At 56.3% G+C, this 57,671-nt stretch carries 52 protein-coding genes; 28 read left to right on the top strand and 24 right to left on the bottom strand.

Annotated features, from left to right (window positions below):
* Positions 1–107 precede the first annotated feature (107 nt).
* The 4 genes from ACEN2J_RS14240 to ACEN2J_RS14225 all read right to left on the bottom strand — a co-directional run bounded on the left by ACEN2J_RS14240 (position 108) and on the right by ACEN2J_RS14225 (position 4,052).
* Positions 108–1,097 carry an AAA family ATPase gene (locus ACEN2J_RS14240; protein ID WP_442106767.1) on the bottom strand — a complete coding sequence of 330 codons (990 nt, stop codon included), beginning with the start codon at positions 1,095–1,097 and terminating at the stop codon, positions 108–110.
* A gap of 168 nt (positions 1,098–1,265) precedes the next feature.
* Entirely contained in the window at positions 1,266–1,922 is a 657-nt protein-coding gene (locus ACEN2J_RS14235) for a YfdX family protein (protein WP_442106766.1), read from the bottom strand.
* 47 nt (positions 1,923–1,969) lie between these two features.
* Positions 1,970–3,388: a sensor histidine kinase gene (locus ACEN2J_RS14230; RefSeq protein WP_442106765.1), complete on the bottom strand. Its 1,419-nt coding sequence runs from the start codon at positions 3,386–3,388 to the stop codon at positions 1,970–1,972.
* Positions 3,375–4,052, bottom strand: a complete 678-nt coding sequence (locus ACEN2J_RS14225; protein ID WP_442106764.1) for a response regulator — start codon at positions 4,050–4,052, stop codon at positions 3,375–3,377. Before ACEN2J_RS14225 ends, ACEN2J_RS14230 begins: the two co-directional genes overlap by 14 nt.
* Positions 4,053–4,236: 184 nt before the next feature.
* Here ACEN2J_RS14225 and ACEN2J_RS14220 point away from each other — a divergent pair, with 184 nt between their 5' ends.
* The 9 genes from ACEN2J_RS14220 to ACEN2J_RS14180 all read left to right on the top strand — a co-directional run bounded on the left by ACEN2J_RS14220 (position 4,237) and on the right by ACEN2J_RS14180 (position 11,126).
* Positions 4,237–4,377, top strand: coding sequence for a hypothetical protein (locus tag ACEN2J_RS14220; protein ID WP_442106763.1), 141 nt, complete (start codon positions 4,237–4,239; stop codon positions 4,375–4,377).
* Between the two features lie 10 nt (positions 4,378–4,387).
* Positions 4,388–4,969 (top strand): cytochrome b/b6 domain-containing protein, encoded by a 582-nt coding sequence (locus ACEN2J_RS14215; protein ID WP_442106762.1) that lies wholly within the window; start codon positions 4,388–4,390, stop codon positions 4,967–4,969.
* Positions 4,966–5,124 (top strand): hypothetical protein, encoded by a 159-nt coding sequence (locus ACEN2J_RS14210; protein ID WP_442106761.1) that lies wholly within the window; start codon positions 4,966–4,968, stop codon positions 5,122–5,124. The genes ACEN2J_RS14215 and ACEN2J_RS14210 overlap by 4 nt, the downstream gene beginning before the upstream one ends.
* 9 nt (positions 5,125–5,133) lie before the next feature.
* Positions 5,134–5,661, top strand: coding sequence for a DUF1269 domain-containing protein (locus ACEN2J_RS14205; protein WP_442106760.1), 528 nt, complete (start codon positions 5,134–5,136; stop codon positions 5,659–5,661).
* Between the two features lie 2 nt (positions 5,662–5,663).
* Entirely contained in the window at positions 5,664–6,662 is a 999-nt protein-coding gene (locus ACEN2J_RS14200) for an HlyD family secretion protein (RefSeq protein ID WP_442106759.1), read from the top strand.
* Positions 6,659–8,218: a DHA2 family efflux MFS transporter permease subunit gene (locus ACEN2J_RS14195; RefSeq protein WP_442106758.1), complete on the top strand. Its 1,560-nt coding sequence runs from the start codon at positions 6,659–6,661 to the stop codon at positions 8,216–8,218. The genes ACEN2J_RS14200 and ACEN2J_RS14195 overlap by 4 nt, the downstream gene beginning before the upstream one ends.
* Before the next feature lie 33 nt (positions 8,219–8,251).
* Positions 8,252–8,935 (top strand): response regulator, encoded by a 684-nt coding sequence (locus ACEN2J_RS14190; protein WP_442106757.1) that lies wholly within the window; start codon positions 8,252–8,254, stop codon positions 8,933–8,935.
* Between the two features lie 15 nt (positions 8,936–8,950).
* On the top strand, positions 8,951–10,300 hold the full coding sequence (locus ACEN2J_RS14185; RefSeq protein WP_442106756.1) for a sensor histidine kinase: 1,350 nt from the start codon (positions 8,951–8,953) through the stop codon (positions 10,298–10,300).
* A gap of 133 nt (positions 10,301–10,433) precedes the next feature.
* Positions 10,434–11,126 carry a hypothetical protein gene (locus ACEN2J_RS14180; protein WP_442106755.1) on the top strand — a complete coding sequence of 231 codons (693 nt, stop codon included), beginning with the start codon at positions 10,434–10,436 and terminating at the stop codon, positions 11,124–11,126.
* A 96-nt stretch (positions 11,127–11,222) separates the two neighbouring features.
* Here the strand turns inward: ACEN2J_RS14180 and ACEN2J_RS14175 are convergent, their stop codons facing one another.
* From ACEN2J_RS14175 to ACEN2J_RS14140, 8 genes are all read right to left on the bottom strand, one after another.
* Positions 11,223–11,543, bottom strand: a complete 321-nt coding sequence (locus ACEN2J_RS14175) for a YidH family protein (RefSeq protein WP_442106754.1) — start codon at positions 11,541–11,543, stop codon at positions 11,223–11,225.
* Positions 11,540–14,149, bottom strand: coding sequence for a bifunctional lysylphosphatidylglycerol flippase/synthetase MprF (gene mprF / locus ACEN2J_RS14170; protein WP_442106753.1), 2,610 nt, complete (start codon positions 14,147–14,149; stop codon positions 11,540–11,542). Before mprF ends, ACEN2J_RS14175 begins: the two co-directional genes overlap by 4 nt.
* Positions 14,121–14,840 (bottom strand): DUF1003 domain-containing protein, encoded by a 720-nt coding sequence (locus ACEN2J_RS14165; RefSeq protein ID WP_442106752.1) that lies wholly within the window; start codon positions 14,838–14,840, stop codon positions 14,121–14,123. The genes mprF and ACEN2J_RS14165 overlap by 29 nt, the downstream gene beginning before the upstream one ends.
* Positions 14,837–15,373, bottom strand: coding sequence for an HdeD family acid-resistance protein (locus ACEN2J_RS14160; protein ID WP_442106751.1), 537 nt, complete (start codon positions 15,371–15,373; stop codon positions 14,837–14,839). The genes ACEN2J_RS14165 and ACEN2J_RS14160 overlap by 4 nt, the downstream gene beginning before the upstream one ends.
* Before the next feature lie 202 nt (positions 15,374–15,575).
* Positions 15,576–18,788 (bottom strand): efflux RND transporter permease subunit, encoded by a 3,213-nt coding sequence (locus tag ACEN2J_RS14155; RefSeq protein WP_442106750.1) that lies wholly within the window; start codon positions 18,786–18,788, stop codon positions 15,576–15,578.
* Positions 18,781–19,725: an efflux RND transporter periplasmic adaptor subunit gene (locus tag ACEN2J_RS14150; protein WP_442106782.1), complete on the bottom strand. Its 945-nt coding sequence runs from the start codon at positions 19,723–19,725 to the stop codon at positions 18,781–18,783. Before ACEN2J_RS14150 ends, ACEN2J_RS14155 begins: the two co-directional genes overlap by 8 nt.
* 80 nt (positions 19,726–19,805) lie before the next feature.
* Positions 19,806–20,006: a YgaP family membrane protein gene (locus ACEN2J_RS14145; RefSeq protein WP_442106749.1), complete on the bottom strand. Its 201-nt coding sequence runs from the start codon at positions 20,004–20,006 to the stop codon at positions 19,806–19,808.
* 28 nt (positions 20,007–20,034) lie between these two features.
* Positions 20,035–21,327, bottom strand: a complete 1,293-nt coding sequence (locus tag ACEN2J_RS14140) for an NAD(P)/FAD-dependent oxidoreductase (protein ID WP_442106748.1) — start codon at positions 21,325–21,327, stop codon at positions 20,035–20,037.
* A gap of 218 nt (positions 21,328–21,545) precedes the next feature.
* Here ACEN2J_RS14140 and ACEN2J_RS14135 point away from each other — a divergent pair, with 218 nt between their 5' ends.
* On the top strand, positions 21,546–21,941 hold the full coding sequence (locus ACEN2J_RS14135; protein WP_442106747.1) for a YbaN family protein: 396 nt from the start codon (positions 21,546–21,548) through the stop codon (positions 21,939–21,941).
* A 42-nt stretch (positions 21,942–21,983) separates the two neighbouring features.
* Here the strand turns inward: ACEN2J_RS14135 and iolG are convergent, their stop codons facing one another.
* Positions 21,984–22,979 (bottom strand): inositol 2-dehydrogenase, encoded by a 996-nt coding sequence (gene iolG / locus ACEN2J_RS14130; protein WP_442106746.1) that lies wholly within the window; start codon positions 22,977–22,979, stop codon positions 21,984–21,986.
* A 265-nt stretch (positions 22,980–23,244) separates the two neighbouring features.
* Here iolG and ACEN2J_RS14125 point away from each other — a divergent pair, with 265 nt between their 5' ends.
* The 9 genes from ACEN2J_RS14125 to ACEN2J_RS14085 all read left to right on the top strand — a co-directional run bounded on the left by ACEN2J_RS14125 (position 23,245) and on the right by ACEN2J_RS14085 (position 35,388).
* Positions 23,245–25,542 (top strand): Orn/Lys/Arg decarboxylase N-terminal domain-containing protein, encoded by a 2,298-nt coding sequence (locus tag ACEN2J_RS14125; RefSeq protein WP_442106745.1) that lies wholly within the window; start codon positions 23,245–23,247, stop codon positions 25,540–25,542.
* 54 nt (positions 25,543–25,596) lie between these two features.
* Entirely contained in the window at positions 25,597–26,184 is a 588-nt protein-coding gene (locus ACEN2J_RS14120) for a TetR/AcrR family transcriptional regulator (protein WP_442106744.1), read from the top strand.
* Positions 26,181–27,269: an efflux RND transporter periplasmic adaptor subunit gene (locus ACEN2J_RS14115; protein WP_442106743.1), complete on the top strand. Its 1,089-nt coding sequence runs from the start codon at positions 26,181–26,183 to the stop codon at positions 27,267–27,269. Before ACEN2J_RS14120 ends, ACEN2J_RS14115 begins: the two co-directional genes overlap by 4 nt.
* The gene (locus ACEN2J_RS14110; RefSeq protein ID WP_442106742.1) at positions 27,269–28,321 is read left to right on the top strand and encodes an efflux RND transporter periplasmic adaptor subunit; all 1,053 of its coding nucleotides are present in this window, start codon (positions 27,269–27,271) and stop codon (positions 28,319–28,321) included. Before ACEN2J_RS14115 ends, ACEN2J_RS14110 begins: the two co-directional genes overlap by 1 nt.
* A complete protein-coding gene (locus tag ACEN2J_RS14105) occupies positions 28,318–31,368 on the top strand; it encodes an efflux RND transporter permease subunit (RefSeq protein ID WP_442106741.1) in 3,051 nt (1,016 codons plus the stop codon). The genes ACEN2J_RS14110 and ACEN2J_RS14105 overlap by 4 nt, the downstream gene beginning before the upstream one ends.
* Before the next feature lie 103 nt (positions 31,369–31,471).
* A complete protein-coding gene (locus ACEN2J_RS14100; RefSeq protein ID WP_442106740.1) occupies positions 31,472–32,128 on the top strand; it encodes a paraquat-inducible protein A in 657 nt (218 codons plus the stop codon).
* Positions 32,095–32,730, top strand: a complete 636-nt coding sequence (locus tag ACEN2J_RS14095) for a paraquat-inducible protein A (RefSeq protein ID WP_442106739.1) — start codon at positions 32,095–32,097, stop codon at positions 32,728–32,730. Before ACEN2J_RS14100 ends, ACEN2J_RS14095 begins: the two co-directional genes overlap by 34 nt.
* A complete protein-coding gene (locus ACEN2J_RS14090; RefSeq protein WP_442106738.1) occupies positions 32,727–34,814 on the top strand; it encodes a PqiB family protein in 2,088 nt (695 codons plus the stop codon). Before ACEN2J_RS14095 ends, ACEN2J_RS14090 begins: the two co-directional genes overlap by 4 nt.
* A 1-nt stretch (position 34,815) precedes the next feature.
* Positions 34,816–35,388 (top strand): PqiC family protein, encoded by a 573-nt coding sequence (locus tag ACEN2J_RS14085; RefSeq protein ID WP_442106737.1) that lies wholly within the window; start codon positions 34,816–34,818, stop codon positions 35,386–35,388.
* Between the two features lie 70 nt (positions 35,389–35,458).
* Here the strand turns inward: ACEN2J_RS14085 and ACEN2J_RS14080 are convergent, their stop codons facing one another.
* The 8 genes from ACEN2J_RS14080 to ACEN2J_RS14045 all read right to left on the bottom strand — a co-directional run bounded on the left by ACEN2J_RS14080 (position 35,459) and on the right by ACEN2J_RS14045 (position 44,533).
* Positions 35,459–36,202 carry an SDR family NAD(P)-dependent oxidoreductase gene (locus ACEN2J_RS14080; protein ID WP_442106736.1) on the bottom strand — a complete coding sequence of 248 codons (744 nt, stop codon included), beginning with the start codon at positions 36,200–36,202 and terminating at the stop codon, positions 35,459–35,461.
* Between the two features lie 46 nt (positions 36,203–36,248).
* The gene (locus ACEN2J_RS14075; RefSeq protein WP_442106735.1) at positions 36,249–37,130 is read right to left on the bottom strand and encodes an NAD(P)-dependent oxidoreductase; all 882 of its coding nucleotides are present in this window, start codon (positions 37,128–37,130) and stop codon (positions 36,249–36,251) included.
* Positions 37,131–37,170: 40 nt separating this feature from the next.
* Entirely contained in the window at positions 37,171–37,503 is a 333-nt protein-coding gene (locus ACEN2J_RS14070; protein ID WP_442106734.1) for a cupin domain-containing protein, read from the bottom strand.
* A 72-nt stretch (positions 37,504–37,575) separates the two neighbouring features.
* Positions 37,576–39,894 (bottom strand): DUF4962 domain-containing protein, encoded by a 2,319-nt coding sequence (locus ACEN2J_RS14065; RefSeq protein ID WP_442106733.1) that lies wholly within the window; start codon positions 39,892–39,894, stop codon positions 37,576–37,578.
* An 89-nt stretch (positions 39,895–39,983) separates the two neighbouring features.
* Positions 39,984–41,549, bottom strand: a complete 1,566-nt coding sequence (locus ACEN2J_RS14060) for an extracellular solute-binding protein (protein ID WP_442106732.1) — start codon at positions 41,547–41,549, stop codon at positions 39,984–39,986.
* Between the two features lie 23 nt (positions 41,550–41,572).
* Entirely contained in the window at positions 41,573–42,454 is an 882-nt protein-coding gene (locus tag ACEN2J_RS14055; RefSeq protein WP_442106731.1) for a carbohydrate ABC transporter permease, read from the bottom strand.
* Between the two features lie 13 nt (positions 42,455–42,467).
* Positions 42,468–43,433 (bottom strand): ABC transporter permease, encoded by a 966-nt coding sequence (locus ACEN2J_RS14050; RefSeq protein WP_442106730.1) that lies wholly within the window; start codon positions 43,431–43,433, stop codon positions 42,468–42,470.
* On the bottom strand, positions 43,430–44,533 hold the full coding sequence (locus tag ACEN2J_RS14045; RefSeq protein ID WP_442106729.1) for an ABC transporter ATP-binding protein: 1,104 nt from the start codon (positions 44,531–44,533) through the stop codon (positions 43,430–43,432). The genes ACEN2J_RS14050 and ACEN2J_RS14045 overlap by 4 nt, the downstream gene beginning before the upstream one ends.
* A 390-nt stretch (positions 44,534–44,923) precedes the next feature.
* Between ACEN2J_RS14045 and ACEN2J_RS14040 the strand changes: the two genes are divergently transcribed.
* Positions 44,924–45,622 carry a GntR family transcriptional regulator gene (locus ACEN2J_RS14040; protein WP_442106781.1) on the top strand — a complete coding sequence of 233 codons (699 nt, stop codon included), beginning with the start codon at positions 44,924–44,926 and terminating at the stop codon, positions 45,620–45,622.
* 21 nt (positions 45,623–45,643) lie between these two features.
* On the opposite strand, the gene uxuA is transcribed toward ACEN2J_RS14040, so the two are convergent.
* The gene (uxuA, locus tag ACEN2J_RS14035; protein ID WP_442106728.1) at positions 45,644–46,837 is read right to left on the bottom strand and encodes a mannonate dehydratase; all 1,194 of its coding nucleotides are present in this window, start codon (positions 46,835–46,837) and stop codon (positions 45,644–45,646) included.
* 142 nt (positions 46,838–46,979) lie between these two features.
* Here uxuA and ACEN2J_RS14030 point away from each other — a divergent pair, with 142 nt between their 5' ends.
* The 5 genes from ACEN2J_RS14030 to ACEN2J_RS14010 are packed head-to-tail and all read left to right on the top strand — an operon-like array spanning position 46,980 to position 52,168.
* Positions 46,980–47,702 (top strand): GntR family transcriptional regulator, encoded by a 723-nt coding sequence (locus tag ACEN2J_RS14030; protein ID WP_442106727.1) that lies wholly within the window; start codon positions 46,980–46,982, stop codon positions 47,700–47,702.
* A gap of 25 nt (positions 47,703–47,727) precedes the next feature.
* A complete protein-coding gene (gene uxaC / locus ACEN2J_RS14025; protein WP_442106726.1) occupies positions 47,728–49,134 on the top strand; it encodes a glucuronate isomerase in 1,407 nt (468 codons plus the stop codon).
* 49 nt (positions 49,135–49,183) lie between these two features.
* A complete protein-coding gene (gene kduI / locus ACEN2J_RS14020; protein WP_442106725.1) occupies positions 49,184–50,008 on the top strand; it encodes a 5-dehydro-4-deoxy-D-glucuronate isomerase in 825 nt (274 codons plus the stop codon).
* Positions 50,005–50,748 carry a 2-dehydro-3-deoxy-D-gluconate 5-dehydrogenase KduD gene (gene kduD, locus ACEN2J_RS14015; protein ID WP_442106724.1) on the top strand — a complete coding sequence of 248 codons (744 nt, stop codon included), beginning with the start codon at positions 50,005–50,007 and terminating at the stop codon, positions 50,746–50,748. Before kduI ends, kduD begins: the two co-directional genes overlap by 4 nt.
* Complete coding sequence (locus ACEN2J_RS14010) at positions 50,726–52,168, top strand: mannitol dehydrogenase family protein (protein ID WP_442106723.1); 1,443 nt, start codon at positions 50,726–50,728, stop codon at positions 52,166–52,168. The genes kduD and ACEN2J_RS14010 overlap by 23 nt, the downstream gene beginning before the upstream one ends.
* A 46-nt stretch (positions 52,169–52,214) precedes the next feature.
* On the opposite strand, the gene ACEN2J_RS14005 is transcribed toward ACEN2J_RS14010, so the two are convergent.
* Both ACEN2J_RS14005 and ACEN2J_RS14000 read right to left on the bottom strand, forming a co-directional pair.
* On the bottom strand, positions 52,215–52,985 hold the full coding sequence (locus tag ACEN2J_RS14005) for a 3-keto-5-aminohexanoate cleavage protein (protein WP_442106722.1): 771 nt from the start codon (positions 52,983–52,985) through the stop codon (positions 52,215–52,217).
* Positions 52,982–54,310 (bottom strand): aspartate aminotransferase family protein, encoded by a 1,329-nt coding sequence (locus ACEN2J_RS14000; protein ID WP_442106721.1) that lies wholly within the window; start codon positions 54,308–54,310, stop codon positions 52,982–52,984. The genes ACEN2J_RS14005 and ACEN2J_RS14000 overlap by 4 nt, the downstream gene beginning before the upstream one ends.
* Positions 54,311–54,435: 125 nt before the next feature.
* Between ACEN2J_RS14000 and ACEN2J_RS13995 the strand changes: the two genes are divergently transcribed.
* From ACEN2J_RS13995 to ACEN2J_RS13985, 3 genes are all read left to right on the top strand, one after another.
* Entirely contained in the window at positions 54,436–55,308 is an 873-nt protein-coding gene (locus ACEN2J_RS13995; RefSeq protein WP_442106720.1) for a MurR/RpiR family transcriptional regulator, read from the top strand.
* Between the two features lie 240 nt (positions 55,309–55,548).
* Positions 55,549–55,764, top strand: a complete 216-nt coding sequence (locus ACEN2J_RS13990; RefSeq protein WP_442106719.1) for a hypothetical protein — start codon at positions 55,549–55,551, stop codon at positions 55,762–55,764.
* A gap of 856 nt (positions 55,765–56,620) precedes the next feature.
* The gene (locus tag ACEN2J_RS13985) at positions 56,621–57,310 is read left to right on the top strand and encodes a sugar transferase (protein WP_442106718.1); all 690 of its coding nucleotides are present in this window, start codon (positions 56,621–56,623) and stop codon (positions 57,308–57,310) included.
* Positions 57,311–57,671: the final 361 nt, after the last annotated feature.

The following is a 57,671-nucleotide window of genomic DNA, read 5'->3' as shown; positions in this document are numbered from 1 at the left end:
GGCGCAAAACCGGTCATATTGCGATTGGGGCGTGCGTGGATCAACGCGGTAGGGCTGATTTCAATTCCGCGACGGTATATGTGTTCTGCGGCCATGGCATCCCCCTTTCAGCTTACCGGAACTAGGGTGATCAATTCATCAATCAGCCCGTCTTTGGTCACACCATCGGCCTCGGCCTCAAAGGTTAGGATCAGACGGTGGCGCAACACATCATGCAGCACTGCCTGCACATCCAGCGGCGCGGCAAAGCTGGCACCGCGCATCCAGGCATGAACGCGGGTACAACGGTCCAGCGCGATCGTGCCGCGCGGACTGGCACCATAGGCGATTTTACCCAGCAGCGCCGCACCCAAAGGCGTCGTGCCACGAGTCGCGAAAATCAGTTGCAGCATGTAATCTTCAAGCGCCTCGGAAACATGCACCGACATCGCCTCGCGGCGCGCGGCCATAATCCCGTCTTCGGTCACATGCACTGAGACTGGGGCCGCCTCGCCCAATGCCTCGCCCCGCACCAAGCGCAAAATCAGCTTTTCCGCGGCGGGATCGGGATAGCCAATGCGCAGATGCATCAAAAACCGGTCGAGCTGCGCCTCGGGCAACGGGTAGGTGCCTTCTTGCTCAATCGGGTTTTGGGTGGCCATAACCATAAACAATTTCGGCAAAGGATAGGTCGTGCCGCCCACGGTGATCTGGCGTTCGGCCATCGCCTCTAACAGCGCCGATTGCACTTTGGCAGGGGCGCGGTTGATTTCATCGGCAAGGATCAGGCTGTGGAACAGCGGACCGCGCTGAAAGGTAAACGTCCCGTGTTCAGGCCTGTAAACCTCGGTTCCGGTCAAATCGCCAGGCAGCAGATCGGGCGTAAATTGAATGCGCTTTTCATCGCAGGCAATCGCCTGTGACAGCGTTGCAATCGCCTTGGTCTTTGCCAAACCAGGCGCGCCTTCAACAAGCACATGCCCATCCGCAAACAGCACAAGCAACAGACGGTCGACAAACGCGGTCTGACCCACGATCACAGAATTCAAATAACCCCGCAGGTCAGAAACCACAGGGTTAGCGGGGGCGGCGGTAGGCGGATTGGGTTGAATGTTCATTGCATCCTCGTCGATATCAGGGGCGATTGGCGGGTGTCAGACCTCTGCACGGGGTTCAACCTGGGGGGACGTTGTGGGGTTATGCCGCTTGGGACGGTATATTCGCCTTGTGCCCGTGCAGAGGATGGCTCTCACAGCCCGAACATCAGGGCCGTGTGAGATGGCTTTTTATTCGATGTTGCCCTGCGCGGGGATCGCATCAATGCCGAAATTACGCACGACGACCGAGTCCTCAATCGATTTCAGGGCAAGGTTGGCCGCAAAATACTCTTGGCCTTCCAGCAAATCGGTCGCCTGTTTCAGCTTGTCCAAGCTGCCTTGCTCTGGCAGCAAAGCGGCGGAAATATTCAGATCAACCGAGGCCACACGCAGCACTTCAATCGCCTTGTCTTTTTCGCCCGAGGTCATCAACCCTTTCGCCTCTTTCAAAGCCTTTTCGCTTTCTTGCGTCGGCTTGAACGTATCTGTCAGCGCCATCGACATATCAAACGGCAGGAATGCTTTGGCCGCATCGGCCTTATCTGAATCAGCAACCAACAGGGCCTTTAGATCGGTTTCGCCTGCGCTCAGGGCTTTGGTCGCGTCGGCGACATTGGCTTTGGCCTCGTCAATCTTGTTGTCAAACAAGGCCATACGGGCCGCGCGCACATGCGTAACCGTCGAAAGCGCCTCGTCCGCTGTCTTCAACAGCTCTTTTTGCGTGGCATAGGCGGCAGTGGGCGCCTTGGCATCCGTGCCTGCGGCATAGGCTGCAAAGCTGCCAAAGGAGCTGGTCGCCACAAGGCCTGCAAGTGCTGCGGCGATGAATTTATTCGAGGCTTTCATGGAAGTAATCCTTTCCAAAGTGGGGTTCGATGAAAAGATTATGCAGGTTAAACTTGTCCGCTGTTTTGTGTGAAGTTTACATTTTTGACAATTTCCGAAACCGCCGGAAACGTCAGAATAACCCGTAGGCCAGGCCGGTTGTCGGCCAATTGAACAGCAATGCCATGCCGCAAACAGATCGCCTTTACCAAGGCCAACCCAAGACCGCTACCCCCCGCTGTACGGCTGCTATCCAACCGGTAAAACGGATCGAACACCTTTGTCCGTTCCGCCTCGGGTATCCCCGGCCCTCGATCAGAAATCTCAACCACCACGGCTGCGCCCTGCCCTTGCAGGCGTATCACAATCTCATTTCCCGCCGCGCCGTGGCTCATCGCATTTTGCAGCAGGTTCACGATCATCTGCCGCAGCATTCGCGCATCGCCCAGCACCTCCGGCACCGAATGATTTGGGGGCTGACTTGGGGCAAAAACCACCAAACTCTGCCCGCGCTCTTCGGCCATTGGCACAAAGGTCTCGGCCAGATCCTCTAGCATCGGCAACAGTGCAAACGGCTCAAAACCGCTGTCTTGCCGCGCCGATTCAATGCGCGAAATGCGCAGAATCGTCTCGAAAATGCTGTTCAGATGGTCAAGCTCGGCTTCAGTTTCCTCAATCTCATCGCGGGGATTTTGGCCCTTGTCGATCAATAACAACGCGGCCTGCAATGACAAAGACGCGCGCGACAAAGGCGTTTTCAGATCATGTGCAATCGCCGCTGCCGTCGATTTCGTGGTCGCCATCAGCTCGGTCAGCCGTGTCAAATGGGCATTCACCTGCGTCGAAATGCGGTCAATCTGATCATCTTCGCGCGACACAGCCACCCGCGCGCTGACATCGCCACCGGCCACCCGGTCCAGCGTGTTTTCCAACGCCATCAGCTTGCGTAAACTTTTCCGGCTGGCAAGATAGCCGATCAACAAAATGGCCCCGCCCGAAATCACACCCGCAATCAGCAAGGCAATAATCAAGCGGTGTTCGGTCGTGGTGATCATCGTCATGTCATGCCCGACAATCAGCACGACCTCGCCCAGCAAGGTTGCATGCGCGTAATAGGGCAAAGGCCGGTCGGTGCCCGTCAAACGCAGATCCGCCTGCTGAAACCCGTCAAAATCCGGCGCGCGATAGATATTACCGGCCAGTTTTATCCCATCCAGCCCGAAAACGCCGATAGCGCGCTGTGACAAAGCAACCGGATTGTTGATCTCGGCAATCGTGCGGATCAATGCGGCCTTGCCACCTTTGTCGTAAATCTCGCGCAGCATCACCTGCTCGGATATCACCTGCCGCTGAATTTCGCTTTCCAAGGTTTGCTGCACAAAGATGAACGCCGCAACGGCCGTCAGAACCAACGTCGCCAAAACCGCCGCCGCAGCATGAACCGCTGTGCGAAAGGCCGCACCCGAAAAGACGTTAGCGTGGTCCATGCAGCGTGTACCCAGTGTTGCGCACCGTATGGATCAGCGCCACATCAAACGGCTTGTCAATCTTGGCGCGCAACCTGCTGACATGGGTTTCAACCACGGTCGAGTTTGGCTCGAAATTGAAATCCCAAACCCGTTCCAACAACATAGTGCGCGTCACCACCCGCCCCGCATTGCGCATCAAAATTTCCAGCAACGCGAATTCTTTGGATTGCAGTTCGATCCCTTTGCCTTGGCGGGTTGCCATACGGCCCAGCAGGTCCAGTTGCAGATCATGCACCTCTAGCGATGTTGCCTCTACCGCGCCTGTGCGCCGCCGCGACAATGCCGAAATTCGCGCTAGCAACTCGGAAAAGTGAAAGGGTTTTGTTAGATAATCATCAGCTCCGGCGTTAAAGCCTGCCAATTTATCATCTACATCGGCCAGCGCGGTCAGCAAGATCACCGGCATCTCATTTTTGGCCGCGCGCAGCGCCTTTAGCACCGACACCCCATCCATCCCAGGCATCATCCGGTCTAATATCGCAAGGTCACAGGTGTTGTACAAACAATAGCTTAGCGCGTCACGACCATCGGCCACGCAATCCACGCTATGACCTGCCTCTTGCAAGCCATTTGCCACAAACTTGGCAACCTTTTCATCGTCTTCCGCCAGAATGATCTTCATGCGATCTTTGCTTTTGGTATCCTGCAGAGGTTGCCAATCGGGTATCTATCAACGGATAAATTCGTCCCTTAGTCAGTTTACCACCCCAGCCGAAATCTTCACCTTACAAATTCGTAAACTTCGCGAAAGGACGTAGCTGTTGGGGTCGCGTAAAAGAACAGCAGAGCAGTCAAGGAACAGGCCGATGAAACCGCCCCACGCATCCGCAAAAAACAGTCTTGTTTTACAAGGCGGCGCATTGGTCGCGCATCAAGCTGGTGCCTATTCGGCGCTGTCCAACTTAACCTTAGGTCTGGGCGACGCCGTCCATGACTACCTTGCATAAGGCCGCCAAAATGCACACACGCCACGCCCTCATCACCCGCCTGTTTCACGCCAGCCTGGCGATTGCTGTTGTGGTGCAGCTGGGATCAAGCCAGTTCATGACCGATCATAATGGTGGCAATACGCTATTTTGGGTGCATCAATACGCAGGCCTTGTGGCCTTTGCATTGGTGCTTGGGTTTTGGGCTGTCGCCATTATGCGCAAGCGCGGTACGCCGCTTGGCGAATTGCTGCCATGGTTTTCGGCCCCCGCACGCCGCGCTGTGTGGGCCGATCTTAAACTGCACATCATCGCGTTGAAAAACCGTAAGATCCCCGCCGCACAAGAGCCTGCCCCCCTTGCTTCGGCGGTACACGGGCTTGGGCTTTTGCTGATCACAGGCATGACGATAACGGGCAGCTATTACTATTTTTTCAACACAGGCGTCGATCACGAAGGCGGACTGGTTGGCCTTGCCATGAACGCGCACCGTTTACTGGCAAATCTGGCGTGGGCCTATCTGATCGCCCACGCAGGCCTTGCCGTTGTTAATCACATCGCTGGCGCAATATCGCTGCGCACAATGTGGTCATTCAAAGCGGGTGAAAAATGAGAATTAAGGAGAAGGCCTGCATCGCTACGGGGCCCGCCACCGGCAGCGGCCTTGCCATTGCAAAACGTTATATCGCCTATCTCTTTGCCGGTTTTCGCAGCAACGCCCTGACGGGGCCATCCGTGGTCGCAAGCCTCGGCTGGTTTATGAACTAGGATAAAGCAATGCGTTCCTTGGTCGTCGCGTATTTCCAAACCAGCACCGCCGCCAACACAGCCAGAGAGGCGCTTTTGACCGCACCTTCGGCCTATTTGCCCGATGTGGCCGATGCGGTGATCGTGACAGCCAACAGCTATGGCGCGTTTCGTTTGGAACAGTTTGTTAACCTGTGGACGACAAAGCGCACCGCCGTGCCGCTGGTGCAAATCGTCCAAGATACGCTATTCCTTCAACCCTTACTCGGGGTGATGGAGCCAGCCACCGCCAACCCGTTGCGCGATGCGTTTGATGATTTTGGCATCAGCCCGACCTTTACCTCTGATATGCAAAACAACCTTGCCCAAGACAGCGCGGCATTGATCGTGTTCCCTCATTCAAAAAGCACAGCTTTTGTCGTTGATATCTTGGCAAAATTTTCTCCATCCCTTAGTCAAACCCCTGTCGATACACTGTTTGACGCAAATCTTTCGGCCGCATTCGAGGCGGCCCATCATGCGATCAGATTACAGCACGGCGCGTTAATAGGGGCTTAACAATGAAGAAACTGAAAAACCTGCTGCTCGTCGGTGTTGGGCTGGGCATTGGGGTCGGCCTCTATTTCTATTGGCAATATACCGATGCGCACCCCGCGTCGGATGATAGCTATTTGCAAGCGGGCATTCTGGCCATAGCACCGCAAGTTGGCGGGGCTGTTGCAACCGTCAACGTGGTCGAAAACCAAAAGGTTCAGCGCGGCGACATCTTGTTCACGATTGATACCGTCGCCTTGCAGGCCGCACAGCAGGCCGCAACGGCCCAGCTTGATCAGGCAAAACAGCAGGAAATCGCTTCAGCCGCCAATATCATCGCCGCCACTGCGCAATTGGTAAGCGCCACTGCCGCCCAAACCGAGGCCCAGCGCGATTTTGATCGCCAAGCGCCTTTGGCCAAAGCCGGCACCATTTCCAGCGCCACGATGGATCAGGCCCGCTCGGCTTTGGATGCGGCGAATGCAGGCGTGCAATCTGCCAAAGCCGCGATTGATGTGGCCCGCGCCCAGCACGGCGGTGATGGCAAGCGAAATGCCGGTGTACGCGCTGCCGAGGCCAACCTGACGCTGGCCAACACAAACTTGGCCTATGCCACAGTCACAGCACCAACATCGGGTTGGGTCAGCAATATTGACCTGCGGGTCGGGCAAATTCTAGCCTTTGGGCAGTCGCAATTCTCTATTGTCGCCGATGATGGCTGGTGGATTGAGGCGAATTTCAAGGAAACCGACCTGACCCGCATCCGCCCCGGTATGCCCGCATCAATCAGCGTGGATATGTACCCTTCGGTCACGTTGAATGGAACCGTGGGCAGCATCGGCGCGGGCTCTGGCGCGTCATTTTCCTTACTGCCCGCGCAGAATGCTACGGGCAACTGGGTCAAGGTCACGCAGCGCTTTCCCGTACGCATTGACCTGCTGGATGCGCCCAACGACCCCGCGCTGCAATTGCGCGTTGGTGCTAGCACCACCGTCACTATTGATACCACCAAGGGCACAAAGTGACCGCCGCCAACCCTACGGCTCCCGACCCTGCGGCGACCAGCGCCGAGGCCGCCAGCCCTGTGCGGTGGGCGGTGGTCTTGGCGGTCGTGCTGACGGCGGTCCTAGAGGTGCTGGACAGTACCATCGTCAACGTCGCCTTGCCGCACATGAAGGCGGCATTCGGCATCACCACAACCCAAACCACATGGATTTTGACCAGCTATATCGTAGCCTCGGTTGTCGTCATGCCGCTGACCGGTTTTTTCGTGCGCCGTTTTGGCCGCCGCCGTCTTATCACCACCGCGATCACCGGCTTTGCGGTTTTTTCCGCGCTGTGCGGGCTGTCGTGGAGCGTCGAAGTCATCGTATTTTGCCGCATCGGCCAAGGTGTCTTTGGCGCGTTCCTGATTCCGCTGTCACAGTCCATCCTGTTCGACAGCTTTCCCAAGGAAAAACGCGGCGAGGCAATGGCGCTGTTCGGGCTTGGTGTGATCGTCGCCCCCATCCTTGGCCCCACCATAGGCGCGATTTTAACCGAGGCGTTTTCTTGGAGGGCGGTGTTTTACGTCAACATGCCCATCGCGCTATTTGCCTTGCTGATGATTTCGGGCGAGCTGAAAAAGGAAGACCCCAAACCCGTCACCATTGATTGGGTGGGCCTGACGCTGATGATCGCAACCGTTGCGGCGCTGCAACTGATGCTGGATGTGGGCGAGGTCGAGGATTGGTTCGCCTCTCATCTGATCCAAGTCGCATTTTTGGTGTTTCTGGTGTGTGGCGTGGTGTTTGTGCTGCGCGGCCGCCGCATCGCCCATAACATCATCGATTTTTCGCTGTTCCGCGATCGCAGCTTTAGCGCGGCCAATGCTGCTATGCTGGGCTTTGGTTTGGCCATGTTCGGCACAATTTCGATATTGCCGATTTTCGTCCAAGGGTTGCTTGGCTTTGGCGTGCTGGATGCGGGCTATTTGTTCATGCCGCGCGGCTTGGCGGCGGGGGTGTCAATGGTGCTAACCGGTGCCGTGCTGCTAAAATTTTTCGACCCACGCATCCTTGTGGCCATCGGGCTTATGCTTACGGGGCTTGGCAATATCGCACTTGGCTGGGTCAACCTGAACGCCAGCTTTTGGCAACTGGCGCTGCCGGGGGTGTTGTCTGGCGTCGGTATGGGGCTGTTTTTTGTGCCAATGTCTACGGTGGCCTTTCAAAACATCGGCCAGGATCGTCAGGATGAGGCATCAGGTATCTACGGCGTTGTCCGCTCGCTCGGGTCATCCGTGGGGATTGCGATTGTGGGCTGGCAGGTCGCTAACCGGATTCAGTTTCACTGGACCGCCCTTGCCGAACATATAACCCCGTACAGCGCAAACACACTTGCCTATCTTGCGCCCTTGGGCCTGCGCCCCGACAGCGCAGCTGGTGCCTATTATGTGACCCAACAAATCGCCGCACAGGCCCAAATGCTGGCGTTTCAAGATGTTTTCTTGCTGACAGGCTGGGCAGCTTTCGCCATGCTTCCGGTAGTCTTGTTAATGCAGCGCCCGCAAAAGGGGCACAAAGCCGCCCCCGCCCATTAACCACCCGCCCCCCTTACCCCGCGCGAGGATCGAATGCCGCTTAAGATTTTGCTTGCCGAAGATGACAAACAAACAGCCGAGTTTATCCGCAAAGGGCTGATGCAGGCGGGACATAGCGTCGAGGCAGTGCATGACGGGCGCGATGCCTTGTCGTTTTGCCTCTATAACCCCTGCGACATCGTTATCTTGGACAGGATGATGCCAGGGATGGATGGGATGTCGGTCCTAAAGGCACTGCGCGCGGCAGGGCGTAAAATGCCGGTGATCTTTCTGACTGCCCGTGCCTCGGTCGAGGATCGGGTCGAAGGGCTACACGCCGGCGCCGATGATTACCTTGTCAAACCGTTTCAGTTTTCTGAACTGGATGCCCGTGTGGTTGCCCTGTCACGCCGCCCCGCCACCAGCCATGACGAAACCAAACTGACCGTGCATGATCTGGAATTGGATCTGATCACCCACAGCGCCCATCGCGCGGGCCAAAAGATCACCCTACAGGCCAAGGAATACGCCTTGCTAGAGGTGCTGATGCGCGCGCCGGGGCGGATTATGACCCGCACAATGCTACTGGAAAAGGTGTGGGATTTCAGCTTTGATCCGCAAACCACCGTAGTCGAAACCCATATGAGCCGCCTGCGTGCCAAAGTCGACAAACCCTTTGATATCGCCTTGATCCAAACCGTGCGCAACGCAGGCTATATGATCAGTGACCCAAGTTAGGCAGGCAGGATGCGCATGGTAAAAACCAACTCCTCGGCGGTTTCGCGCATTGGCAAAATGATGATGGCGTTAACCGTCGTGATCTTGGCGATCAGCGGCTATGCAATTTTTGTCAGCTCGGAACGGGTGATGCGGGCAGAATTGCAATCGGTGAACACAACCGACTTGGAAAGCCTAAGCGAGCTTTATGAAAGCTTCGGTCTGCATGGGCTAACCGACACCGTTACTGTGACGGCCTCAACCCCACTGGGGGTGCGGCAAATCATCGGGCTGTTTACCTTGGACGGCACATTCATTGCCGGCGATTTACAGACTGAACCCCCGGTTGACCAAATCGAAAACATCCGGCTGGCCCATACGCAGGGCGCGCCCGAAACCGTCTATGTCAGCAAACGCAAGCTGTTCCCCGATGCTGTGCTTTATGTCGGGCGGCCCAGCAAAATTATCAGCAGCACATTGGAAAACCTTGGCGTCATCATGCCAATCACGGCAGGCGTTATTCTGCTGATGATGGTTTTTACAGGGGCTTTTGCCGCCCGTATTTTAAGCCGACTCATGGATAGAATCCAAACCACCCTCGCCGCCTTTGGCGCGGGTGAAACGACGCGCCGCATTCCCTTAGGCCCCGATTTCGACGACAGGTTTCATGACATCAGCGTTAGCATCAATGACAATCTGAACCGCATAGAATCCGCAACCCAGACGCTTGAAAATACCACCATCGCGATCGCCCATGATTTGCGCACCCCTCTCACCCGCGCCTCGCTTGCGCTGCAAGCCTTTCAGGCCAACGCACAGCTGACCGAGGCCGAAACCGATCAGCTTGATCTGGCAACCGGCCAAATGGCGAAACTAAGTCAAACCTTTGATACCATTCTGCGCATTTCCAATATTGGCGCGCACAAAGGCGGCGCAGCCTTTGCCACATTTGATCTGAATGATCTGGTTCAGGATATCGCCGAAAGTTATGCGCCCGTACTAGAGGATGCGGGATTCGCGCTTATCGCAGACCGCATGCCGCCTGTGCCCATTCACGCCGATAAAAATATGCTGGGCCAATTGATCGTAAACCTGCTGGCCAACATCATGCGCTATTGCCCAATAGGCAGCACAGCCCATATTGATGTGTCGGATGAAGACGGCCCCCGCTTGTGCATTCGAGACAACGGCCCTGGTGTGCCGGACACAGCTACTGAGCGTATTTTCCAGCCATTTCAACGACTTGACGTCAGTCGCTCGACCGAAGGTACAGGCCTTGGTCTTGCCATGGTAATGGCGATAGCCAAGCACCACGGCGGGTCAATTATAGCTAAAAACCTAAACCCCGGCCTTTCCGTAACCATCTGTTTTCAAAAGACTGTTTAAATCGTTTTTGCCGCGCGTCGCTTTTTTCCAGCTTACCTAAATGTAAATCTCGGGCAAAGCAGACGACGACTCCAATGGGTAATTTCATTTTACAGGATGTGACCTGAAACCCATTACTCAAAGGACGATCAAAATGAAAACCTCAACCCACACTTCGATGCTTGCTATGACAGCTTTGTCTTTGTCCTTGTTGGCCGTACCAACATTCGCAAACACCGCCTCGGTAACAGAAATGCAGAACATTCTGACCGGCGAATTGTCTTCGGTTGGCATTGCACATGTCGATTACAGCAAGCTGACCTATTCGCAAATTTCCAGCCTGTCTGGCATCTTTGATACAAACGGCAAGCCAGACGATCAGAAAGCTGCCGCCGAGGCGATCATCAACGCCAAAGCCCGCGATATGACACTGGCCAAATCCACCGGTGATTTCCCCGAGGCCAAAGAACTGGCGACGATTGTAAACCAAGATCTGGCCTCGGTGGGCATTAAGGGCGTAAAAACTGGGGCTCTCAGCTTGGAAACCACCCAAGAGCTGGCTGGCGTGTTCTCAAGCAATGGTACTTCAAGTGATCAAAAAACCGCCGCAATGGCTATTCTTGATAAAGCCCCGCGTGAGGCCGTTATGATGAAATCGATCAAGGATTTCCCAGCCGCTGGCGAATTGGAAAACATCGTGGTGAATGATCTGAATTCGATCGGCATCAAACTTACCAACCCAGAAAAACTATCCCTCGAAAAGCTTGAGCAGATCTCGGGAGTCTTCAACGGGAACCACAACAGTGACGACCGCGCCGCCAAAGTTAAAGAGGTGCTGGCCAACTAAAACGCGGCGTAAGTTGTACGGATGAAATAGGGGGCAGGTATCGCACAGATACCTGCCCCCTAGCATTGCGCCCAGCCAAAAACGGCGCCCAAACTATTAACCGACATGCAAAGCAAAAGCTGCCAACATCCCGAACAAGGCCACGATCAGCGCCATCAACAACCCATCTGCGGCCAAAGCATCATCTTCCAGCATGGCCGACGCAGAAATGCGCGCCCGCACCCGGCGCAGGCGCAAAAAGGCAATCAAAATGACAACCGCGCCACTCATCAGCAGCAACGCCTCGGACCAACCAGAAACGGGGTCTGGCCCCAACCGCGTGGCGGCGACACCAAACCCGACCACGGCAATCGCAGTCCGTACCCAGGCCAAAAACGTGCGCTCATTGGCCGAATGATCGGCGTAATTAACAATCATTCCTTGCTCCCGTGCTTTTTCATACCCTTTACCCCGCGTGAAATTAGCAAGCTTACCTCATACAGCACCCGCGCCGCATCTAACCGCCCCGAACACGCAAGGTATTCCGGCGACCATTGCGGGTCGAATTTTTGCTTGAAACTGCGCAGCCCTTCGAATTTGTAGAATTGTTCGCCATGCGCAAACAAAAAACTGCCAACGCGGTGCCAAACTGGCGCCAAAGGTCGGCTTTCCAGCCCTGACAAAGGCGCTGCCCCCAGCGAAAACCATGTAAAGCCTTGCTCTTTGCCCCACATCAGCATCTCGGCAAACAGCGCGTCCATGCTTACGCCCGGCCCAGCTGGATCATAGCGCATCAAGTCCAACGACAACTCGGATTTATCACCGGCCTGCATCAGGTTCGCGAAGGCGGTAATGCGCCCTGTGTCATTATTGCGCAGCACGGCATAGTCGAAATTCTGCACATAATCGGGATGGAACCAACCCAAGGAAAACCCTTTCTCTTCGCTGTTCTTATGCGCCAACCACGCGTCTGACACCTCGCGCATATTGTCCATATGCGGGCCAATATCTGCCGCCTTTATCACCTCAAACCGGTAGCCATCGCGCCCGATGCGGGCCTTGGCATGGCGCCAATCTTTGCGGCGCGGGCCTTCCAATGAAAAGCTGCGCAAATCCACCCGCGCAACCTCGCCGATTTTCAACACTTGCAGCCCAAGGTCCAGATAGGTCGGCAAATAACGCTCGGACACGCCGTAAAATGCGCAACGCCGGCCCAGCCGATCGGCCAACTCGCGCAACTGCCAAATCACCGCGATGCCCGCCTCTTTCTCGCCCACCGGATCGCCCTTGCTAACCAAAGTGCTGCCGGTATCGGCATAGGCAATATAGGCCCGCGCATCGGCTGACAGAATAAACCGTTTGTCACCACTCAGCGAAATTCCGGCCTCGGCCACCGTCGATGCTGCCGTCAATCGCCGCACATCATCCGGGATGGGTTGGCGGCGCAGCCGTGTCGATTGCCGGCTTAACAGCATGTTCAACATGAACGCAGCCAACACCACAGCCACCGCAAACGTCGCCCGCAAAAACCGAGAGGCATCGCCGTGCCACGCAAACTGCCACCACAGCGCATCGGTGTATTGCACATTGGAATAGGCAAAGAACCCGATCCAACTTATAACCCCCGCCAACAGCGACACACTTAACAACCAGCCTAGGTTCAGCCGCAACCCCGCCGTCATATCGGCGCGGTAGAATGCGGGCCTAAACACCCAGAGCACGGCCATAGCACTGGCCAAAGCGGCGGCTTCTTCCCAATCAAAGCCCTTTAGCAAGGACGCCACCAAACCCGCTGCCAGCAGCCCCATCGCCACCAGCCACGCCCGAAACATCCGCCGGTACAATCCGCGCGCCACAATCATCAGCAGCACGCCAATCACGCTGCCCACCAGATGCGAGGTTTCAATAAACGACAGCGGCAGCATTTCCCGCAAAAAACCAAGCCGCGCCGGATCGGATGGTAGATTGCCCGACAACAGCAGCACCGCCCCCGAAAGCATTGCAAGCCCCGCCGCAATCAGCGGGATAATCGGCTTGGTTGCGGCATAGATTAACCGTGACGTCTTGGACGCGGCCTGCCGATTGGCCAAAACCCATGCAACCGCAAGCCCGATAACCGCCATAAAAAACGGCAGCACCATATAGATCACGCGGTACATCACCAGTGCGGCCAAGACATCCGGCCGTTCTGTCGCGCCCAATCCGGCAATCAGTGTCGCCTCAAACACGCCCAATCCGCCGGGCGAATGGCTTAGTATCCCCAGCCCGATTGCGGCCACAAACACCACAAAGAAAAACGGAAAGTTCAGCGTCAGATCGCTTGGCATCAGCACATACAGCGTCAATGCCGTGGCCGCCAAATCAACCACCGACACCGCTGTCAGCTTGATGCTTTGCTGCGCGCGCGGCAGTTCTACCCTATAGGCACCAAAGCCGATGCTGCGCTGCGCTGTGCCTGTCCAAACAAACAGCGCAACCAAGCCCGCCACAATCGCAACACCCGTCGCAGTTTCCAGCCCCGCTGGCATTGCAATCACCGCCGACAAGCCCGCCGGATGCAAAATCATCAGACTGCCGATAATCGCCATCAGCCCCAGAAAAAACGCAACCCAACTGGTCGCGATCAGGCGGGCCACCGCAGCAATATCAACCCCAAAGGCCGAATAGACACGATAACGGATTGCTGCCCCTGTCAGCCATGAAAACCCCAGCATATTCGACACCGCCAAGCTGCTAACCCCAGTCAGCATGGGCACAGCCAGCGGCAGCTTTACCGGCGTCACCGCCCGCAGAATAATTACATCATACAGGGACAGCGCCAGATAGCTAAAGCAGGTCGCCAAAAACGACGCCGCCAAAACGCCCAAAGGATAGGCCCGCGCGTTCTTTTTCACATCGGCCAAATTGATGCTTTGCGACATGTGATGCAGCAGCGCCAAGGCGATGCCCGTAATCACCAAAGGAACAGCCAATCGCACCAGCGGATGTGACTGAATACGCCGAAATAGGTGCGTTTCAGGGCGTGCGAGGGGTGCGCTTTGCATGGATAGCATCCTCTAACAAGTCAATTTGGATTTGCTGAAGCTCCGCCAACTTGTCCCATTGATGGGCCATTTGGTGATCTATCTTCTCATGCAATTGCCGGATTTCCAGCTCTGCCTTCAGATTAATTCGATAATCATTTTCGGCGCGCAGCCGGTCTTTGGTTTCCTGCCGCCGCTGGCTCATCATAATCACCGGCGCTTGCACGGCAGCAAGGCTGGACAGCACAAGGTTCAGCAAAATGAACGGGTAGACGTCAAACGGTTTAAAAAGCCAGCCGGTAATGTTCAGCCCCATCCAGACAAACAGCACCACGCAAAATGAAATGATGAATGTCCAAGAGCCGCCGAAGGTTGCAACCTTATCGGCGGCCCGCTCGCCAAAGCTGGCCTTTTCATCCACCACAGCACTGAGCGCTTGGGTGATAATCTCACCCTTCGCCAAGCTGTCGATGACATCGCGGTCCAGTTCGGTCAGCTCTCCGCGCTCGGTGCGCAGCATGGCCTCGACATAATCGGCGCGCGCATTGCGCAAGTCGTCAAAGCAAATCGCGGCCCCCGGCCCCCAAGTCGGAGCCTTTGCTGTGATCGCCTCGTTCAGGCTTGGGCGTACCACCTCATACTGGCGCAGGTTTTTTACTTTGAACGCCTTACCGCATACAGCACAAATCTGGGTCGTCGGTTTTGTTGTCACTTCTGGGGGTCCACACGCGACAAGGCCAAAAGCGCCAGCCCCGTTGTCAAAAGGTTAATCCCGAACAGCAGGCCAATCACCCAAGAGGATGCCTCGGGCCAGCCGATGAATACCAGAAAGCTAAGCGCCAAGGTCGCAATCGCACTGAGCATGGCCACAACCCAGCCTGCGTGATGCTCACGCAATGACAGTGCCATCGCAGCCCCTAACGCGCCTTCAACCAAGAAAATCGTTGCCATAATCATGGTCAGCGTGCGCGCACCCGCGATGGGCTGTACCAAAAAGACCAACCCTAACACCAGCGTTAATGCCGCCGCAGCCAAGCCCATCAAGCTGATCTGACCCGATTTAAACCGCAGCCAGAACAGCACGCCCAAAGCGCCGGACAAAACCAAAAACCATGCAATCAATTGCTCAACCGCGATGGTTGCAACCTCGGGCCAGATGATGCTTGCGGCACCAAGGCCAAGAAAGACCCAAGCCAAAGGTCGCAAGCGCTGAAAGGGCAATACTGGGGGCTGTTTGTTTTCCATGGCACAATTCCATTCTATCGGTCAGGTGTTCCCATCAAGCATATAGGGTTTACCAAGCCATACCTAGCGCCCAAACCTGTCACAAGGCCCTTCACAAACCTTAATAATTTGTAAGCTTGGCACAGCGCCTACAATCGTGCGCCCAATGAAAAACGGCCGCCGCAAAAGCGACGGCCGAAATGAAAAATCTGCTTAGCAAGGTTCAGGTCTTTAATACCCGATAAATCGCGGGAATGACCAACACTGTCAGCAGCGTTGAAGATGCCAAGCCGAACAACAGTGATATCGCAAGGCCTTGGAAAATCGGGTCGGTCAAAATCACCACCGCCCCGATCATTGCCGCAATCGCCGTTAGCAAGATCGGCTTAAACCGGATCGCCCCCGCCTCGATCAAAATCTCGACATCCGATTTCCCCGTGGCATCGGCATGGCGAATGAAATCGACCAGTAGAATCGAGTTGCGCACGATAATCCCCGCCAGTGCGATAAACCCGATCATCGACGTGGCCGAGAATGGCGCGCCAAACAGCCAATGCCCTGCGATGATGCCAAGGAACGTCAGAGGAATCGGTGTCAAAATCACCAGCGGCAGCCGGAACGACCCGAACTGCGCAACAACAAGGATATAAATCGCGAGCAGTGCCACCGCAAAGGCCGCACCCATATCGCGGAAGGTCACATAAGTTACCTCCCACTCGCCATCCCACAGCAAGGTGGTCGCCTCTTCATTGTCAGGCTGGCCATACAGGCTAATCACAGGCTTGGTCCCGGGTGCCCAATCCATCGAGTCAAGCGCTTTGCTGACGGCGATCATGCCATACAGCGGGGCCTCAAACTGGCCGGCCATTTCGGCGGTAACCATCTCGGCGTCACGCCCGTTATGGCGAAACACAGGGAAGGACGCACGCTCTTCGGCTACGCGGATCACATCGCCCAATTCCACCACACCCCGCGCACCGGGCAGCACATTGGCAGGGATCGGCGTCGACAAGAACCGCTCGTCCAACACTTTGTCACCTTTGGCGCGCGCAATCTCAATCGGGATCGGCTGGCGGCCCTCGCCTCGGTGCGAATACCCCACCCTACTGCCACCATTCAACGTGGCCAGCGTGTCAAACACATCGCTTTCTTCAACGCTGAAAAATTCCAGATCATCGGTACTGATCGTCGCCCGCAAGCGCCGTGGCTGGGTACCAAAACTATCATCGACATCAACGATATAAGGCACGGATTCAAAGGCTTGGCGGATTTTACCTGCGGCCTCACGCCGAGCATCGGCTGTTGGGCCATAAACCTCGGCCAGCAAGGTTGCAATCACCGGCGGGCCTGGGGGTGGCTCTACCGTTTTTACACTGCTGCCCGCAGGCATCGGCAAATCTGCCAACCGCTGACGGATTTCCAGCGCAATGTCATGGCTGGCGCGGTCACGGTCGGCCTTCGGCGACAAGGTAATTTGCACATCGCCCAAGTTCGGTTGCGCGCGCAGATAGTAATGCCGCACGAGGCCGTTAAAGTTGAACGGCGCCGCTGTGCCTGCATGGGTCTGCACTGACGTCACCTCGGGCAGTTGCAATACCTCACGTGCCACATCTTGCGCTACGCGGTCTGTCGCCTCTAACGACGCGCCTTCGGGCAGGTCAATCACCACCGACAATTCGGATTTATTGTCAAACGGCAGCAGTTTAACCGTCACATCCTCGGTATATAGCAGCCCGAGTGAGCCAAAAGACAAAGCCGCCGTTATCAGCAAAAACAGCCCACTGCGCAACTTGCTACCCAGAAGCGGCCGCGCCACCATGCAGTAGATGCGGCCCAAAAAGCCACCCGGCTGCGCCTCATCATGGCCATGCGCCGCCATCGGTGCACGGCCCGCCACCTTAACCATCAGCCAAGGCGTGATGATAACGGCGACAAAGAACGAAAAGATCATCGCCGCGCTGGCATTGGCGGGAATCGGGCTCATATACGGGCCCATAAGGCCGGAAACAAACAGCATCGGCAACAAGGCCGCGACAACGGTTAGCGTGGCGACAATCGTCGGGTTGCCCACCTCGGCCACCGCCTCGATCGCGCCATCCATCCGGCTGCGACCATCCTTCATGCCCCAATGCCGCGCGATGTTTTCGATCACGACAATCGCGTCATCGACCAAAATCCCGATCGAGAAAATCAGCGCAAACAGCGACACACGGTTCAGCGTATAGCCCATAATCCATGCGGCAAACAGCGTCAGCAAAATGGTCACCGGAATGACCACCGCGACCACAATCGCCTCACGCCAGCCAATCGCAACCCAGACCAGCACAACGATAGACAGCGTGGCAAGCCCAAGGTGGAACAGCAGCTCATTGGCCTTTTCATTGGCCGTATCGCCGTAATCACGGGTGACAATAACCCCAACTGTATCGGGGATCAGGGTGCCTTCCAGCGCCTCAACACGGTGCAAAATCGCCTCGGCCACCACAACCGCGTTGGAACCGGCACGTTTCGCCACGGCCAGCGTTACCGCAGGCGTGCGCACAACACCGCCACCCTCGGCACGGCTAACGTTTGAAACGATCAGATCCTCGCTGGAGGATACAAAGCTAACCTGCGCCACATCGGCCACATAGACAGGCCGCGCATCGCGGGTGGTCAGCAGCAGATTGCCGATTTGTTCGGGCGCAACCAATGTTTCGCCGACAACCAGATCAATCTGATCGCCCTTATCCGTCAATTTACCGGTGTTTTGGGACCGGTTGGCATTGGCCACCTTTGCCGCCAATTGCTGCAAGGTCACACCATATAGCGCCAGCTTTTCAGGGTCGGGCGCAATGCGGATCGTCTCGGGCACTTCGCCCACCAAATAGGTCAGCCCGACATCCTTGGTCTTGGCCACTTGGGTCCGCAATTCGCGGGCCATACGGGTCAGATCATTGGCGCTGATCCCCGTCGCACCCGATTTTGGCGCAAGCGTCAGCGATACAATCGCCACATCATCAATCCCGCGACCAACGATCAACGGTTCGGGGATGCCAACGGGAATCCGGTCCATATTGGCGCGGATTTTGTCATGCACCCGCAGCACCGCCGCATCGGACGAGGTGCCAACCTTAAACCGTACCGTAACCATCGAATAATCATCTTGGGTCTGGGAATAGACGTGTTCGACCCCGTCGATGCCCTTCACGATGCCTTCCATCGGCTCGGTCACCAGCTTGACCGCGTCTTCAGCGCGCAGGCCCGGCGCCTGAATGTGAATATCAACCAGCGGCACCGAGATTTGCGGCTCTTCCTCACGCGGGAGCGAGGTCAGCGCGACCAAACCCACGGCAATCGCCGCCAGAATGAACAGCGGTGTCAGGGAGGAGGCAATGAACGCACGGGTCAGCCGCCCGGCGATGCCAAGTTTAGGGGTTTTAGGGGCCTCACTCATTTGTCGAAACCACACGATCCCCAACCGCAAGGCCGGATAGAATTTCGATCATCGCAGCGCCGTCAACGGTTTGAGGCTGGCCCACAACGACCGTGCGCAAAACGGGGCCATCCGCCCCCACCACCTTCACAAAATCAAGTCCGGTTTGGGTGATAACAGCCGATGCAGGCACCATCAGCGCCATGCGGGTATCAACCGGCAACCGCACCAAAACCCGCGCGTCGATAAAGCTTTCGGGTAGGTCCGGCACCTCAACATCGGCGATCACGCGGCCATTCTCAATCAACGGATAAATCCGCGCCAAGGTGCCCTGGCCAGCACCCGCAGCTGTTTCAATCTCAATCGTCGCCCCTTCTTTTAAAAAGGCCGCATGGCGTTCGGGCACCGCGATGCGCAGGAATATCCCCCCGCCACCAATCGTCGCCACCGCCTCACCCGGCAAAATCACCGCACCCGCAGCGACGGGCACCGACAGCACCCGCCCCGCAATTGGTGCCAAAACAGCACCTTCAAGCTGTTGTTGTTCAACCACCCGCCGATCGGCAACCACGGCCGCAATCTGCCCGTTCAAAACATCCACTTGGGTGCGCAGCGCATCCAGCCGTTGTGCCGTTGTAACGCCGCGCGCCAGCAAATCCTCGCCGCGCGTCAGCTCTGTTTTGGCATTGTCCAACTGCGCCGTCAGGGCTTGCTGCTGCGCATCAATCGCAGCCAGCTGAAAATCGATCTTGGCATCAACAACCTGCGCCAAGACCTGCCCCGCCGTCACCACATCGCCTTCGACCACCGCAAGCGACACAACCGTGCCGCCCAAACGCGCCCGCGCGGGAATGCGACTGCGCGCCTCGACCCGGCCATAAACGGCCTTCCAATCAGTCACAGACACCTCGGCCAGCGGCGCATCCTGCGCAAATACTGGCGCCGAAAATGAGGCCATAACGGCGACTATGGCGATCAAATTTCTCATCTCTGTTCCATTCTATCTATTGTGGTCAATCTGTGGTGGCAAGGCTGCGCCTAAAATGCAGCGCCGGGCTTAACCCCAAGCCATTTGAACGCCGCTGCCGCCGGACAAAACCCGGTAAAGGCCGCCTGAATTTGGTTCACACCAACGAAAACCGTTAGCCAAACAAAATACGGCGAAACCCACAGCGTCAACGCAAGTGACAACAGCACCATAAAGCCCGCAAAGGCCATAACCATACGATCAAGTGACATCTTATTCTCCATTTTTTACTTTAGAGCCTTACGACTCCGGCTCAATCTTAACTTTTTTCAGCTTATCAATCCCCAGCGCCTGCATCGCGAGACGTTCATAAAACGGCTCGGACTCACCACTGCGAATTTTATGCAGAAAGTATTTCTCAAAACCGATCTTGGCCAAGTGGACCCATTTGCCCGAAGACGACCAGTTCACATTGCGCGGGGGAATCTGCGGCTGCGCCACAAACGCAATCCCGCTATCGCCAAAATCAGCAAGGCAAACAGCGTTCCATGTGGCCACCGCAGTCGGCGCTTTGCCTTTGATCAACTGATCAATGTTGTGCGCCGTCGCCGTCACCATCGATTCAATCATAAAGCCGGTTTTCGGCACGCCCACGGGCACCGGCGTCTTGCCAACCGGCGGAATGGCCACACAGACACCGATCGAAAACACCTCGGGGAAAGTCGGATTGCGCTGATGTTCATCGGCAAGGATAAATCCGCGCGGATTGGTCAAACCTTCAATGCCGCGCACCGCCTCAATCCCGCGAAACGCTGGCAGCATCATGGTGAAAACTTGTGGCACCTCATGGGATTTAAAAACAGAGCCATCCTCGGCGATCTCGGACACCAACATCTTGTCGGCCTCGATCTTGTCGACACGGGCGTTGCAGATCCACTTGATGTGATGCTCGCGCAACTCGCCTTCCAGCAGCCCTTTGGTATTACCCACACCGTCCAGCCCCAAATGGCCAACATAGGGTTCTGATGTCACAAAGGTCATCGGCACGCGGTCGCGCACTTTGGCATCGCGCAGCGCCTTATCAAGGATAAATGCAAACTCATAGGCTGGCCCATAGCACGATGCGCCCTGTACCGCGCCAATCACCACGGGTCCGGGGTTCGCGATCAACTTATCCACCGCCTGCTTGGCCATCAGCGCATGGTCAACATGGCACACCGATTGCGTATGCGCGTCGGGGCCAAAGCCCTCAATCTCATCAAAGGCCAGCTCGGGGCCGGTCGCGATGACCATATAGTCATAGGTAATCGATTCGCCGTCCATCAGCTCAATCCGGCGCTCGGCGGGGTGCAGGCGTTTGGCACCTTGGGCATGCAGCGCGATCTTGCGTTTGGCAAAGACCTTTACAAGATCCACCTCAATCGAGGCCCGATCACGCCAGCCTACGCCAACCCACGGATTTGACGGCACAAAATGAAAGGTGCTGCCTTTGTTAACAACTGAAACCTTATGCTCGGCACCCAGCTTATCACGCAATTCATAGGCGGCAATTGTGCCCCCCAACCCAGCGCCAACAACGACGACATGTGCCATAACACTCTCCCAGAGCTAACATACCAAGCCGATTTCAGGCACAGTACAAATACGATGCATCATATATTCATGTATTTGCAGGTGTGTCGTTGATCCAGATCATATTTGCGTCAGTACCCTTTTCATTCACACATTTTCTTCTAAACCCTAATACAGCGATCACGGGGATACCGCTGCCCCATCGCCCCTTTTAACCACCCATTTGTTGGAAAATACGCATGCCCCAAACTCTGCGCCGCAAAGGTAAACGCGCGTTCATTACGCTCTGGGCTTGGCGCATGCTGGGTGGCGCGTCATTGCTATTGGGGATAATCGGCGTTGCATTGCCGCTGCTGCCCACCACGCCATTTGTCATCCTTGCCGCCTTTGCTTTTGCCAAAAGCGCACCCGGTTTACATAAAAAGCTGCTGCAAAACCGGACATTTGGCCCGATGATTATGCAATGGGACGAAAAGGGCGCGATTGCGCCGCGGCATAAGGCGATGGCCGTAGGCATGATGGCGGCGGCCTTTGGCGCAGCGGTGCTGCTTGGCGCGCCACTTTATGTACTGCTTATTCAGCTGGTTTTCATGGGTGGGGCCGCTCTTTTTGTTCTCACGCGGCCCAACGGTTAGCATAAAAAGGCGTGGGGCAGCCATTACCCCACGCGGCGTGCTTTACACGCTATCAAGCCGCACCGGACCGCCGGTTTTCATCGACTGGGTCGCCGCTTCGGCCATCGCCAATGCCGCAATCCCATCAGCCAACGTGATTGGCATCGCCGTTTTGCCTTGCACAGCCGAAACGAACGCATCCCATTCGGCCGCATAGGCCGCCATATAACGCTGCAAAAAGAAATAGGTAGGCTTGGCGCCGGTCACGCCCGCAGCGGTTGATTTCACAACCAGATTTTCCAGCATATTTTGCGCCTGCAGCAGCCCTTCGGACCCAAGCAGTTCAAGCCGCTGATCATAGCCATATGCCGCCCGACGCGAGTTTTTGATAACGCACAGCCGGCCATCGGCATAGGTCAGCGTGACCACGGCAGTATCAACATCGCCTGCCAACCCGATTTCGGGATCAACGATCGAGGTGCCAACAGCCGAAACGGTAACTGGCGGCGTGCCCATGATGAAATTGGCCATGTCAAAATCATGGATCATCATATCGCGAAACAGCCCACCCGAGGTTTTGACATAAGACACAGGCGGCGGGGCCGGATCAAACGACGTGATCGACAGCAGCTCTGCCTTGCCAATCTCGCCCGCATCTGCCGCAGCCTTCAAAGAGGCAAAGCTTGGGTCAAAGCGACGGTTAAAGCCGATCATAATCGGTTGCCCATTGCCCGCCGTGGCCGCAGCACAGGCGCGCGCACGGGTCAATGACAGGTCAACCGGCTTTTCGCACAGCACCGCTTTGCCCGCCCGCGTCGCAGCTTCCATCAGGTCGGAATGGGTGTCGGTCGGGGTGGCGATCAGCACGGCATCGATATTTGGATCAGCGATAATCTCTTCGTTGCTGCGCGCAACACAGCCATATTTTGCCGCCAGCTTTTCGGCGTTCTCAGGCAGAAAATCCGAAACCGCAACCAATTTGCTGGTGGCGTGGGCGGCGATTGTAATCGCATGAACGGCGCCAATACGTCCTGCGCCAAGAAGGCCAACTCTAAGCATTTATTCGATCCTTGCATTGCGGACCGCTGGTCCGGCTGGGGGGCATGATCGCCAGTATTGCCGCAGAGGCATGCATTTTGCAAGCGGTTGCAGACAGGTGGATCGGCGCCGATTGGGCGGGACCAAATCGGTTCAACACTTGACAGTTGCGCAATCAAAAGAAAGAAACATGCAAGCCCGAATACATCGCGCCGCCATACCGTGCCGCCCACCGTTTGCCACAGGCCACCATCCTATCTGCGGCGCACCCGCAAGGAGAACTCACATGAAATTTCGCTTTCCTATCGTCATCATCGACGAAGACTTCCGGTCTGAAAACTCTTCTGGCCTTGGCATTCGTGCTATGGCTGAAGCGATTGAAAATGAAGGGTTTGAGGTGCTTGGTGTCACCAGCTATGGCGATTTGTCCAAGTTTGCACAGCAGCAATCGCGCGCCTCGGCCTTTGTTTTGTCGATTGATGATGAAGAGTTCAGCCCCGGCCCCGACTTGGACCCAGCCGTCGTAAACCTGCGCAATTTCATTGAAGAAGTGCGCTGGAAAAACGCAGATGTGCCGATTTACGTTTACGGCGAAACAAAAACCAGCCGCCACTTGCCGAACGATATTCTGCGCGAATTGCACGGCTTTATCCACGCATTTGAGGATACGCCTGAGTTCGTAGCCCGCCACATTGTGCGCGAGGCGAAAAGCTATCTTGAGGGCATCCAGCCGCCGTTTTTCAAGGCGCTTTTGGACTATGCCGAGGATGGGTCCTATTCATGGCACTGCCCCGGCCATTCCGGCGGCGTCGCGTTTTTAAAAAGCCCGATAGGCCAGATGTACCACCAGTTTTACGGCGAAAACATGCTGCGCGCCGATGTCTGCAACTCGGTTGAAGAACTGGGCCAGCTGCTGGACCATAACGGCGCGATTGGCGCGTCTGAACGCAATGCAGCGCGGATTTTCAACGCCGATCACTGTTTCTTTGTGACCAACGGCACGTCGACATCAAACAAAATGGTTTGGCATCATACGGTTGCACCAGGTGATGTGGTTGTGGTGGATCGCAACTGCCACAAGTCGATCCTGCACAGCATCATTATGACGGGTGCGATTCCGGTGTTTTTGAAACCGACGCGCAACCATTACGGCATCATCGGCCCGATCCCACGCGCCGAGTTTGAGATTGAGTCCATCAAGGCCAAAATCCGCGCAAACCCGTTGCTGGCGGGCGTTGATGCCGACACGGTAAAGCCGCGCATTATGACCCTGACGCAATCCACCTATGACGGGGTTTTGTACAACACCGAGACCATCAAAAACGTGCTCGATGGCTATGTCGACAACCTGCATTTTGATGAGGCTTGGCTGCCACACGCCGCCTTCCACCCCTTCTATGGCACCTATCACGCGATGGGCCGCAAACGTGACCGGCCGCGCCATTCGGTCACCTATGCCACACAATCCATTCACAAACTTCTGGCGGGTATCTCGCAAGCCAGCCAGGTTTTGGTGCAAGACAGCCAAACGACCCCGCTGGACCGTCACCTGTTCAACGAGGCGTATCTGATGCACTCGTCTACCAGCCCACAATACAGCATCATTGCCAGCTGTGACGTAGCCGCGGCGATGATGGAGCCCCCAGGCGGCCTTGCATTGGTTGAAGAAAGCATCATGGAGGCGCTCGATTTCCGCCGGGCAATGCGCAAAGTTGATGATGAATTTGGCGCGGATGACTGGTGGTTCCAAGTTTGGGGCCCCGATCATCTGGAAGAAGAGGGCATTGGCCGCACCAAAGATTGGGTGCTGCGCCGCACCGATGCCGATGGCGTACAGCAAGCCGATGGCGAAGATTCCTGGCACGGTTTTGGCGATATGGCCCCCGGTTTCAACATGCTTGACCCGATTAAGGCGACCATCATCACCCCCGGCCTTAACCTTGATGGCCGGTTCGAAGATACGGGCATCCCTGCCTCGATCGTTACGAAATACTTGGCCGAAAATGGTGTTGTGGTCGAGAAAACCGGCCTTTACAGCTTTTTCATCATGTTCACGATTGGCATCACCAAGGGCCGCTGGAACAGCCTGCTAACGGCGTTGCAGCAGTTCAAGGATGATTGCGATAAAAACCAGCCGATGTGGCGGGTGATGCCCGAATTCTGCGCCAAGCATCCGCGCTATGAAAAGATGGGTCTGCGCGATCTGTGCCAGCATGTGCATAAACTCTATGCCAAGTATGACGTGGCGATTTTGTCGACCGAGATGTACCTCAGCGATCACACCCCCGCGATGACACCGACCGATGCGTTTTCGCATATCGCCAAGCGCACCACGCAGCGCGTACCGATTGACGTGCTGGAAGGCCGCATCACCACCAGCCTTGTAACGCCCTATCCGCCCGGTATTCCTTTGTTGATCCCGGGTGAGGTGTTTAACAAGAAAATCGTTGAATATCTTAAGTTTAACCGCGAATTTGCGCGTGAATGCCCGGGGTTTGAAACCGATATTCACGGCTTGGTGCAAGAGACCGATCAACACGGTGTGGTGCATTACTTTGCCGATTGCGTGACCGACCAACACTAGGTCACGCGGAAAACAGGTCTTTCACTTGTCAACTGACTAGTGTATTGGGCCAGAATGAGAGACAAGCAACGCGATTCTACGCGCGAAAAGATTGTGGAAGCAGCCCTGGCGGCGATGACCGAAACCGGCTTTGATGCCGTTAGCACGCGGGCGATTGCCCAGCGGGCCGAGGTAAGCCAAGGGCTGCTGACCTACCATTTCGCATCGAAAGATGCGCTATGGCGGGCGGCGGCAGACCATCTGTTTGCCTTGCAAGAGGCGGCGGTCGGCGATGCGATGGCCAATGTCGGGCCGAATGACCCGCCCGAAAAGCGCCGCGAAGTTTTGCGCCGCTTGGTGCGGTTTAACGCCGAACACCCCGAGTTTTTCCGATTTTTGATGCTCCAAGGCCCAGAGGATGACGCCCGCCGTGCTTGGCTGGTCAAAACCCATCTGACGCCGATTTATGCGCGGTTTTGTCATCTGATGGGCAACCTGCCGCCCGCCGATATCCCGCATGCGTTTTATACCTTTGGTGGTGCCAGCAGTGTTATTTTCAGTGCTGCCACCAAATGCACAGATTTAACCGGAATTGACCCAAAATCCGAAGCCAGTATTCAGCGTCATGCCGAATATTTGGCCAACCTTATGGTGCCAGAATGATGCCTAGATTTACAAGAACGCGCCCCAATACACACGCCTTTGCGCTGGCCGTTGGTGCAGTGTTTGCGCTGCACACACCTGCCACAGCACAAACGCTGTTGCGCGTCTCCACCGTTACGGCGGAACGCATTGCCGCCGTAAGCACTTTTTCGCTGACGGGTGAAATCGTGGCGCGGGATACGCTGACAGCATCATTTCCGTTGGGCGGGCGGGTTACAGATGTGTTCGTGACCACCGGAGCCAAGGTGCAAAAAGGCGATGTTTTGGCCAAGCTGGACCAAGTGCAACAAGAACAATCCTTGCGGGCTGCACAGGCGGGGCTGGTCTCGGCCAAAGCCAGCCATCAGCAGGCCCGTGAAGAAAGCGTGCGCCAAGATGCGCTGCTGGAACGCGGCGCCACCACCCGCAGCGCCCGCGATACCGCCGCCGACCTGCTGCGCGCCGCCGAGGCCCAAGAGGCGCAGGCCGTGGCCGAGCAAGACCGTGCGAAAAAGGCGCTGGCCGATACCGTATTGCTGGCCCCGACCGCCGCAACTGTGACTGACCGTTTGGCCGAACCGGGGCAAGTGATCGGCGCGGCGCAAACCGTGGTAGAACTGGCCCTTGGCAGTGATTTTGACGCCGAGTTTGAAGTGCCCGAAGCCACGCTGACCTCAACCCCCAAATCGCCTGAGGTTGTGCTGTCGGTTCTAGCGGCACCTTCTAAAACCGGTGCGGGCATGATCCGCGAAGTCTCGCCTTTGGTCGACCCAGCCAAAGGCACGGTAAAGGTCACTGTTTCGGTTGAAACCCTGCCCGCAGGCCTAAGCTATGGCGACCCAGTGCGCGGCACAGTGACCATTCAAGATACCGACCGTGTGACGTTGCCATGGTCGTCGATCACGGCCCAAGCCAGCGGCCCCGCCGTCTGGCTGATTGACCCGCAAACCCACCAAGCCGCCCTGCGCGAGGTATCGGTTTTGCGCTATATCAGCGGTCAGGTGGTGCTTTCTTCGGGGGTTGAGGCGGGCGAAATTGTTGTGAGCAAAGGTGCGCAATTGCTGTACCCCGGCCAAACGGTCGATCTTGGGTCGGAGGCTAAGTGATGAAAAACGCTGGTTTAATTTTGACACTGTTCTTGTTGCCGCTGGCATCTTTTGCGCAAGAGGCAGCCCGACCTGTGGTGTCAGAGATTGTGACGCCGCAATCAGGTTTACGCCAATCTTGGGTCGGGACCGTGACCGCGCGGATTGAAACCGACTTAGGCTTTCCGCGCAGTGGCACCTTAGCGACACGTCCGGCCAGCCTTGGAGATGTTGTGGCTAAAGATCAGGTTTTGGCAGTGCAGGATCCGCAAGATCTGGATTCCAGCCTGCGCAGCGCCCAAGCCGGTGTTATTGTAGCGGAATCGCAAGCCAACTCGGCCCGAAATGCCGCCAACCGTGTGCAGGCGCTGGTAACCCGCGGCGTCGATAGCGAGGCGGCCTTGCAAAGCGCCACCGCGCAGCTTGCCGCCGCCGAAGCCAGTTTGGAACAGGCCAAAGCCAACCTTGTGGGGGCCGAAAATGCCCGCAACAACGCGGTTTTGCACGCCCCGCAAGACGGTGTCGTGACCCAAGTTTTTGCCGAACCGGGGGCAACCCTGACCGCAGGCGCCCCGGTTCTGCGGCTGGCGGGCACCCAAGACCGCGAGGTTATTATCGACCTGTCCGAAGGCGATGTGGCGGGGCTGGCCACTGGCAGCGTGTTTCGTGTGCGGCTAGAGGCGAACATGGCGCTGGAGGCAACAACGCGGCTAACCTCGATCGATCCGGTTGCCACACGCGAAACCCGTACACGCCAGTTACGCTTGGCGCTGGACGAAAACGCGCCCACCGGCTTTCGGCTGGGCGCGCTGGTGCAGGTAGAGCCGATGGCCGAAACGGCGGCGCAATTATCGCTGCCAGTGACGGCAATTATTGCGAACAGCGAGCCGCCACAGGTTTGGCGCGTCGACCCTGCGGGCCGCGAGGCCAGGCTTGTCACCATCGAGACTGGGGCCACCGCTGGCACGCGTGTTTTGGTGCTGAACGGGCTTTCGGATGGTGACGAGATTATCGTCAAAGGTGTTAACTCTATTGAGGACGGGCAAATCGTTGGCCCGCGCGTGCAAGAATGAAGCGTTTCAACCTGTCGGACTGGGCGCTAGAGCACCGCTCATTTGTGTGGTTTTTGATGATCATCAGCGTGGTCGCTGGCGTGTTGTCTTATGTGTCGATTGGCCGTGAGGAAGACCCCAATTTTGCGATCAAAACCATGGTTATCACGGCGGCTATGCCGGGCGCATCCATTGAGGATACCCGCCAGCAGGTCACCGACCGGATAGAGGAAAAGCTGGAGGAATTAGGGACGCTGGATTACACGCGGTCCATCACCCGCCCGGGCTATTCTATTGTTTATGTTAACCTTATGCCAAGCGTGCAGGGCGAGGCCGTGGCGCGCACATGGCTGACGGTGCGCAATATGATCAATGATATTGCGGGCGATATGCCCAATGAATTTACCGGATTCGGCTTTAACGACAACTTTGGCGATGTGTACGGCAACATCTATGCCTTTACCGCCGATGGCTTTACCCCGCGCGAGCTGCGCGATAGGGTTGAGTTGATCAAACGAGAGGTCCAAGCCCTTGATGATGCCGGAAAAGTTGAGATTTATGGCACGCGCGACGAGGTGGTGTATCTTGAGTTTTCGACCGAGCGGATGGCCGCACTTGGGCTGAATGAACAGGCTGTACAGGCCACGCTTCAGGCGCAAAACGCCATTTTGCCATCGGGGGTCATTGATGCGGGCCCTGAACGGATATTGGTGCGCGTGGGTGGCCAGTTCAAAGATGCGGCAAGCCTTGAGGACGTTAACTTTCATATCGACGATCGCTTCTTTCGTCTGACCGATGTGGCTGATATTAAGCGCGGGTATCAAGACCCGCCCTCTGTGCTGTTTCGCTATAAGGGCCAGCCTGCGATTGGTTTGGCCGTTGGGATGCGCCAAGGCGCCAATATCGTGACTTTTGGCGAAGAGCTATCAGCCGTCATGGAACGGGTGCAGGCCGAATTGCCGATTGGCATCGACATTCACCAAGTCGCCGATCAACCCCATGTGGTTGAGGAATCGGTGAACCACTTTTTACAAGCACTGCTAGAGGCGGTTCTAATCGTGCTGGCCGTCAGCTTTATCAGCCTTGGGATACGCGCGGGGCTGGTGGTGACGCTGACAATTCCGCTGGTTTTGGCGATTACCTTTGTGGTCATGGATTACGCGGGCTTTACCCTTCAGCGGATCTCATTAGGGGCGCTGATCATTGCGTTGGGCCTGTTGGTCGATGATGCGATGATCGCGATTGAGACGATGATTTCGCGGCTAGAGGCGGGTGAAAGCCTGCGCAAGGCGGCGTCCTATGCGTGGACATCGATTGCGTTTCCGATGCTGTCGGGGACGTTGGTCACCGTGGCGGGGTTTATCCCGATCGGGCTAAACTCTTCCTCGGCGGGCGAGTTTACGTTCTCATTGTTCGTGGTGATTGCGGTCTCACTGCTGGTCAGCTGGGTGGTGGCGGTGCTGTTTGCGCCGTTGCTGGGGGTGACGTTGTTGCCCGCAAAAATGGCCCATCACAACCCCGAACCGGGGCGGATGCGCCGCGCCTTTCATGGGGTGTTGCACGGGGCGATGCGGTTTCGCTGGTTGACGATTGGCGTCACGGTGGGGCTGTTCGTGCTGTCGATTTACAGCATGCGCTTTGTCGAACAACAGTTTTTTCCGAATTCGGACAGGCCGGAATTGGTGGTAGATTTTGCCTTGCCGCAAAATGCCTCTATTGCCGCCACACAGGCCGAGATGGACCGGTTTGAGGCGATTTTGGCCAAGGACGAAGATGTTTTGTTCTGGTCATCCTATGTCGGGCGGGGGGCGCCACGGTTCTTGCTGTCCTATGACACGATGGATCAGTTTGCCAACCTTGGACAGATCGTTATTCAAACGCCGTCAACCGATGCCCGCAACGCCTTGCGCAAGCGTTTGGAAACAGTGGCCGCGACCGAGTTTCCGGGCACCGATGTGTATGTAAAGTTTCTGGAAATCGGGCCGCCAGTTGGCCGCCCTGTGCAATACCGGATCAGCGGACCAGATATTAACGTGCTGCGCGACAATGCGCGCGATCTGGCGGCGGTTATCGGGTCAGACACGCGGACCAGCTCTATCGTGTTGGATTGGAATGAACCGGCACGGGTGGTGCGGGTTGATATTGTGCAAGATAAGGCGCGGCAGTTGGGGCTAACCTCGTCCGATATTGCATCGGGGTTGAACGCGATCTTTGCCGGACGGACCATTACCGAGCTGCGCGACAACACCTATCTGGTTGATATTATTGCACGCGGCAATGATTCCGACCGTGCATCACTAGAGGCGCTTTACGGGCTGCAACTTGCCGGTACGGGCGGCGATGCGATACCGCTGTCATCGGTCGCCGTGTTCCGGTTTGATACCGAGCAGCCGATGGTGAGCCAGCGCAACCGGATGCCGACCATCACGGTCAAGGCCGCGATTAACACCAAAGACCAGCCTGCAACGCTGGTGACCGCACTGGCCGATAAAATCGCGGCGTTCAATGCCGCATTGCCCGCAGGGTATGGCGTGGTCGTGGGTGGCACAGTTGAATCGAGCGCAGAAAGCCAAGCGCCGATTGCCGCTGTGGTGCCGTTAATGATGTTGGTTATGGTGACTTTGGTCATGGTGCAAATGCAGGGCTTCCGGCTTGCCTTTGTTGTGCTGTGCGCGGCGCCGCTTGGGCTGATCGGGGTTGTGGCTGCACTGGCATTGTCTGGCGCGCCTTTGGGCTTTGTCGCTATCTTAGGCATTCTGGCGCTGGTCGGGATTTTGATCCGCAACTCGATCATTCTGGTGAATGAGATTGAGGTGCTGCGCCGCGCGGGCCGCACCGCTTGGGATGCCGTTTTTGAGGCCTCCGACAGCCGCGCCCGCCCGATCTTGCTAACCGCTGCCGCTGCAAGTTTGGCGCTGATTCCGATTTCACGGCAAATCTTTTGGGGGCCTATGGCCTTTGCCATGATGGGCGGGATTATCGTCGGGACGCTGGTCACTTTGGTTTTCGTGCCGGCACTCTATGTAGCGGTCTTTAGGGTTCCGGCCGAGAAACGCCCCAAGGGCTAGGAATAGTCACATCCACGGCGCAACTTTACAACACTGAAACAATAGCGCAGAGGGGCCAGCCTTGGCCCTTCAATGTCGCGCGGCGGTGCTGTAAACTGTAAAAATGGAACAAACGCAAACACCACAGGATAGTTTTGCCACCGCCGATCTTACCGATCTGGTGGCTTGCCCTGTTTGCGACACGCTGTACCACTTTCCCTCCATCCCGTCGGGCGGTCAAGGTCGGTGTGCGCGCTGCCACCACCTGCTGATAGCGCCGCGCGCAAATGCGATGACACGGATTGTGATGCTGGCTGTAACTGCCACGATTTTGATGATTACGGCCGTCAGCTTTCCGTTTTTGACCATTTCAACACATGGCCTGAACCAGCAAGCGTCGGTTATTGATACAATTCTGGCCTATTCCGATGGGCTGATGGTGCCGCTTTCACTGGCAATGGCGGGTTTGATTGTGGTGCTGCCCCTCACACGCCTCAGCGCGATTTTATACGCTATTGCACCTATGGCCCTTGGGCACCGTCCGGCGCGCGGGGCGGCGCATGCCTTTCGGGTGGCAGAACAGCTAAAACCTTGGGCGATGGCCGAGGTGTTTATCGTTGGCGTGGCCGTGGCCTTGGTCAAGGTCGGTGGCTTGGCCACGCTAACAATCGGCCCCGCGTTCTGGGCATTCGCCGCATTGGTCGTTATCACCGTGCTTAAAGACAATTTTATGAGTAGTTTGATCATATGGAAAACGCTGGAAGCGCGCGGGGCTACCTGACCGCGCGTGATGCGGGTCTGGTCAATTGCACAACATGCGGGCGGGTTCATCCAGCCTCGGATACGGTATGCTTGCGGTGCGGTGCGGCTTTGGCCAGCCGCGACACCAAAAGCCTGCAAAAGGTTTGGGCGTGGTGGGTTGCGGGGATTATCGCGTTTATTCCGGCCAACACCTACCCGATGTTGAAAACCGCTACCTTGGGCAAGGAATCTGAGAGCACCCTGCTTGGCGGCATTGTCGAGCTGGTTCACCACGGCTCGATCGGGATTGCAGCAATCGTTTTCTTTGCCAGCATCATCATCCCCACCAGCAAATTTTTTGCCGTCGCCTATTTGGCGCTTGGCATCGGGCGGCCCAGCCGTTTGTCTGCGCACCGCCGCCATCAGGTTTATGAGGTGGTCGAATTCGTTGGCCGCTGGTCGATGATCGACGTCTTCGTCGTCGCCATTTTAACGGCGCTGGTCCAACTGGGATCAGCGGCAAGTATTCACCCCGGAATCGCGGCTGTTAGCTTTGCGCTTTCTGTGGCTTTCACAATGCTCTCGGCCCAAAGCTTTGACCCAAGGCAAATCTGGGACGCTGACAAGGAACACACTAAATGACTCAACCCACCCTGCCCGATATGGATATTCTACCCGCCAAGCACTCGCCATGGCGTAACCTGTCGTTTGTTTGGCTGGTGCCGATACTGGCGCTGTTGGTGTCGCTTGGGGTGGCGTGGCAAAACTATAGCAACAAGGGCACGCTGATTACCATTGTGTTTCAGGATGCGGCGGGGATTACGCCCAAAGATACCACGATCAAGTTTCGGGATGTGATTATTGGCGCGGTCGAGGACGTAACTTTCACCAAAGACATGTCGCATGTTGAGGTAACAGCCCGCATCGACAAGGATGTCGCCGACACGCTTAGCCCCGACACCCTGTTTTGGGTCGTCCGCCCCGAAGTCAGCGCGCGTGGGATTAGCGGCCTGTCGACTGTGCTGTCGGGTGTTTATCTTGATGCCGCATGGACGCCGGTCACAGGCTCAAACGCCCGCATCTTTGAAGGCTTAAAGGCGGCGCCGCTTATCCGCCCCGGCCACGAAGGCACGCGTATCAAAATCCGGTCCAAGAATGGCACCAGCCTGACTCCCGGCGCGCCGGTGTTTTTCCGTGGCATGGAGGTGGGCCAATTGGACACGCCGAAACTGTCGGAAACCGGCGATAGCACCGATGTTGAGGCCTTTATCAACGCACCTTATGACAAATTTCTGACCACAGACTCGCGGTTTTGGAACTTGGCCGGTTTTTCCGTGACACTTGGGCCAGCCGGTCTTGATCTGAACGTCGCAAGCCTTGGGTCCTTGCTGACCGGCGGCGTGTCGTTTGAAAACATCGTTTCGGGTGGCGCACCGGTGACCGAAGACACAATGTTCCGCCTGTTCGCCAATGAGGCGGCGGCACGCGACAGTATCTTTACCCAACTTAGCGCCAATTCGATCAAGATGTCGGTCATCTTCGCAGAGTCGGTCAGCGGCTTGGCCTCGGGCGCACCGGTTGAATATCGCGGCTTGCGGATTGGCCAAATCACCGGCATCGGCGCTTTCATTGCGAAATCAGCAACCGGCAGCAGTAAAGTGAATATGCGGGCCTTGATCTCGATCGACCCGCAGACCTTGGGGTTAGAGGCCGATGCAGACGCGCAGGCCACCCTTAATTTCATCGAAAAGCTGGTGAAAGACGGTATGCGGGCGCGACTTGCCACGACCAGTATTTTCAGCGCGGCCCTAAAGATTGAGCTGGCTGATATGCCCGAGGCAGCGCCTGCCGTATTGGCCAATGATGCGGACGGCACACCGATAATCCCCAGTGTTAAATCTGAACTGCCCGACTTTACCGCAACAGCCGAAGGCGTGTTGCAGCGCGTGAATAACCTGCCGATTGAAGAGGTTATGAACCAAGCCGTTTCGCTTATGGCTGCGATTGAAACCATCGCCAGCGCCCCCGGCACCCAACGCGCCCCCGATGCGATTTTGGGCCTGGTCGAAGATGCGCGCGGGTTGATTGGCAAGGAAGATACCCAAGCCATTCCGGGCGAACTGCGCGGTGTGATCGCCGATTTGCGCAGTATCGTAGCCGATTTGAAAGAACAGGGTGCGGCCGATCAACTGGCCAGTGCCTTGAAAAGCTTTGATAAAGCCTCGGCTGATATTGCGGCAGCATCGGGTGACTTGCCTGCTTTGATCACCGATTTGCGCGCAATCGCAACCAAGGTGAATGACCTGAAGGCCGAAGAGCTGATCGCCGCTGTGACCCGTGTGATGGATAGCACCGATGCCCTGATCAGCACCGACGGCGCAAAAAGCATCCCACCTGCCCTTTCTGCGGCGCTGACCGAGGTAGAGGCTGCGTTGAAAGAGCTGCGCGAAGGTGGGGCAGTTGCCAATACCAATGCGGCGCTGGCCTCGGCCCGCGATGCCGCCGATGCGGTCGCTGTTGCGGCGAAAGCCTTTCCCGATGTCACGGCGCAACTCGACGCTGTGATATCCAAAGCCGATGCGCTATTGTCGACCTATGGCGCGAAATCCACCTTCAATTCCGAAACGCTTGATCTGCTGCGAGAGCTGAAAGCTGCGGCAAAATCCGTCAACCAGCTGGCCCGCACGATTGAGCGCAACCCAAACTCTCTTATCCTAGGACGTTGATGTGAATATTCGTATAGTTGCCATCGCCCTCGCTGCCGCCCTACCGCTCGCCTCTTGTGGCGATAAGGATGCGCGGTTTCCAATTGCTGCCGAAACCGTGCCCGCTGTTGCCAAAACACAGGTTGCGGTCAGGACGGTTGAGGTACGCGAAGTATCGCTCCCCGCCTATGCTGCCGCCTCGGAAATCGTGGTTGAGCAGATGGGCGGCGCGCTAACAGTGGTGCCCAAGGCGATCTGGGCCGATGATCCGGTGCGCGGTGTGACTGGCGCGTTGGCACGGAGCCTTGATCTGCGTTCGACCGCATCTGTCGCCGCCGAACCTTGGCCTTTGGCAGATTCCGCCGATGTAAGGATCGAAGTGCGGGTTGACCGCATGATCGCCAAGCTGAACGGCAACTTTGAGCTGACTGGCCAATTTGCCATTGCGGCACCAAATGGGGCCATGCGCGAGTCTGTGCAGCGTTTTACCGTAACAGCGCCCTTGGCTGATAACTCGCCCGGCTCGGTTGCCCAAGCCACAGGTGTGGCCATTGACAGCCTAGCCGCCGACATTGTGAAAAAGCTGCGGCGCTAAGATATTGTCGCAAATAAAAAAGGCCCGCTTATCAAAGCGGGCCTTTTTCATGTTAATCGGTTGTTAAGCCTTAGCTGAACAACATACCGCCGTTGATGTCGACGTTGGCACCGGTGATGAAAGCCGAGTCTTCACAGGCCAAGAACAGCACCAAATTCGCCACGTCCACAGGCAAGCCTTGGCGTCTTACTGGGGCCGAGGCCTCTAGATTGCGGCGCACTTCGTCTTTGGTGTGAATGTTGTGGAAATCGGTGTCGATCATGCCGGGGCACAGCGCGTTAACGCGGATATTCGGGCCAAGTTCTTTGGCCAAACCGCGCGTCATGGTCATCACAGCACCTTTGGAGGCTGCATAAGCCACCGAGCCGCCGCCACCACCATCACGACCAGCTTGGCTGGCAAGGTTCACAATCGCGCCGGTTTTCATATGCGCGATGCAAGCCTTGATCATCAAGAACGTGCTGGTCAGGTTCAGATCCATCACCGCATTCCAATGTTCCAGCGACATTTCCGCGATCGTTTTGCGGGCAATCAAACCGCCGGTATTGTTGACCAAAATATCAAGGCTACCAAATTCGGCGATGGTTTTGTTAACCAGCGCGTCAACACCGGCTTGGCTGTTCAGATCGCCTTGCAGCGCAAATGCATTGCCGCCAGCGGCTTTGATCTCGGCAACGGCGGCATCAGCTCCTTCGCTGCTCGAGAAGTAGTTGATGGCGACATTCGCGCCCTCGGAGGCCAGTTTGATAGCGCAGGCGCGACCGATGTCACGACCACCGCCAGTAACAATGGCCGTTTTTCCCAGAAGTTTCATAGTATGTATCGTCCTTGTTATCTGATCTTGTGTGGGGTCGTTTGTCTTACTTGCCCAGTTTCAAGAAATAGTCAAAGATTTCAGGAACGTTGCCTTCGCCCAAGCCTGCATCTACGGCAGCCTGAAGGTTGTGCGACGTGCCTTCAGCGATTTCGGCGCGTGTGCCCAGATCCTTGGCCATCTCTAGGAAATAACCCAGATCTTTGTTGGCATTGTTGATCGAGAACCCCAGATCGCTTACGCCGTCTACGGCGTAGTTCTTGCAGAACTTCATGAACGGAGAATTCGATGGGCCAGCCGACATGATGTCGAACAGCTGTTGGCGATCAACGCCCGCACGGTCAGCCACGGCAAAGGCTTGGCTCATTGTGCAGACGGTCGTCATGCCCATGAAGTTGTTGATAAGTTTGGTCGTATGGCCAGCACCAAGCGCACCAAGATAGAACACGTTTTCGCCCTGCTCATCCAGCACTGGCTTCATTTTATCAAAGGTCTCTTTGTCGCCGCCGACCATGATGTTCAGCAGGCCATCTTTGGCATGTGCTGGCGTGCGCCCAAGCGGCGCATCAAGCATACCCGCGCCTTTTGCAGCCAAGTCAGCGCCGATTTTACGGGTCGATGCCGGGATAGACGTGCCGAAATCGATCAGAACGGCACCTTTTTTGATACCAGCCAAGATGCCGTCTTCGCTATAGACGATCTTTTCAACAACCTCAGACTTGGTGAGGCAGAACATCACGATATCACTGGCCTCGGCCAGTTCTTTGGGTGAGGTGGCTTCGCGCGCGTTACCACGGGCAATGACCGTGTTAACAACATCTTTGTTGAGGTCCATCACGACCAGCTCAAAGCCCCTTTTTTGCAGGTTCTCCACCATATTGCCGCCCATAAGGCCAAGTCCGATGAAACCGATGACAGGTTTGGTCATGCCGATGTACTCCATTTAGGTATTCTTAAGGATTGGGTATTCAAAGGAAATCTTCGCGTTTAGGCGTAAAGATATCCAACAGCTTACCTGCCTCAAGGCAGGTTGCGCCGTGTACGATATTGGGTTGTTTATACAGCGAGTCCCCTGCGGAAATCACATATGTCTCATCGCCGACCACGAATTCAAACCGGCCCGAGATGACATAGGTAATCTGCTCGTGCGGGTGGCTGTGAAGCGCCGCGACGGTGCCGGTTTCAAAATGCACCTCAACGCACATGACATTGTCATTGTAGGCGGCAACTTTTCTTGTCAGTCCGCCACCGGCGTCAACAAGTTTGTTTTCCTTGCCGGGAAATAGGTTTTTTACGGTCATATTAGATCTCCGTCATGTGTCTTGCGTTCAGGCACCGGCCAGATGGTGGCCGGTGCCCCTATTCGCCGCAGGTCAGGTATTCGCCAGTTTTTTCATTACTACGCGGAAGGTGTTTTCGTCCGAGTCGGTGAAATACAGGTCGGCGTCATAGCCTTGGTCATCGAGGAAATTGAAAATCCGCTTTGGATCATCCAATTTGTAAGGCACCAGCAGGGTCGCAATCCGGTGGCGCGTTGACGCCGGATAATGCGCTTTCAAGCAAGTGCTGACAGGCAGGCCTTCGTATTCGCTAGGGTCCACGCCGGGAAAGCCGGTTTCTTGGGTCAACACGGGCTTGCCCGCCTCGGACCAAACCACTTGGCCGTAGAAGCCCGCTTTTTCACCCGTGTTGCGGAACGACGAACCGCCCAGATCAAACGGCTGGTTCGCGTGCAGCAACCAGTCAATCGTGACTGGCGTTTTTGCATCAACCTTATCGACGATCACGAAGTAGCTGTTGCGCACGAAATAGATTTCACGCTCGGCCAGTGTGACCTCGGGAGACAGGGACTGATAGGCCGCCGTGGCATCGCCTTTGATGTAGATATGGTCTTCGCGCTGTTCAGCGGCCAAAATCTGGCCCGTTGCGGCCATTGCCTTGGATTTATCCTTATCAGCATATTGGCCTTTACCATTGATAAGAATAGCGTTTTTCGAGATCGTCTGGCGACGCCATTTTTGGTGCATGGTCGAGTTGAAGGCGACGTAATAGCCGGACTGGATCGCCATATCCTCGCCGTAGGCGCCCATGCAAAAGGCGTTTTGGTCACCGTGGCTGTGGCTGATCGAACCGAAAGGCGACGATTTCATCACAAACTGGATGTGGTTTTCGGGGTCGGCCATCGCGTGCTGAATACCAACCCAACCGATGCCTTTGAACCAACGGAAACCGCTTTCGGGCGCAGTTGCTTCGACCAACGGGTAATCGGTCAGATAGGTCAGCTCGTCAAAATTGGTATCCCACCAGCCCCAGTTATAAAACGCCATTTCGGTGTTGGGGTTCAGGCGGGCAAGTTCCTCGTTATACCATTGATAGGCACCGTTTCCGGTAACGCCTGCATATTGCCGCAGGTTGATGCCGGTTTTGATACAGGGCAAATCGCCTTGCGTACTATCATCCCCAAAGAACACGCGGCGGCTGTTAGGCGCTTTGCAAAACAGCGGAAAATCACCGGTGTTGCGGAAGAAAGGCCGCTTATACAGATCAATTCCGGTATAGGATTTCAGGCGGTTCGCTGCCTCAATCAGATAGGCCATGCCCATCATCCAATAGTTTGTGCCCTCGGCCCAGCCGCCATCGCTGTCACCCCAAGGAGAGTAGACAGTGGACAGAAACTCGATGCAATAATCCAGCCATTCGGCGGCCTTGTCGTCAGGTTCATCGCTGCGCAGGGCAATCAGCGCCGGAATAAGCGTCAGGGAAACCGAACGGACGGCATGGCTGTCATAGGGGAACAGGTGGATCTTGGCACCGATGATCGCATGTTCAGCAATATCGCGGGTACGCTCCATCAGTGCGGCCCGAACGCGGGCGCGCTCGTCCTCGGTCATCTCATTATACAGCCAGTCATAGCCCCATGTCAGCGCGTTGGTCACGCGGTAGGCCCATTCATCGGTATAGGCGCGCGAGGTGGTACCCATCGGGTCCCATTCAGCGACAGACAGCAACCATTCTTTGGCGCGGGCAATCATTTTCGGATCTTGTGTCACTTGGCCACCAATCGCCAAATGGCGGATGGCATACATCGCCTCTTGCAATTCAATATAGGTTTTGCGCCACACAGGGGCGGTCCGCTGGTGGTTAGGATAGCCCACAGGCTCGGGCAAAATCTCGCGGTCCATCCACGGCAGAACCGATTTCGCGTAGAAATTGGCCCATGTGCAATGGTCTGGATCGGCCTTTACCGCCTTGCGGAAGTCATCCAAGCGATCGGATGTCAGCCACAGACGCGGGTGACTAAGGGTGGAATTGGCATAGCGGGTCGCCCGTGACGGCAGCGCGGTTTCGGGCACGCCTTCGGGGATTGTGAAACTGCGAGTGCTGCTAAATGCGGTGGTGGGTTTGCCAGCGGCATCGCAAACGGCATAAGACCAGTAATGGTCTCCCAATTCCAGCGCGACATCAGGCGTGAAAAAGTTCAGCGGGATGCCGGTGAAAACCTTGGTTGTCTTGGCGGGAAAACTCGCATCTGAGGAGATACGCAGCACATAGCGCGCCTCATCCTCGATCACCGGCAGCCATGTAAACCGTGGCGGATTCTCGGTGATGTGGGTCTCGGCGGTCGGCGCGTATTGAATCGTCAAACGGCCTGCTTTGGGTTCATCAAGTACGGGGAGGGTTTTGCCGGTCATTGGACGTGCTTTCTAGTAAATTAGGGGCGCGCTTTGATAGACGTGGCCAATACTGGCCACGCCCTTTTTTTTCGGTTAGCCCAATGGGCTTACTTTCCGTACTGGCGCTTGTAGGCCGAGTTCATGACTTCGATGACCTGCTCGTAACCCATTTTATCGAGGGTTTTGATGTAGTCATCCCAATCAGCCTTCACGTCGCCTGTACCAAGGATCCAAGCCTGCTGACGCTCCAGCATGTAGGTTTGCATCGACGGCCAGTACTTGTCGTAAACAGCCTGCTCGTCTTTGTTGAACGCAACGCCGAGGAACTGTTCGATCAGCAGGTCGTTTGCATCATAAAGCTCGATGCCTTTGCGGGCTTCTTCCGATGTCCACTGCCATTCGTAGCGGTAATCCTGGAAGTAGCCGCGATAGATTTGCGCGCCTTCCAGATACATTTGGCTGTTCACCGGCGAGTCGCTGGTCAGGACTTCTGGTTTAAAGGTGGGTTCACCGTTGACCATATCCCAAGTTTTGCCCTCAACACCAAAGTTAGACAGGTTGCGGCCTGCCTCGGTGAACCAGAAGTCAAAGTACTTGATTGTCTCAATAGGGTGCTTGTTTGTATAGCTGATTGCCCAGCCATCTGGCTTGATCGGAATGCGGCGATGCTCTTCCATGCGCACGCCTGCAGCCGATGCTGGCGGCAAGAACGGGACAAAGTTAAAGCCTTCGACCTTGTCTTTCAGCGCAGCGTTATAGCCCGAAGTCGAGGCAAACCAGTCATGGGTAGAGCCACCAAGGTTTTCCGACAACAGATAGTCACGCGAAGACGAACCACGGGTGAAAATCTCGGGGTCGATCAGGCCTTCTTTGTACCACGCAGCCAAATTCGCCATTGCATCGCGATACGCGTCTTGTGCGTAAGGGTGTGCGATTGCACCGTCTTTGACATAGAAATCATGGTACGAGTCAGAGCCGGAGGTCCGTGCATCCCAAAGCGTCAGCAAGCGCAGAACTTCTTCCCAATCGCGGGCAAAGTAAGGCACTTCGTCTTTCATACCGTTGCCGTTCGGGTCTTGATCGCGGAACGCGGTCAGAACAGCGTGGTATTCTTCGACGTTCTGCGGCTGTTGCAAGCCCAGTTTATCCAACCAGTCCTGACGGACATACCAAGCGCGGCCGAACTTACCATCTGGCAGATATGGAATGTAGTAATAGTTGCCGTCATAGGCCGAAATCGCCTGTTGCAGGCCGGGGTGGGTATCCCAGAACGCCTGAATATGCGGCGCATATTCTTTAACCAAATCGTTCAAAGGCACGAACGCACCTTCTGGGCCGTATTGGTTCACAGGCTGCTGGATTTTGTTACCACCAACGATGTCTGGCAGATCGCCCGTCGCCAAAAGCAAGTTCATGGCTTCGTTGTTGTCTTTGGTGTTCTTACCCGAGGTTTTATCAACCAGCGAGATGCCGGTCATTTCGCGCGCGGCGGTTTCAACCGGATAGATTTTGGTTACATCGCCACCAACGCCGTAGCCTTGGGCGCGGGGCCAGTGCATGTGGATCGTCAGCTCTAGCGGCTTTTCAACGATCTTCAGGTTCTCTTGAGCGAATGCCGGCGCAGTGATTGCCGTCGTCCCTAGAATGGCGAGTGCCACTGAGAGTTTCTTCATAGTATCCTCCTCTAAATAAACAGTTATTCTTTCACACCACCCAGCAAGATACCTTTGCTGAAGTACTTTTGCAGGAACGGGTAGATGAGCAGAATTGGAATAATCGAACACACGATGATCGCAGCGCTGACCGTCTCAAACGAATAGGCGGCAGATAGCAGGCTGTTGGCGAATTCTTCGTCGTCCGAAAGATCGGCGATGACCTGACGCAGGTACACCTGAAGCGGGATTTTGCTGCTATCTTGCAACAAGACCATAGCCCAGAAAAACCCGTTCCAGCGCGACACGATGCAAAACAGCGTAACGGTGGCGATGGCAGGCTTGGACAGCGGCATATACACTTTCCAAAGCACCTGAAACTCATTGGCCCCGTCCATCCGTGCCGCTTCTTCAAACGACTGCGGGATGCCTTCAAAGAAGTTGCGCAGCAGGATGATGTTAAAGCCGCTGACCGCAAAGCCGATGATGATGCCGAAATAGCTGTCGAGCAAACCAAGATCGCGCATGTTCAAAAAGAACGGGATCATCCCTGCGTGGAACCACATGGTGAACGCCACCATCAAGTTCCAGAACCGCCGACCGTAAAGCTGGGGCCGCGACAATGCGTAGGCGCCGGGGATGATGAACGCGAGGCTCATCAATGTGCCGCCGATGGTATAAATGAAGGTGTTTTTATACGAGTTCCAAAAGGCCGGCTCGGACAAAACGCGCTTATAGGCTTCTAGCGTGAAACCAACTGGCGTTAGCAGCACGTTGCCTGCGCGGGCCTCAAACCCCGTACTCATCGACAAAGACGCGATGTAGATGAACGGATACAGGGCCGAGAGGGTGAAGATCCCGAGCAGGATCATGTTGAGGATGACGAAAAGTTTGTCACCACGCGAATAAAGATTCATGTTGGTCATAATACGGCCCCCCTCACCACAGCGATGTGCGCGAATAGCGCTTGGATATCGTGTTTGCGGTCATCACCAAGACAAAGGCGACGAAAGCGTTGAACAGGCCCGCAGCCGCAGCAAGATCGTATTGGCCACCCTGAATACCCTGACGATAGATGAACGTGTTAACCACATCGGCGGTCTGGTAGGTTGCAGGCTGGTACAGCAGGATGATCATCTCAAACGACACTTCCAGCATGTTACCTATACGAATGATCAGCATGATGATGATCGTCGGCAAGATCGACGGGACAGTGATTTTCCACACCATTTGCCAACGCGACGCACCATCGACCACAGCACTTTCGTACAGGGTTGGCGATACACCAGCGATAGCGGCAAGGTAGACGATCGACTGGAAGCCTGCCTCTTGCCAGATACCGGTGCCGACAAAGATCGGGCGGAACCATTCGGGTTTGGTCAGGAAATAGACGGAATCATAGCCAAACCAGCCCAACACCGTGTTCACAATACCCGCCGATGGCGAAAAGGCCGTGATAACGATACCCGCGATAATCACAGACGAGATGAAGTGCGGCAGATAAACGATCGTCTGCGCCGTTTTCTTAAAGGTTTGGTTCAGAATTTCGTTGAACATCAGCGCCAGAATGATCGGCATCGGAAAGCCGAAAATCAAACCGTAAAAGCTAAGGATAATGGTGTTTTTCAGCGCGCGCAGGAATTGATCGTTGCCAAAAAGCGTGTGGAAGTGTTCAAGACCCACCCACGGGCTGTTCGCAACACCGCGAAACACGCTGAAATCTTTGAACGCGATTTGCAGGCCGTACATCGGCTTGTACAAGAACACGAGCAACCAAAGGATCGTCGGCAGCAGCATCACGTAAAGCTGCCATTCGCGTTTCAGGTGCTCGATAACCCGCTGCATTTTGTCAGAGCCGCTGGTGGCTCGCGCCTTATGGGCAGTGTCGGTTTTTCCTTGGGTCATTGCTCTATCACCTGACCCGGGAACGTCATGCCCGTTTTCGCATCAAACACGCGGATCAAGTTAGGCTCGATCGTAAAGCCCGGAAAGCCGTTCAGAATGTGCATCTGGCCAACGGTTTCGGTACGGATAACAAACGGCTGGCCTGAAAGCGTGGCGTGGATAAGCGCCTCGGACCCGAGCGTTTCGATCAAATCAAGCTCGATCTTGACACAATCAGGCGCATCTTCGGCGACAACTTTTACAAATTCGGGACGGATACCCAAAATAACATCGCGGCCAACAGCGTTTTGCAGCGATGGAATGGCAGCAAGCTGAATCGACTGGCCTTCAAATTCGGCGACGGGGCCTTTTTCGCCCTTGGCGATCTTGGCCTTGACCATGTTCATGGGCGGTGAGCCCAAGAAGCCGGCAACAAAGGTGTTGATCGGGTTCAAGAACAACTCCATCGGGGTGCCGACCTGCTCAATCCGACCGGCGTTCATAACGACGATACGGTCGGCAAGGGTCATCGCCTCTACCTGATCATGGGTCACATAGATGCTGGTCACGCCCAAGCGTTTGTGCAACCGCTTGATTTCGGCGCGCATTTGCGTGCGCAGCTTGGCATCAAGGTTGGAAAGCGGCTCGTCAAACAAAAAGACCTTGGGGCGGCGCACAATAGCACGGCCCATAGCAACACGCTGGCGCTGACCACCCGAAAGATCAGCAGGGCGGCGCTCCAGATACTCGGTCAGCCCCAAAATACCGCTGACTTCTTCAACTGCGGCGGCGATATTTTCTTTGCTTTCCTTACGGATACGCAACCCAAAGGCGATGTTTTCGGAAACGTTCAAATGCGGGTAAAGCGCATAGTTTTGAAACACCATCGCCACATCGCGGTCTTTTGGCGCAACGCGGTTCACATGGCGATCATCGATGGTCAAATCACCGTCCGAAATCTCTTCGAGACCGGCGATCATGCGCAATGTCGTGGATTTACCGCAACCAGACGGCCCAACGAGAACGACAAACTCTTTCTCTTGAACTTCTAGGTCAATGCCGTGCACGACCTTCACCGCGCCATAGGCTTTTACGATGCCCTGTAAACGAACCCCTGACATATCGTCTCCCTTTGTCATGGCTCGTTCTGGCACTCCTCCCAGTCCGAGCGTATCCGCATTTATCTGCATGCTTTCTGCCCACTGCCGAAAACAAATGATTCGTGATAAATTTAGACTAGCATACTAGTTGAACATCTAGAATACTAGTATCAAATATCGACATCAAACTGAGTCGGTGAGGTTATGAAAAGATCGTCAGATGGAGCTTCGCTCAACATTCTGTCGCCCACATTCGCCCTCAATTTCCGTTCAGTCAACTGAAATTGGAAAAACCTTTTTGACCATTTGATCGGAAACGCCTTGGTTAAGAAGTGCCAACAAAATAAGAGACTGCTAGCTTTAATGCCGATTTAACGCTATTCAAACGACGCTCTGGAGGATGCCTAAGTGATGCCGATGAACCACGTCCGTGACCGTCGAACGACTGTCGACGAGATTTATGACTATTTGCACGACGAGATAAGCTCTCTGCGTCTGCGGCCTGGTGACAAAATATCCGAGGCCGATATTGCCGCGCAATTTGGCGTTTCACGACAGCCTGTGCGCGATGCGTTTAGCCGGCTGGCAAACCTTGACCTGTTGCTTATTCGCCCGCAACGCGCCACCGAGGTAAAGCGCTTCTCAACCCGTGAGATTGAAAAATCACGGTTCGTTCGCGCCGCAGTTGAGGCAAAAGTGCTGCAATTTGCCGCCGAAAAATGCGATAAGCACGGCGCTGACATCCTTGAGACCTGCCTTGAGCAGCAGCGCAAAGTGATCGACAAGGGTGACTACCACAAATTTGGTGCGCTTGACTATGCATTTCACAAAGCGTTGTGCCAGATCGCCGGCGTTGATTTTGCCTTTGAGGTGATTTCCCAAGAAAAAGCCAAGGTTGACCGGCTGTGCGTTCTGGGTCTGTTCAAAGATGAACGAATGCCGCTGTTGCTGGAAGATCATGAGGCAATCGCCCACGCTGTAATCCACCACGATCCGGTGGCCGCGGTGGATGCAGGCATGTTGCATTTGACGCGGCTTGACGGAACACTTTTGGACATTGCCGAAACCAATGCCGATTATTTTGAACAAGATACTGACCAAGCCCACTAATTGGCGCTTGGTCAGAAAAGCTTACTGAAACGACGTGTTCGCGTGGGTTAGCGCCGCCATAACGCCGCGCATTTCCGCAAGCCCGCGCATCCGCCCGATCAGTGGATAACCGGGGTGCGTGCCCGAGCCGATATCGCCCAGCAATTCATGCCCGTGGTCCGGCCGCCATGGCAGGTTGCAATCGGTGCGCCCTGCCTCTTTGCGGCGTTTTTCCTCGGCTAGCAGGACGGCGACCAAGGCAACCATATCGGTATCACCCTCCAGATGCGCCGCCTCCTCAAACGAGCCATCGGGGTCTTTGCGCACGTTGCGCAGATGGACAAAGTGGATCCGGTCGGCGAATTGCTTGGCAATCGCAGGCACATCATTGCGCGGCCCAGCGCCAAGCGACCCCGAGCATAGCGTCAGCCCGTTTTCCACCGCGCCCTGTTGCTCCATCACCCACGCGATATCTTCGGCACAGCTTACGATCCGCGGCAGGCCAAAAATATCACGCGGCGGGTCATCGGGGTGCACGCAAAACTTCATCCCCAAATCTTGCGCGGCGGGGATGATTTCGGCCAAAAAGCGGGCGTAGTTCGTCTTAATCTCGGCGCGACCAATGCCATCATACAGCTTTAGGGCCTCGCGCAGCGCGGGCACGTCATAGCGGTCATAAGCACCCGGCAGGCCTGCCATGATGGCGTCGACAAGGCCCGAACGGTCGTCTTCAGTTGAGGCGTCAAACCATGCTTTTGCGCGGGTTTTCACATCTTGCGCATAGTCTTGATCGGCACCGTCGCGGCCCAGCATATGAATTTCAAGCGCGCAGATATGCACTTGGTCAAACCGCAGTGCATTGCCGCCGTGTGGTAAGGGTTGGCGCAGCGCTGTACGCGACCAATCAATCAGCGGCATAAAGTTGTAGCAGATGGTTTTGACACCTTCGGCCGCCAAATTCGCCATAGATTGCCGATAGTTGGCGAATAGCGCGGTCAGGTCGCCGTCGCCGCGCTTGATGCGTTCATGGATAGGCAGGCTTTCAACCACCAGCCATTCCTGGCCATGCCCCGCATCTACCAGCAGCTTTTTGCGGGCGGCGATTGCGGCACCCGACCACACCTCGCCATAAGGGATTTCGTGCAGTGAGGTAACAATACCCCGCGCGCCTGTTTGCGCGACTTGCGGCAGTTCGATTTTATCCAACGGCCCGTACCAGCGCCAACTTTCCTGCATGCTTTTTGCTCCGTGATTAAAGCCGCCCTGCCCCGCGCCGGTCTGTGGCACAGGATTCGGGGAGGGTATTAGCACATCAATCACTTGCAAGCTAGTATGGAAGTATGGCAGGTTGCCATGAGGGGGAATCACAGTGGCACACATGGACAGCATCACAACGCTAGACCCAATGCGGCCGATCACCCCGCAGATCACCCGCCTTTTGCGCGCCCGTATCATCAAGAACCATCTGGTTCCCGGAAATCGCATTTCAGAAACGGAAATCGCGACAAGCTATAAGGTCAGCCGCCAGCCGGTGCGCGAAGCCTTTATCAAGCTGCAAGAGCAAGGGCTGCTCATGGTGCTGCCGCAACGCGGAACCTTTGTGTCCAAGATTGCCTATCAGGCGGTGCTCGACGCCCAGTTTCTGCGCGAAGCGATAGAGGCCGACATCTTGCTGATGCTTTCGACGGCCCCGCCCCCTCCCCTTGTAGACGAGCTACGCAGTCAGCTGGAAACCCAACGTGCACTTGGGTCAAATGACCCCGAAAGCTTTATTCATCTTGATGAAACCTTTCACCGCACCTTGGCTGAGGCGGCGGGCAAAGGCGGTGCTTGGCGGCAGATCGAAGGCTTGAAATCGCAGATGGATCGGGTCAGATTTCTCGCCATGACGCAGTTTCCGGTGGATAAACTTATCCATCAACACAGCCAGATCGTCGATGCGTTGGCCCTGAAAAACCCGATCCTTGCCCAACGGGCGCTGCGCCTGCATCTGCGCGAAGTTCTTACCGACCTGCCGCATATTATGACTGCACGACCCGATTTTTTTGACCTGCCAGATGGCGAAATGCCAGCCCCACATAACACGCCTCTGCCGGGCTAACACCCTATGCCCAAAGGAAAATGCAATGGCCCTGCTAGATGAAAACCGACTGTTTCCAACCGAGCCTGCCCTGCGTGACATGGCGCGCGAGCTGTATAATGGCGTCCGTGATCTGCCGATCATCAGCCCGCATGGCCACACCGACCCGCGCTGGTTTGCCGAAAACGAGGCTTTTCCAGACCCTGCACAACTGTTTGTAACACCCGATCACTATGTGTTTCGGATGCTGCATTCCCAAGGCATCCCGCTTGAAGCTATGGGTGTGCCGCGCGTTGATGGCGGCACGGTTGAGCAAGACCCGCGCAAAATCTGGCGGTTGTTTGCGGAAAACTTTTATTTGTTTCGTGGCACGCCCTCACGCATCTGGGTGGACCACGCGTTCCAAGAGGTGTTTGGCGTCACCCAACGCTTTTCGGCCACCACGGCCGACGCGATCTATGACCATATTGCCGATTGCCTGACCCGCCCCGAATTTCGCCCCCGCGCACTGTTTGAACGGTTCAAGATTGAGGCGATTTCCACCACAGAAAGTGCGCTGGATGATCTGCGCTGGCACAAAATGATCCGCGACAGTGGGTGGTCGGGCAAGGTTGTGACCGCCTACCGCCCCGATGCCGTGGTAGACCCCGAATTTGACGGCTTTGCCGCGAATGTTGAACAGTTAGGCGCGCTTACCGGCGAAGATACCACCACTTGGACCGGCTATCTTGCGGCCCATCGCAGCCGCCGCGCGTTCTTTAAAACCTTTGGGGCCACCTCATCTGATCACGGCCACCCCACCGCCCGCACCGAAGATTTGCCGCAAGACGTGGCCGCCAAGCTGTTTGACCGTGCGCTGCAAGGCAAATGCACGACAGATGAGGCCGATATGTTTCGCGGCCAGATGCTGACCGAAATGGCAAGGATGAGCCTTGATGACGGGTTGGTTTTGCAAATCCACCCAGGATCTTTGCGCAACCATTCTGCCGATATCATGGCCCGTTTTGGCCGGGATAAGGGCTATGACATCCCGACTCGCACCGAATATGTCCATGCGCTGCGGCCGCTGCTGAATGCGGTTGGTGGGCGGCCTGACATGACAATCATCGTCTTTACCTTGGATGAAACCACCATTGCGCGCGAATTGGCCCCGCTGGCGGGCGTTTACCCGGCGCTAAAACTGGGGCCGCCGTGGTGGTTCCATGACAGCGCCGAAGGGATGCGCCGGTTCCGCGAAAATGCGACCGAGACGGCGGGGTTTTACAACACCGTCGGCTTTAACGATGACACCCGCGCTTTTTGCTCTATCCCCGCGCGTCACGATGTTGCGCGCCGCGTTGATTGCGCGTTTTTGGCGACCTTGGTGGCCTCTGGCCGCCTTGCCGCTGATGAGGCCCCCGAGGTTGCGGGCGACCTCGCATACCATTTGGCGAAACGCGCCTATAAATTGTGATGCCCAATCCACCTGCCACGACGATTTTCTATAACCGAAAGGCCCCTAAATGCTGACCGTTGAAACCCGCCACGCCATTCACCAAGACCATGCCAAGGGCATGGACACCGCCGCTTTGCGCAAAAATTTTCTGACCGAGGGGTTGTTTGCTGACGGTGAAATCCGGCTGGTCTATACCCATTACGACCGCTTTGTGATGGGCGCGGCTGTGCCGGCAGGCGGCAGCCTAACGCTTGATAAAGTTGTCGAATCCGGCACACCATCTTTTCTCGATCGCCGCGAAATGGGGATTGTGAACATCGGAAGCGCGGGCACCGTGCAGGCTGGTGGCGAAACCTATGCAATGGATAACGGCGATGTGCTGTATCTTGGGATGGGTGCGGGCGCGGTGACGTTTTCGGGCGCAGGCCGGTTCTACATCACCTCTGCCCCTGCACACCGTGCTTGCCCAGCGCGGCTTGTCACTGTGGCGCAGGCGAAAGAGGTTAATCTTGGCGCGCCAGAAACCTCAAACCAGCGGACAATCCGCCAGTTTATCCACCCGCAAATCATGGACAGCTGCCAGTTGGTTTTGGGCTACACCACGCTGCTGAACGGCAGTGTTTGGAACACCATGCCCGCCCACACACATGACCGCCGGATGGAGGCCTATTTGTACCACGGCATGGCACCGGAATCGCGCGTTTTGCACCTGATGGGTGAACCCGCCGAGACCCGCCATATGTTTATTGCCAATGAGCAAGGGGCTTTGTCGCCACCGTGGTCTATCCATGCGGGCGCGGGCATCGGGGCCTATACGTTTATATGGGCCATGGCCGGTGATAACGTCGATTTCACCGATATGGACATGCTGACACCGGGGGATTTGAAATGAGCAATCCTTTTTCGCTAGACTGCCGCCGCGCTTTGGTAACTGGCGCCAATACCGGCATTGGTCAGGCCATTGCAGTGGGTCTTGCCGCCGCTGGCGCCACCGTGGTGTGCGCTGGTCGTCGGGCCTGTGATGAAACGGTGGGCTTGATTACGGATGCAGGTGGCACCGCGTCGTCGCTGTTGGTCGATTTCGCAGACCCGATGGCAGGGCAATCCCTGTTTGCAGGCCAAGGCTTTGATATTTTGATCAATAACGCAGGTATCATCCGCCGCAATGACGCCGTTGATTTCACGGAATCCGATTGGGATGATGTGATGGACGTTAACCTGAAGGCGCTATTTTTCACCACCCAAGCCTTTGGCCGCGAGATTTTGGCCAATGGTGGCACAGGCCGCGTGGTCAATATCGCATCCTTGCTGTCGTTCCAAGGCGGCATTCGTGTGCCATCCTATACCGCGTCCAAGCATGGCGTGGCAGGGCTGACCAAGCTGTTGGCGAATGAATGGGCGGCGCGCGGTATCAACGTGAACGCCGTGGCACCGGGCTATATTGAGACAAACAACACCGAGGCCCTGCGCGCCGACCCCGACCGCAACAAGGCAATCCTTGACCGTATTCCTGCGGGCCGTTGGGGCGATGCCGCCGATATTGCGGGCGCTGCGACCTATCTTTGCACCCCCGCGTCGGCCTATATCCACGGCGCTATTTTGAACGTTGATGGAGGCTGGCTTGCCCGCTAATCGCTTAACCCCCAGCAACGCTGCCCGGCCGGGTGTTGGCATTGTCCACCTTGGCCTCGGCGCGTTTTACCGTGCCTTTGGCGCGATTTATGTGGCCGAGGCAATGGCTGCCAAAGGTGGCGATTGGGGCATCATCGGTGTATCCCTGAAAAGCCCGACCACCCGTGACGCGCTCGCCCCACAAGATTGGGCCTATACCTCTGTCACGCTGGCCCCCGAAGGCGAGCAGGCCGATGTGATCGAGGTACTGCAAGATGTGCTGGTTGCCCCCGAAAACCCCGCAGCGGTTATTGCGGCAATGGCGGATGCGGGGGTTAAGATTGTGTCCCTCACCGTTACCGAAAAGGGCTATTGCCACAATCCGGCAACGGGGGCATTAAACCCAGATCATCCTGATATTCAGCATGACTTGGCCAATGCTCTGCCCGTCTCGGCCCCCGGCTTTTTGGTCCGCGCGCTGGCGGCCCGCCGTGCGGCTGGGCTTGCCCCGTTTACGGTTTTGACCTGTGACAACCTGCCCGAAAACGGCAAGCTGGTGCGTGGTGTGGTTTTGGAATTGGCCCGCCTGATCGACCCCGCTCTGGCCGATTGGATTGCCGAGGACGCCCGTTTTCCAGCCACGATGGTCGACCGTATCACCCCTGCCACGACCGATGCAAACATCGCCCGCGTGACCGAGTTGACGGGGAAATTTGACGCGGCCCCCGTGCTGCACGAACCTTTCCGCCAATGGGTGATTGAAGATGATTTTGTCGGCGGCCTGCGCCCCGATTTTGCCGCCGTTGGTGTTCAAATGGTCCATGACGTTACCGCGTTTGAGCATATGAAACTGCGGATGCTGAACGGCACGCATTCTTCGCTGGCCTATCTGGGGTATTTGGCGGGGCATGAAACCATCTCGGATACCGTGGCGAACCCCGCCTTTTCGGATTTTGTCGAACGGCTGTGGAATGAGATCATGCCCACAGTCGCCACCCCGCCGGGCGTTAGCCTGCCCGATTACGCCCGCGCGCTGAAGGCCCGCTATGAAAACCCCGCGATCCGCCACCGCACGTGGCAAATCGCGATGGATGGTAGCCAAAAATTGCCGCAACGGCTGCTGGGCACTTTGGCGCAAAACCTTGCCGCGGGCCGTGACAGCCCCGGCCTCTGCCTCGCGGTTGCGGCGTGGATGCGTTATGTTGGTGGCGTAGATGAAGCGGGTGCCGCGATTGATGTGCGCGACCCGTTGGCGGCCAAGCTGCGCAGTATTTCTGATGCAGCCAAGACGCCAGCCGATAAGGTTGAAGCACTTTTGGCGATGGACGAGGTCTTTCCGCCCGCATTGGCCGCCCAGTTGCGCGCACCCGTAACGGCTGCAGCGTCCCTGCTTTGGGAAAAGGGTGCCCAAGCCGCTGTTGCCCAAACTGCGGCCTCTTAACGGGTATGCTAGCATTGGGGCCCGACTGTGTAGGTCGGGCCCGCTTTTACATGGTCTTCATCTGCCCCACCAACTCGCGGACGCGTTCGGCATTATCAGCAGCCACGGTTCCATCGGCATTCAAACGGTTGTTTTCAAACCCGATCCGCGCCTTGCCGCCGTGGCGCATTGCCTCGATCAGACAGGCCGTTTCCTGCGCGCCAAAGGCACAAGCGCCCCAATCGACGCCCGGAACCGTTGCGCCAAGCACCTGCGCAAGTGCGCTGACATCGGATGGCGCGCTCACTTGCCCCACCGAATAACGCCCCAAAACGATCAGCGCCATCAACCCCTCGCGCGCAATATCACCCGCTGCAACCATCCGCCCCAGATGCGCGACGTCGGCAGCATCATATAGGATGTGCTGCACCCCGATCCCTGCCTCGGCACAGGTCGCAAAAAACCGCCGCGTCACGGCTTCATCCTGCTCGGCTGTAATCTCGCGCAGGGCAACCGACACGGCAGCAGGGCGTAAATCCTGCACCAAACGGCGCTGCTCAGTTGGCGTATAGCGGCCCACGGCCTCGGATGTGATTTGCACATAAAGCTGGGGGGCACGGCTGCGCAGCTCGGCCAGTAATTCGGCATATAGCCCCGCGTCCAGAACATGCCGCTGCTCGGCATCACGCACATGGGCGTGCAACCCATCCGCCCCCGCAGCACAGCAATCCACCGCACAGGCGACGGTTTCAGCAATCGTCACGGGCAAGGCCGGATGATCGGCGCTGGTCAGCTTGGCACCGTTCGGGGCGACCATGATCTGTGGCAACGGCATCATGCTGCAAGCGCCTTTGTGATCGCGGTCGAAAGCTTGCCAACCAATTCATCGATTTGCGCGTCTTCAATAATGAACGGCGGGGCGAGCAAGATGTGATCGCCGTTTTGCCCGTCAATCGTGCCCGACATCGGATAGCATATCAAACCGGCTGCAAAGGCCTCTTTTTTAACCCGCGCCGCCAGTCCGCGCTTGGGGTCAAAGGTCGCTTTCGTCTCACGGTTTGCCACCAATTCAATGCCGCGAAACAGCCCGCGCCCGCGAATATCACCCACATGTGGGTGCTGGCCAAACTCCGCCCGCAGCGCCGCATCCAGCTTTGTCCCCTGCTCGCGCACCCGCCCCAAAAGGCCACCATCGAGGATTTCACCCAGCACCGCATTGGCCGCTGTGGCCGCCATCGCGTGCCCCATATAGGTGTGGCCATGCTGAAAAAACCCGCTGCCCGCTGCAATGGCTTCATAGATTTTGCCCGAGGTTAGCAGCGCACCAATCGGCTGATAGCCCGCGCCAAGACCTTTGGCGATGGTCAGCATATCGGGGGAAACGCCATCCTCGAGACAGGCAAAAATATGCCCTGTGCGGCCCATGCCACACATCACCTCATCCAAAATCAACAGCACGCCGTATTGGTCACAAATTTCGCGAATCCGCTTTAGATACCCCGGCACAGCAGGCACCGCACCCGAGGTCGCGCCCACCACAGGTTCGGCAATAAACGCCATCACCGTTTTGGGGCCAAGCCGCAAAATCTCGGCCTCCAGCTCGTTGGCAACGCGCAACCCGTAGGCCGTTTGGCTTTCGCCATCGTGGCGGTCGCGGTATTCATAGCAAGGGCTGATATGGGTCGTATCGGCCAGCAGCGGTGCAAACTGCGCCCGCCGCCAGGCATTGCCACCCGCCGCCAGCGCGCCCAGCGTGTTGCCGTGATAGCTTTGCCGCCGAGCGATCACGCGGTGGCGGTTGGGTTCGCCTATCTCAAGGAAATACTGCCGCGCCAGCTTGATCGAGGCCTCAACAGCCTCGGACCCGCCCGACACCAGATAGACTCGATCAATCCCCGCAGGCGCATTTGCAATCAACCGATCAGCCAGCATTTCCGCCGGTTCCGAGGTGAAAAAACCTGTATGGGCAAAGGCAAGCCGGTCAATCTGACCATGCAGCGCCGCACGCACCGCCGCGTTAGAATGCCCAAGACAAGAAACTGCCGCCCCGCCCGACCCATCGAGATAGCGCCGATCCTCGGCGTCAATCAAATAGCAGCCATCCCCAGCCACTGCGACAGGAAGAACGCCCTTGGTAGATCGGCCGAAAATATGACTGGTCATGCCCGAAATCTTTCCTGGTTTGGCGCGACTCATGGGCCGCGCGCTGACAACAATTCGATTGTATTATTTTATGTCAGACTATAATACAAGTGCATTATCTCCCTTTTGCCAAAGCTATGGACCCGATGAAGCAGCCAAACACTATCCGCAGCCAGTTGGCTGATCTTTGCGCCCACGGCACGCCCACCCTGCGTGGTTTTGCAGCTTGGGTTTTGGACAACTTGCCGCTTGTTGCCTTTCATTCCATACGCGGCCTTGCCAAACAGGCCGAGGTGAACCCCAACACCGTGACCCGTTTGGCCAAAGAACTAGGTTACGCCGGTTTTGATGCCTTCCGCGCCGATGTGCAGACCACGCTGCAAACGCCTGCCCCAAGCTATGCCGACCGCGCCCGCGCATTGCGAAACCGCAGCGGCCATGATGCGTTTGCCGCAGTGATCAACGCCAATCACCAAAATACCGCAGCCCTTTTTTCGGCCGAGACGTTGGACCTGCTGGAAAGCTGCATCGCCCCGCTGCTCGGCGCGCGCAAAGTCCATACCGTTGGCGTGCGCAGCTGCTATTCGGTTGCGCATTACTTTAGCTATGTCGGCGGCATGGCTTTTGCGAACTTTGTCGAACTGCCGTCCCTATCTGGCGCAATCGCCGACCAGATATCACAGGTAGGCCCCGACGATATTGTCATCGGAATCACCTATGAACATTATTCAACCGAGGTCGTGCGCGCCTGCGAAATTGCCCGTGCAAACGGCGCGCGCGTGCTTGCCTTAACCGACAGCTATGCGTCACCCATTGCAGTTGGGGCGTGGAAAACGTTGCGATTACCTATGGCTGGCCCGCATTTCATGCCCTCGCTGAACTCGGCCTTTCTGGCGGTAGAGATGTTGCTGGTCGGCATGGCGGCGCGATCGGATGGTGCTGCGGAAAAGGTGGCCACATTCGAAGCCCGCATCCGGCAGTTTGGCGGCTATGCGGGAACGACAGGCAACCGCGACTAGCCGCTTAGATGCACGGCTTATCGTAGGCACAATTCATTTGCCACCAGACCTCGGTATGGCATAAGTGACATGGAAACTTGACGCAACGTCACTTATTTTTTATGCGGAGTGAACAAAAAATCGTCATAAGAGCAACACACCCAACACAATGCACCCAGAGGTTGAAATTTGTTGCGAAAGACTTTACAATAGCAAGTATACGAACGAAATTGTTGCAACAGATATTAAAAGGTTTGAACCATGATTTTCTGGCCGATCGTATCATTGATTTACATCGCAGTAACGGTTTTTGCCGTGTACATGACCTATCAAGAGCAACGCCGTCAGGGCCGCTCGAGCCCGATGTATAACCTGATCGGCTATTTGCTCTGTACCGTCTGGCCGGTTTTAGTTGCCGCTTTTCTGGTGATGGCACGATTCGGCCCAGACGCAGGGCTTGCGGCAAAACAGGACTGATAGGCCCTGCGCTAGAATGCAACCACGATCATCGCCCCGCATTACAGTTGCGGCACTGCGGTCAATGGCGGAACAATTCCAAAACTCATAAGATTGCTTCGATATTAGAAACAGCATTGTGCAGCCTCCATGCATGCCGAAGGTCACGACCAAACAGATCGACCCAGATTTCGGACAGCAACACAGGTTAAACCTGCTCAAACAGTCTCCGGCGCAGCGATTCGCCCCCGTAGCCGATAGCGCCCGCGACGAGTAAATTTGCCAGCTCGGAGCTGGCCATCGTCACAGGGTAAATCACAACCGAATGCGGCCACTCATTCAAGCAAAATAACCCAGCATAAATATTGCGACGGCTGCGCGCCCAATTTGATTTTGTGCCTTCTGCCTTCGGCAGGTCCATTATGGACAAGGGGCCGCACGGCTGGATAAACCCAGTTTGTACGCTGCCGGCACATGCACCAAGCCGACGCAGTTATGGCGCGAAACATATAAAAATCTAAATAACGAGCGCTGTCCCGACGGGTCTGTGATCCGCATTCGGGGGCGGACCGATGTAAAAAATCACACCCGCAGGGCCGCCAGCACCGCCTTTCATTCACGCATCGCAAGTAAAACGGGCTTTTCCGAACTTTCCTGCATCTTAAACGTGAAAAATTGTGATTAATTACGCTTTCCCTAGGGTAAATGGATTGTCGCCTTGGTAAAGAATCGGTAAAGCTGCCATAAGAAAAGACAAGATTCGTATGTTATTTTTTGAACATAGGCCTATTTTTTGCTCACAGGCCGATTTTTTGATCGCGCCAAGGGTGAGTGGCTCTTGCTGTCGAATTGTTGAACAACAAAGGTGAGAAACGAAATGACTGTGCATTATAAACAGATATTATCGACCGACGCCGACATATCACCCCGCCCGTCGTCTAAAACAAAAACCCCCTCATCTAGGGTATACCGCCGTTTTGGCAAGCGCTTGATTGACGTGACCACTATTCTGCTGGCTGCGCCTGCGATTCTGATTATTGTGGCTATTTTGGCTGTTCTTGTCGCTTTTGATGGTGGCAAGCCGTTCTATGTCCAAAAGCGGGTGGGCCGGAATGGCCGCATCTATACTATGTGGAAGCTGCGCTCGATGGTATCTGATGCTGATGCGAAGCTGGAAACCTATCTGAGCCAGAACCCCGAGGCCCGCATTGAATGGGACCGCGACCAAAAGCTGAAGTCCGATCCGCGCATTACCGCCTTTGGCCGCTTCTTGCGCAAATCCTCGTTGGATGAGTTGCCGCAGCTTTGGAACGTGCTAAAGGGCGAAATGAGCTTGGTCGGCCCTCGCCCCATGATGCCGTCGCAGATGGCGATGTATCCGGGTACCGATTATTATGATCTGTTGCCGGGCATTACTGGAATGTGGCAGGTTTCAGCACGCAACAATTCAAGCTTTGCCGACCGTGCCCGATTTGATGCGGATTACAACCAGTCTTTGTCATTGGGCACCGATATACAATTGCTGAAAGCCACGGTTCGTGTCGTTTTACGCGCCACAGGGCACTAAAAACAGCGGCCGAACGGCTCTTTTTCATCACGTTGTTCCGATTTGAGGCAGTGCCAGCAATGGCGCTGCCTCAATCAATTTATAGGCACAAGTCTGAGGTGCAGGCGGTTTGCTCAACGCTCTGGATTAGGCGTTTATAAGGCGATTTTTCTTGGTTGAGCGGGCTGTCGATGACATAGACGCCTTTGACCACCCGCAGCGCAAACACGTTGGGAACGGAATGCAGTCACCGCCCCCCTTCGAACAGCCGCAAAAACTGAAACGTGTCGAGGGAAACCGGGGCTTGTGTGGATGCCCCCGGTTTTGCAAGCTGATTTTTCGACATTTCGGCTGGGCTTCAATCGGTCGTGTGTCAGGCCTC

It is taken from the genome of Pseudorhodobacter sp. W20_MBD10_FR17, assembly GCF_052119765.1.
Taxonomy (GTDB): Bacteria; Pseudomonadota; Alphaproteobacteria; order Rhodobacterales; family Rhodobacteraceae; genus Pseudorhodobacter.
Note: the sequence above shows the minus strand (reverse complement) of the source record. Positions and strands in the feature narration are given on the sequence as shown.

Bases quoted from the DNA above. Each gene is read 5' to 3' on its own strand.
- ACEN2J_RS14240 (WP_442106767.1), bottom strand. From the start codon at position 1,097: ATGAACATTCAACCCAATCCGCCTACCGCCGCCCCCGCTAACCCTGTG.
- ACEN2J_RS14235 (WP_442106766.1), bottom strand. From the start codon at position 1,922: ATGAAAGCCTCGAATAAATTCATCGCCGCAGCACTTGCAGGCCTTGTG.
- ACEN2J_RS14230 (WP_442106765.1), bottom strand. From the start codon at position 3,388: ATGGACCACGCTAACGTCTTTTCGGGTGCGGCCTTTCGCACAGCGGTT.
- ACEN2J_RS14225 (WP_442106764.1), bottom strand. From the start codon at position 4,052: ATGAAGATCATTCTGGCGGAAGACGATGAAAAGGTTGCCAAGTTTGTG.
- ACEN2J_RS14220 (WP_442106763.1), top strand. From the start codon at position 4,237: ATGAAACCGCCCCACGCATCCGCAAAAAACAGTCTTGTTTTACAAGGC.
- ACEN2J_RS14215 (WP_442106762.1), top strand. From the start codon at position 4,388: ATGCACACACGCCACGCCCTCATCACCCGCCTGTTTCACGCCAGCCTG.
- ACEN2J_RS14210 (WP_442106761.1), top strand. From the start codon at position 4,966: ATGAGAATTAAGGAGAAGGCCTGCATCGCTACGGGGCCCGCCACCGGC.
- ACEN2J_RS14205 (WP_442106760.1), top strand. From the start codon at position 5,134: ATGCGTTCCTTGGTCGTCGCGTATTTCCAAACCAGCACCGCCGCCAAC.
- ACEN2J_RS14200 (WP_442106759.1), top strand. From the start codon at position 5,664: ATGAAGAAACTGAAAAACCTGCTGCTCGTCGGTGTTGGGCTGGGCATT.
- ACEN2J_RS14190 (WP_442106757.1), top strand. From the start codon at position 8,252: ATGCCGCTTAAGATTTTGCTTGCCGAAGATGACAAACAAACAGCCGAG.
- ACEN2J_RS14185 (WP_442106756.1), top strand. From the start codon at position 8,951: ATGGTAAAAACCAACTCCTCGGCGGTTTCGCGCATTGGCAAAATGATG.
- ACEN2J_RS14180 (WP_442106755.1), top strand. From the start codon at position 10,434: ATGAAAACCTCAACCCACACTTCGATGCTTGCTATGACAGCTTTGTCT.
- ACEN2J_RS14175 (WP_442106754.1), bottom strand. From the start codon at position 11,543: ATGATTGTTAATTACGCCGATCATTCGGCCAATGAGCGCACGTTTTTG.
- mprF (WP_442106753.1), bottom strand. From the start codon at position 14,149: ATGCAAAGCGCACCCCTCGCACGCCCTGAAACGCACCTATTTCGGCGT.
- ACEN2J_RS14160 (WP_442106751.1), bottom strand. From the start codon at position 15,373: ATGGAAAACAAACAGCCCCCAGTATTGCCCTTTCAGCGCTTGCGACCT.
- ACEN2J_RS14155 (WP_442106750.1), bottom strand. From the start codon at position 18,788: ATGAGTGAGGCCCCTAAAACCCCTAAACTTGGCATCGCCGGGCGGCTG.
- ACEN2J_RS14150 (WP_442106782.1), bottom strand. From the start codon at position 19,725: ATGGCCTCATTTTCGGCGCCAGTATTTGCGCAGGATGCGCCGCTGGCC.
- ACEN2J_RS14145 (WP_442106749.1), bottom strand. From the start codon at position 20,006: ATGTCACTTGATCGTATGGTTATGGCCTTTGCGGGCTTTATGGTGCTG.
- ACEN2J_RS14140 (WP_442106748.1), bottom strand. From the start codon at position 21,327: ATGGCACATGTCGTCGTTGTTGGCGCTGGGTTGGGGGGCACAATTGCC.
- ACEN2J_RS14135 (WP_442106747.1), top strand. From the start codon at position 21,546: ATGCCCCAAACTCTGCGCCGCAAAGGTAAACGCGCGTTCATTACGCTC.
- iolG (WP_442106746.1), bottom strand. From the start codon at position 22,979: ATGCTTAGAGTTGGCCTTCTTGGCGCAGGACGTATTGGCGCCGTTCAT.
- ACEN2J_RS14125 (WP_442106745.1), top strand. From the start codon at position 23,245: ATGAAATTTCGCTTTCCTATCGTCATCATCGACGAAGACTTCCGGTCT.
- ACEN2J_RS14120 (WP_442106744.1), top strand. From the start codon at position 25,597: ATGAGAGACAAGCAACGCGATTCTACGCGCGAAAAGATTGTGGAAGCA.
- ACEN2J_RS14115 (WP_442106743.1), top strand. From the start codon at position 26,181: ATGATGCCTAGATTTACAAGAACGCGCCCCAATACACACGCCTTTGCG.
- ACEN2J_RS14110 (WP_442106742.1), top strand. From the start codon at position 27,269: ATGAAAAACGCTGGTTTAATTTTGACACTGTTCTTGTTGCCGCTGGCA.
- ACEN2J_RS14105 (WP_442106741.1), top strand. From the start codon at position 28,318: ATGAAGCGTTTCAACCTGTCGGACTGGGCGCTAGAGCACCGCTCATTT.
- ACEN2J_RS14100 (WP_442106740.1), top strand. From the start codon at position 31,472: ATGGAACAAACGCAAACACCACAGGATAGTTTTGCCACCGCCGATCTT.
- ACEN2J_RS14095 (WP_442106739.1), top strand. From the start codon at position 32,095: ATGGAAAACGCTGGAAGCGCGCGGGGCTACCTGACCGCGCGTGATGCG.
- ACEN2J_RS14090 (WP_442106738.1), top strand. From the start codon at position 32,727: ATGACTCAACCCACCCTGCCCGATATGGATATTCTACCCGCCAAGCAC.
- ACEN2J_RS14080 (WP_442106736.1), bottom strand. From the start codon at position 36,202: ATGAAACTTCTGGGAAAAACGGCCATTGTTACTGGCGGTGGTCGTGAC.
- ACEN2J_RS14075 (WP_442106735.1), bottom strand. From the start codon at position 37,130: ATGACCAAACCTGTCATCGGTTTCATCGGACTTGGCCTTATGGGCGGC.
- ACEN2J_RS14070 (WP_442106734.1), bottom strand. From the start codon at position 37,503: ATGACCGTAAAAAACCTATTTCCCGGCAAGGAAAACAAACTTGTTGAC.
- ACEN2J_RS14065 (WP_442106733.1), bottom strand. From the start codon at position 39,894: ATGACCGGCAAAACCCTCCCCGTACTTGATGAACCCAAAGCAGGCCGT.
- ACEN2J_RS14060 (WP_442106732.1), bottom strand. From the start codon at position 41,549: ATGAAGAAACTCTCAGTGGCACTCGCCATTCTAGGGACGACGGCAATC.
- ACEN2J_RS14055 (WP_442106731.1), bottom strand. From the start codon at position 42,454: ATGACCAACATGAATCTTTATTCGCGTGGTGACAAACTTTTCGTCATC.
- ACEN2J_RS14050 (WP_442106730.1), bottom strand. From the start codon at position 43,433: ATGACCCAAGGAAAAACCGACACTGCCCATAAGGCGCGAGCCACCAGC.
- ACEN2J_RS14045 (WP_442106729.1), bottom strand. From the start codon at position 44,533: ATGTCAGGGGTTCGTTTACAGGGCATCGTAAAAGCCTATGGCGCGGTG.
- ACEN2J_RS14040 (WP_442106781.1), top strand. From the start codon at position 44,924: ATGCCGATGAACCACGTCCGTGACCGTCGAACGACTGTCGACGAGATT.
- uxuA (WP_442106728.1), bottom strand. From the start codon at position 46,837: ATGCAGGAAAGTTGGCGCTGGTACGGGCCGTTGGATAAAATCGAACTG.
- ACEN2J_RS14030 (WP_442106727.1), top strand. From the start codon at position 46,980: ATGGACAGCATCACAACGCTAGACCCAATGCGGCCGATCACCCCGCAG.
- uxaC (WP_442106726.1), top strand. From the start codon at position 47,728: ATGGCCCTGCTAGATGAAAACCGACTGTTTCCAACCGAGCCTGCCCTG.
- kduI (WP_442106725.1), top strand. From the start codon at position 49,184: ATGCTGACCGTTGAAACCCGCCACGCCATTCACCAAGACCATGCCAAG.
- kduD (WP_442106724.1), top strand. From the start codon at position 50,005: ATGAGCAATCCTTTTTCGCTAGACTGCCGCCGCGCTTTGGTAACTGGC.
- ACEN2J_RS14010 (WP_442106723.1), top strand. From the start codon at position 50,726: ATGGAGGCTGGCTTGCCCGCTAATCGCTTAACCCCCAGCAACGCTGCC.
- ACEN2J_RS14005 (WP_442106722.1), bottom strand. From the start codon at position 52,985: ATGATGCCGTTGCCACAGATCATGGTCGCCCCGAACGGTGCCAAGCTG.
- ACEN2J_RS14000 (WP_442106721.1), bottom strand. From the start codon at position 54,310: ATGACCAGTCATATTTTCGGCCGATCTACCAAGGGCGTTCTTCCTGTC.
- ACEN2J_RS13995 (WP_442106720.1), top strand. From the start codon at position 54,436: ATGAAGCAGCCAAACACTATCCGCAGCCAGTTGGCTGATCTTTGCGCC.
- ACEN2J_RS13990 (WP_442106719.1), top strand. From the start codon at position 55,549: ATGATTTTCTGGCCGATCGTATCATTGATTTACATCGCAGTAACGGTT.
- ACEN2J_RS13985 (WP_442106718.1), top strand. From the start codon at position 56,621: ATGACTGTGCATTATAAACAGATATTATCGACCGACGCCGACATATCA.